Below are 43,923 nucleotides of genomic sequence, written 5' to 3'. Positions count from 1 at the left end.
CATCACCCGCAGCCGCCTCGGACGCCTCACTCGCCAAGGCTTCCTCACCCAACCCGAACGAGGCCGCTACCAGAAACGGACTTAACGTCCACTCAGGTCTCGTGTCGGCGCCGCGCGGTGAGGACGGTCACCCCGTTGAGCACCTGCAGCTCGTCCTCCAGGGCGCTTTGTCGATGGTCAACTGGCGGATCGCCCCGGCGTAGATGCGAACCAGCTTGCGCAGGTCGCTGTTCTCCCGCGGGACGCGGGCGCTCGACGGCGGCAGGCCGAGCTCACGCCGGGTGAAGAAGACCCACCAGCCCAGCACGCCCGGATCTCCTGATCTGGATCGCATCGCTGGAACCTCGTAGTGCTTGGTCAGGTCGGCGTGGTGGTGGCGTGTCCTGGGGAGTGGGTGGGGCGTTGTTGATGCGTGACACCTGGGGAGGTGGCCGAGGTCCGGGAGGACCTGGAGGCGTTCACGGCGGAGTTGTTCGACGCGTTCACACGTGCTGACCAGCGGCGTCGCGGTGAGGCGTATGTGCGTGGGCTGCTGTTCGACGGCAAGCGGAAGTCGGTGGAGCCGATGGCTGCGCGGCTCGGAGAGGACGGGAACCGGCAGGCTCTCGCGCACTTCGTCACGACGAGCCCATGGGATCCGGCGCATGTCCGGGCACGCTTGTCCTGGCGGATGCAGGACGCCATCGATCCGACCGCGCTGGTCATCGACGACACGGGGTTCCTCAAGGACGGCGACGCGTCGGCGTGTGTGTCGCGGCAGTACACCGGAACCGCCGACAAGGTCACCAACTGCCAAGTGGGCGTCTCGCTCCACCTGGCCCGTGACCACGCCTCGGCACCGGTCAACCGGCGGCTGTTCCTCCCCGCCACCTGGGACCCGGAATCGGCGAAGGCCGACCCGGAGAAGGTCGCCCGCCGTGACCGATGCGACATCCCTCCCTGCCTGGGCCACGTGGGGAAGTGGCAGCTGGCCCTGGACATGATCGACGAGACCCGGTGCTGGGGTGTCCGCGTTCCGCTCGTCATCGCCGACGCCGGATAGCCAGCGGCCGGGCAACCAGATCCGGCGGGGTACAGCCGGACCCGGTAGTCAAGATCAGCAACGTCCACGCCGGGCACCGTAGCTGCTGCCCCTGACACCACCGGCCGCGCCCAGCAGTCGGCGGACAGGTCCGCGACGGCCTGCTGCCGGCCCTCCAGCGCGAGGGGTCCGGCGTCGGTGACGACCAGCGCGACCGGCGGGTACCCGGCACGGGTGTGGCCGGGCCAGTCCGCCGCCACCAGTGCACCGTCCGGCCGGCCGGCTCCCGGTCGACGAGGGCCGGGTCGTTGTCGCGGACCTTGGTGCGGAACAGCTCGCGGTACCGGGGGAACTTCGCGGCAACGCCAGCCGGGGCCATCGTGGAGCGGTCGACCTCCACCATCAACACCGGCACCCCGATCTCCGGGGCCCGCCACACCCCGTCCGGACGCACCTTGCGCCGGCCGCCCGGCAGCAGGCGGGCACAGCGTCCGGATCAGCTGAACCAGACACCACCCCGTCCCGCTACGAGGCCACACCGGACGGTTCCAAACAGGGCAGAGCTTCGCAAAGACCGCAGCAGCAGCTTAAAAATCAAGCTTCGACCTGCTCCTCGCCGGTAGCGCCGAGGTAGACCGGCTTGCTGGTGGCGGCGCCAAACGCCACCCAGTCGACCTTGATTCGGTTGCCGCCACTGCCCCGGCTGAGTGAGTATCCAAAGTTCTGGCCCGCGCCGACAGGGATCATGGCGGACGCGCTGTCTGTGCCTGGCGGACAGTGTGCCTGTGCGTTGAAGCTCGCCTCGCCGCTCCAGAGCGTGGCCCTGCTGCTCCCTTCACTGGTGCGGACCGTTACGGTCACCCATCCGAAGGTAGGGGCTGTCCAGCTCTGTTGCAGTTCTTCCTTAGTGCCTGAGCCAAGAGAGGCCAGCTCCCACTTCCTGAATGCGTCGGTGGCCCCCCTGACGGCAAGTTCGCCGTTCAGGGTCGTGGTGCCGTGCACGGTGAGGCTGCCGATGTCGAGGTCGGGTTTGGTGACGGTGACCTGGGCGGAGAGGATGCGGATGACGGGGTTGGTGGGGTCGCCGGTGGTGGCGCGGAGGTAGAAGGTGGTGTCGGATTTGATGCCTTCGAGTTCGAGGCTGGTGCGGTTGGTGACGTCGCGGTTGACGTCGCCGTAGAGGAGTTCGTAGGTGGCGTTGGTGGAGCGTTCCCAGGTGAGCTTGACGTCGCCGCCGTTGGGGATGATGGACGGCTCGCACAGGAAGTTGCGCAGGTAGAAGTCGGCGGGGAACTTGCCGAGGTTGAAGACGGTGGCCCGGTTCTGGAAGGCGGAGCTTCCGGTGCGGGAGCGTTCGGTGACGGTGATCGGGGCGGTGCCGACCTTGCGGCTGACGGGGATGTCGGACAGCTGGATGGTGAACCCGGTGTCGGGGCCGATCGGGGCGTGGCTGCCGGCAGGCGCGCAGACGAACTCCTTGGCGGCCGCGTCCAGGCGCACGGTCCAGCCGGTGAGGCTGATCCTCGGGCTGATCTTCGCCAGGTCGGTGGCGAGGTCGGGTGCCATCGGTCCGGCCGGGACCTTCACCTTGATCCACTCGACGTCGGCCGGTGTGCCGCTCTGTCGGGCGACCGAAATGACCACCTCGCCGATCTCCTCGGGGACCTGCGGGTTCTCGGACGAGGCCTTCAGCGGACTCGGGGTCGTGGTGACCTGATACGTCAACAGCGGATCGTCGGCAGCGGCACCAACGTTCTGGGTCTGGATCACGACGGACACGGGCGGTTCTCCTGCGGGATTCGTGGGCCGCGCCGCCCCGTTGCCGAGACGGCGCATCGCGGCGGCTTGTGTCAGTGGTCGGTGCGGCTGTGGGCGGCGGCGTCGGAGAGGGTGAGGAAACCGGAGCGGACCTCGGGTTCGGCCAGGGGCAGGTCGTACTGGTCCTGGCTGAGGATCGGCAGCCTCGCCCAGTCGCCGCCGCGGTTCTCAGACCAGGTCCAGGTGCCGACGACACCGGCCGGGGTCGGCATGAGGACGGTCTCCTCGCTCTCGCCCTGCGGGCCGCGCAGGGCGGTGGTGGCGGCCAGGAGCGGGCCGGTGCGGAAGTTCACGCTCATCCGGGCGATCGCCGACTCGGTGAACTCCTGCGGGACGAAGACCGTCTTGGTCGCGAGGATGTCGGTGGTGGCGTGCACGGCGGCTCGCGGGTCCAGCAGCACGGTGGCGACCGCAGTGCTGTGGTCACCGAAGTCCAGCTCCAGGCTGGGCCGGTCACCGATCGGGCGCAGGTACTGGCCGGCGCCGGCGGCCGGGTCGACGACGGTCTCGAAATGCTCGTAGTCGTCGCCGAGGACGTACCCGACCAGGCCGTCGTCGCTCTGCTGCGCCTCGCCGAGGCGGATCGCCCACGGGTAGCTGGGCAGCTGGGAGGGCGAGGGCTTGAAGAGGTTCTGCCAGCTGACATCGGTGCGCAGGGGGCCGCGCAGGTCCATGGTGAGGCGGGTGCGGACCAGGGCGAGGGGGCGGCCGAGGAGGAAGCCGAGGCCGGGGTCGGCCGGGCCGTCGGGGTCGATGGTCTGCAGGGCGCGGTCGACGGTGGCGCGGAACGCGTCGAAGGTCTGCGGGCCGCGGGACTTCACGGCGTGCAGCAGCCGGTAGGTGTGGCGGGAGAGCGCTTCGAGCTGCTCGAAGCGGGTCACCTGGGAGCCGGGCAGGGCGCTCCAGGAGACTTCGCGCTGGCTGCTGGGGTTCAGGGTGACCCGGAGTTCGCCGAGCGCGGCGCCGTCGGGAGCATGGACGACGAGGGACTTGTCGAGGCGGTTGTGCAGCAGCCAGGCGCAGACCGGGTTGGCGCCGGGGGTGAGGTCGGTGTCCTCGTCGGTGTCGGCGGCGAGGAAGTCGAAGCGCAGCCGGGCCGGCTGGAGCAGGCGCGGGGCGAGCTCGACCAGGCGGTCGCTGTCGTAATCGCTGACGGGGTGGGCCGGGCGCATGGTGTCGGGCATCTCGGGGTGGAAGTGGCTCGCGGCGCCGATGAGGTTGACGGAGCGTCCGAAGCGGTCGACGACGGCCAGGTCGAGGAAGGCGAGCTGGCCGGCCCGCAAGTCCTGGAAGGTGGAGTCGGGCCACTCGTCCCAGTCGCTGGCGGGCATACCGCCGGGGTCGGGCGGGGGGTAGTCGCCGTTGCCGATGAACGCGGCGAGGTCGTCGTCGGTGGGCTGGAGGCCGGCGAGAGGCCGGCGTTGGGCGATGGCGGCGCCGAAGCCGTCGAGCGCTTGGGAGAGGTAGTCCGTCTCGCGGGCCTGGGAGCGGACCTGCCGCACGGCGTCGGCGGGAAGGTGGTCGCGCACGCGGACGTAGGTCTGCAGGGTGCCGTCGACGATGTGGCCCGCGGAGGGGGCGAGTGTCTGGCGGCCGGAGACGACCAGCGGGGTGCCGGGCTCGCCGGTGCCCTTCCACTGGTAGCGGGAGCCGTCGACGAAGTCCCAGTGCGCGGTGTCGCCGTCGCGCACCGGTAGCGGGAAGTACTCGGCCTTCCAGAGCAGGAACAGGGGCTGCCAGGGCATGGCCCACGGTGTGGTGCCGTACTCGGGCAGGGTGCCGGTGACGTCGCTGATCTCGCCGGTCGCAAGGGCCCGGTCGAGGATGAGGAATTCGGCGAGCAGCGCGGGCAGGCAGGGTGGCTGCTGGCCGGTGAGGTTGATCTGGGCGGCGACGGGTGCGACGTCGGTGGTGGTGATGCCGGAGGCGCGGGTGACGAGGCGTTCGGGGGTGCGGCAGGGCAGGGCGGTGTCGCGGGTGAGGGGGGCGTGGAGGTTGGCGCCCTGGAGGGTGAGGACGGGGTCGGCGCTGTACTCGAAGTCTTCGGCGGGGACGCGGATGAGGCGGCGGGCGGCGCGGGCGCCGTAGGCGGGGTAGAGGGCGTTGATGCGTGCCGCCAGGTCGGCCTCGTTCTTGCCCCAGGGCAGTTCGGCGCGCTGCTGGGCCAGGCGACGGGCGAGGGCGACGACGCGTCCGGCCGCACCGTTCGCATTGGCGGGGTCGAGTTCGTCGTCGATGCGGCTGTTGAATTCGTCGGACTTGCGTTCCAGGTGGGTGAGCCACCACAGGTGGTAGAGGTGTTCGCGGGCGGTGTCGAGTTCGGCTTCGGTGGTGTCGTGTTCGGCTTGGCGGCGGTTGAGGTCGGCGACGGTCTCGGCCTCCGCCGCGCGGGCGGAGCCGGACGTGGTGCGGCCGGTCTCCTCGCCGCGTTCGCCGATGAACCAGCGGTATCCGCCCGGGACGGGGCCGAAGGCGGCGTCGTGGGCGCGGCGATCAGTGAGGATGTCGGCCTCGGGGCGGTCGCGCTCTTCGAGGGCGTCGATGCCGCCGAGGAGGAAGGCGCGGAACAGGTCGGCGTCGTCGTCGGACAGGGCGCCCTGGCCGCCGGCCTGGGCGCCGAGGTGAGCGACGGCCTCGGCGATGCTGTTGGACACGATCGCGGTGACGTCGGCCGGCTTGGGGCAAGGCGAGTCGGGGACGGGGCCGGCCAGGTCCCAGTCCAGGCCCAGGACGGTCCCGGAGTAGACGGAGGAGCGGATGCCGCTGCCGGACCCGGCGGGCGGCCTCCACTGCAGGCGCTCCAGCAGCGCGGTGAGGTCCTCGGTGCCGGCCAGGATGTCGCTGTCCGGCTGGGCGTACCAGCCGGCGACGAAGTAGCTCAGCCGCTCCCGGGCGGGCAGCTCGTTCCCGGGCGCGTCGAGGAGGGTGTCGTGGAGGGAGAAGACGTTGGTGTTGTAGGGCTGGAAGACCGAGAAGGTCAGCAGACCGGGGCCGATAGCGGTGAGGAAGGGCGCTCGACGGTTGGTGGGCTCGCGCCAGGGGCCCGTGAGCTCGTGGCACTTGCCGATCAAGGTCCCGGCGGGCTTCCCGCCCTCGGGGTCGGGGTCATAGTCGGGGTTCTGGAAGGAGACGCTGCCGTCCATCGAGTCGAGGTAGTCGCTCTCGACGATCCACGCCTTCAGCGCGCGGTTGTTCTCGCGGTGGCGGACGACCAGCCACCGGTTGGGCACCAGCGGGAAGCCGCCGACGCCCTCCTCCTCGTCGTGGCGGCCCCGGGTGAGGGCTGCGGGCAGTTCCCACTGGAGGTAGACGCCGAGTCGCTCCTCCTTGCCGGTCCACTCCTCGGGACTCTCGAAGGGTGCGGGCTCCGGCGCGACGCCTTCGCCGATGTTCTTGAAGTTCGTGGTCCAGCGGTGGAAGACGTGCGGGGTGCCGGTGTCGCGGGTCTGCCGGTTCACGGCGAGAGCCGCGACCTCGACCGGCACGACGAGGGTGGTGTCCACGGACATGGCCCGGGGTCCTTTCATACAGCGCTTGGCAATGCGGCGCGGGAACAGGGCGGGGCTCAGGGCCGGGAGAAGGTCTGCGCCTGAGGAGCGTTGATCATCTGCAGGGCGAACTGGGCCGAGGAGATGAGCTGGCCTCCGGGCAGCCCGTGGGCGCTGGACAGGGCCGGCACCAGGGCGTCGCCCGTGCCGTGGACGTTGAGGACATCCTGGCCTCCGGGGCGCAGGAAGCGCCGGAAGCGACTGTCATCGGCCGGCGGGGGCGGCGGGAACTCGCCCATCGGGTAGCCGATCCGGTCCCCGCTGATCGCGCGCAGCTCGATGGTGCCGATGTCGCCGATACCGAAGCACAGTCCGCGCGGCGGCTCCGCCAGCTCGAAGCGGTCGATCACCTCCGGGTAGAGGAGAAGGCGGATCTCGGTGCCGAACACCGCGTCACGCACCGGTTCCACCGCACTGCTGCCCCTGTGGGCGGTGACGATGGTGTTAGGCCAGTTGGGGACGAGGCTGGAGTTGATCAGCACCGCGCTCTTCGGCACAGGGCCGCCGCCGGTGGCGAGCTTGTTGAGGTCGGCGTCCAGGGCGTGGCCGACACCGACGCTCAGCGCGCCATCGATGGCCGCCCGCACCCAGTCGGCATCGATGTAGGCGAAGCGGATGCTCTCGGTGGGCAGCGCGCGGGCGTCGGGGACCAGGTGGGACAGGCTCAGCATCTCCAGGCGGCGCAGCGCGTCCAGCCAGGCGGTGACCTTGGCGAACTGGTCGGGGGCGGCCTGGGTGAGGAGGCTTGCGACGCCGGGTTGGGCGAGGACGGTGCGTGCGTCGCCTACGGCTCGGCGGGTGCGGGTTGCGGTGCGGCGGCGGCCGGCGCGCAGTTGGGGGCCGGCCTGGTCGAGGGCCTGGGTCAGGAGGGCGCCGCCATCTTGGGCGGCGCCGGTTTCGGTGCCGTTGGTGAGGAGGCGGTCGAAGGCTTCGAAGGCGAGGGGTGCGGTGAGGTGGCGGCCCGTCAGCGCGGTTGCGGCGCGGGTGGCGAGTGCGGGGTGGGAGGCGAGGCGGCGGGCGGCGGAGCGGGCGGCGGAGCGGAATTCCAGCAGGGCGGTGCGGAATTCGGCGTCGGCGAGGGCGAGGGTGCGGCCGAGGGTGAAGGCCGCGGCGTAGGCGGTGTCGAAGACGCCGTACTGCTGGAGGTAGATCAGCGCCTCGCCCGGAGATTCCAGGCGGGTGACGCCGGGGGTCGCGGACGGGCTGGGGAGTTCGCGGGCGGGTTGGGCGGTGAGCGGGCCGCGGTAGAAGGCGAGGGTGCGCTCGCCGCTCTCCAGGCGCTGCGGCAAGGCGACGGACCCGCTCGCCATGCGGTCCAGGGCCTCCTTCTGCGGTCCGGTCGGGTTCGCCGGGCCCGTGGCCGGGACGCGCAGGCGCAGTTGATCGGCGGGGCGTGGGGTGGTGCCGTCGGCGGTGGCCAGGTGGTGGGCGAGGTCGCCGAAGCCGACGCCGGAGTCGGGTTCGGTGGTGAAGGACCAGGAGACGAGGGAGACCAGGCGCACGCCTCCTGGCGGGGCGGGTGTGGTCAGATGCTGGGCGAAGCCTTCGAGGGAGACCAGGTGCACGACGTGGCGTCCGCCGGCGGCGGCGGGGAAGCGGTTGGTGACGAGGACGGCGTTGAGTTCACCTTCGTCCGGTTCGGGGTCGGCGCCGGCGCGGGTGGCGTCGGGGCGCCCGCCCTCGCGCAGGTGCGCGAGGTAGCCCATCTCGACGGGCAGCGGCTTGACCGCGTCGAACAGGGCGGTGGGGACGTGGATGGTGGCGCACTGCTCGTCGTACTCGTCGGGGCGCAGGCTCTCCGGCGGCAGGGCGGGCGGACGGCCGGCGCCGAGAGCCCCGTCCAGGAGCCGGCGCACGGTGCCGGTCTTGACGAGGCCCACGGCGTCGGGGTCCTCGGGCAGTTCGTCCTCGCGGAAGAGCAGCAGGGCCATCCACGGCACGGCGGCCGGCTGCCCCGGGGCCAGCAGGCGGTTCCAGGGCAGGCCGGGGGCGTCGAGGTTGATGTGGGCGAGGGTCTGGCTGTAGGTGCCGACCGCGTCCGGGACCGGGAACTGGGCGTTGATGCCGGTCGCATCGACGCTGAAGCGCGGCTGGACGACGTCGAAGGGCTGCGGGACGGCCTCGATGGGCCGGTCGGCGCCGCCGACGTCCTTGAGGGTCTGCCGGTTGCCGATGGTGTAGCGGCCGGCGTGCAGGGAGGGGATGCGGTGGTCGAAGAACCGGGTGCGGTGCTCAGCGCCGGGAGCGCTGGTGCGCGGCGCTGGGCCTGGTTCGGACGTGGTGGTCACGGGCGTGCCTTTCGACAGGACGCGGCGGTGGGCGAATGTGGGCGGGCCCGGTGGGAGGGAGGGCGCGCGGCGAAGCGGTGCGGGCGCGGGGCGGGTGCGCGGTGCCGGGCCGGCGCACCGCACGGTGGCGCGGGGCGGCCCGATGTGGCGCGCCGGTGTCAGCCGGCCACGAGCATCGGCTCGGCGGTGAACGCGGTGCCGGCCGCGTTCGCGTAGGCGCTCAGGTCGGTGTCGAGGGTGCCGAGATCGACGCCGAGGCCGGTGAGGGCCTGGGCCAGGGCGGTGCGGTTGCCGCGGGTGGTGGCGGTGTCGATGCCGTCTTGGATCGCGGCGATCACCTCGCCGGGACGCGCCGGCACCGGGCCCGTGGCCGGTTCGCCGGCGTTGAGGGGCTGGTTGCCGTCGGGGTTGATCGGGTCGAAGGAGATGGCCTTCTCGTCGAGGAACCCGGTGGAGGTGCCGTGGTCGACCGGCGGCGAGGTCAGCCGGATCCCGAGGATCCGGTCGGGGATGATCCCCTCGCCGGGTGCGTCGGCCCGGGTGCCCCACAGGCCGTTGGGGACGTTGCCGCGCTGGACCGCGCGGCCCCAGGGCGTCAGCGTGTAAGGGGCGCCGTCGCGGGTGAGCCGGACTCGCAGTTCGCTGCCCTTGCCCCGCAGGTGCATGGGCAGGATGTCCACGGTGCTGTCGGTGGCGACCGGCGTGGTGCTGCCCTGGTCGAGGAAGACCTTGCTGACGGGGGCCTGGGTGTCGGCGGTGAACGTGAAGCCGCCGTTGCTGACCAGCCACGGCTTGACGGCGCCGCGGGTCGGCGGGGCGCCCTCGCCCTCGTAGCCGGCGATCGCCGTGGTGCGGACCATGTTCTCCGGCGGTGGCAGCATTCCCTGGAAGCCGCCCCAGTCGAGCGCGGGCGCCTCGCTGCGGCGGTCGGCGCCGAAACCGATGGTGAAGGAGACGAACCACAGGTGGACGGTGGCCTCGCCGCCGACCGCAGGGCCCCAGACGCGGACGCTGACGCCGACCTCGACCGAGATCCTGATCTTGACGAACCAGATCTTGATGGTCGCCGAGACCCCGACCCGGATGCCCATGCCGACGTCGAAGTAGAAGGGATTCCATTCCAGGAGCGCGTCGACGCGGGCGGTCAGCCAGGCGCGCAGCATGCCGGACTGGAAGACGACGTCCAGGGAGCCGCCGGCTATCAGGGACTTGGGGGTGAAAGCGGCGTAGGCGTTGCCGGTGATGTTGACGGTGGAGCCGACGCCCCAGGTCAGTCCGGCGGGCTGCTGGCGCGGGTAGCGGGCGGGCAGTTCCCGGCCTGCGGGGATGGCGCCGAGCATGAACGCGAAGTCGCCGGCCTGCGGGTGATCGCCGAACCAGAACTTCATGCCGACGCCGCCGCGCAGCTTGCAGTTCGGGTCGATGAGGAAGGTCTTCTCGGTGAACGCCGCGCCGATGCTCAGCTCCCCGGCTGTCGGGCGCAGCGTCGCTTCGATGCCGATCTCCACGCGGGCGATCTTCTTGGTGCTCTTGGTGGGCAGCTGCATGCCGGCCGCGCCGAGCAGGCTGATCGTCAGGTCGGAGCCGGTCTGCACCAGCGCCATGGCGCGGCCGCTGAACGTCTCGAAGCAGTCGAAGGCAAGTCCCGCGGCGAACCAGAGGTCGCCCTGCTGCGGGCGCACCCACGGACTTCCGCCGCCGATCAGCTCTGACAGGACCTTGAGCGGGTCCACCTCGTCGTCGTCGGCGCCGATCGCGCCCGGATTGTCCAGGGCCATCAGGAAGGGGAAGCCGTCCAGGGCGTCGGCGGCCGGAACGCGGACGCGGCTGTTCCAGCCGAACCCGGCGGAGATGCCGCGCACCTGGAACAGCGGCGGGCCGAAGCCGGTCTGGCTGCCGAGGGAGCCGTAGGCGAAGAGCGACGGATCCGCGCCGCTGCCGGGGACGACGTAGGCGCCCATCGCGGAGCCGTTGAACGCTCCCGTGTCCACCAGCAGCACCCCGCCGACCACCGTCTTGTACGGCGGGGAGGCCGGCAGGGCGGTCAGCGCGCCCGCGATGCGCAGCGGCGGGTTGTAGTAGTCGACGCTCAGGCCGTTCTCCCCGCCCGGTGTGCCGATCGGCGACCAGCCCCGCGTCGTCGGGGCCTCCAGGACCCGCATGCCCTTGCGGCGGCGCGGCCCGGGGCGGGGGGTGAGGATGCCGTGCTCGGTGACGAGCGCCTTCGGGGCGCGGTCCGCCTCGCGTTCGGCAGCGGTGCGCACGCGCGCCGCGGGCAGCGGCCGTCCCAAGCCGTCCAGGCGCCCCGCGTCGGCCGACGGCGCGGGCGTGCGGGCGGTGAGCCGCAGGGCACGCCCGTCCACCACCGCCCACACCCCGGCGGGCAGGGCCTCACCGCCCGCACGGATGCCCAGGCCGGCGAGCTGCCCGGGTGTCAGGTCGTGCCCGCAGTGGACCAGCTGCCAGCCGTCGGACTCCGCCACAAACACCCGCGCGTCGTCAGAGACGGTGGCGCGCCCTCGCGGGCCGGTCGCGGTCAGACTGCTACCCGACCCGTCCCGCACCAGCAGGAGCCGCTCGACATCGGGCCCCGGCAGAGGGGGCAGGTCGATGCCCAGCGCGCGGGCGAGTTCGTCCGCGCGCGTGCCGGGCGCCGGCAGCTCGGCATCCAGAGCGACATCCGTGACGGTGCTGCCGTCATGTCGGAACGTCACCCGCACCGGCACCGGCCCGCCCGCGAGCGGCGTGACCGCGGTACCGGACACATGCACGGCACCCGGGTCGCCGTTGCCGGCCGCCAACAACGCGACCCCGTCCGGGAACAGGGGTCGGAAAGCCTCACCGATGCCCAGCACCTCCCCGGGCAGGCACTCGTCCGGGCCGGAGTCGAGCAGCTTGCGCAACTCGTCCACGTGGATCGTCACAGCCGTCCTCATTTCCCTGCCGCGCGTGGGCATGCCGAGGCCTCCCGGACAACAGCCACCCGGGATAGTGATCGTTCAGTGACGGATCGTAGTGGCAATTTCATCCGCGTCCGGTCAACCGGCGCGAAGCAGCCGGGCAATCGACCGGAAACAATCCGCAGCCAAACAAGCCAGGCACCACACGCGAAGCAGCAACCACGACCGGCCCCACCAGCCACCTCACCACCGCTCACAGGGCCACCTGCGGCCCACCCCACGGACCCCCGAGCCACCCAAACCGGCCCAGCGGCAGGAGAACCGGGCGCAGCGAAGCAGCAGACCGCTCAGGACCACTCGTGGCGCCCCAGCCTTGCCGCAGTCCGCCGGGGGCGGTCAGAATCGGCTGCGGTGCACCCTCGGACGGGTGGGCGGGGCCCGGTCGGCGCCGCGCAGCGCGAAGGCCGCGGTGCGGGTGCGCTCCAGCCAGCTCATGACCTGGCGCAGCGTGGCGGGGTCGAGTTGGCGGGGGAGGACACGGACGGCCTGGTGGTCGTCGTCGGTGAGGGTGTGGAGGGCGGCGCGGCCGAGGGCGGTGTAGAGAGGCTGGGCAGCGGTGCCGGCGAGGCGGCGGTGGGCGGCGTCGGTGGTCTGCCGGGCCTCGCGGGCGCAGGCGGCGAGGCCCTGGCGGTGGCGCTCACGGCGCAGCGCGTGCTGGAGGGCGGTGTCGTGGTCGGGGTCGTAGCGCTCTGCCCGGGTTTCGGCGGTGCAGTCGTGGACGCGCTGCCACTCGGCCAGGGCGTCGGCCGCGGTGGCGTGGGCGGCCTCGTGGCCGACGTCGGCGTACCGGTCGGCGGCGCGCTCGCCCTCCCGGGCCCGGTGCAGGGCCTGCTGGAGGTCCTCCCGGGTCATCCCGGCCGCCCGGCGGCGGACCCGGCTGCGGACGTCGCGGAGCAGCCCGTCGTCCTGGTCGTCGTCCTCGTCCTGGGTGAAGGGGGTGCGGGCGGGGTGCTGGGCGAGGGCGGCGTGCAGCGTCGCGCCGGCCTCCCACGCTCGGCGTGGACGACGGGCTCCGACAGGCCGCCGTCCGGGCGGGCGCCGAGGACGACCCGGCCGTCGACCAGGGCCACCCAGCCGTCCAGGCCGTCGACGTCCTTCTCGGTCCAGCCGCGGGCCACGTCGGCGCCCTGGTGGAGGGTGCGGACGCCGTCGTGCCGGGTCCAGCGCAGCCACATCGCGCCGCGCACCATCGGGAAGTCGTGCATCGGGCGGCCCAGGTCCCGGTCCACGGGCGCGGACCGGCTGCTGTACAGGGCCAGCTCCAGCCGTCCGGGCGCGGCGGCGGGGTCGGGGCGGGTGGTGTCGGTCATCGCGCGGTGCCTCCGGAAGTCGGGAACGGGGTACGCACAGCCGTCCCGGCCCGGGTGGGCCGGGACGGCGGGGTCGTGCGGGGCGGGTCAGCCGGTGACGGTCTCGGCGTGCCGGGTGAGCGCGGCCTGGTGGTCGGTCAGCTTGCCCCTCGGTGCAGGCCCCCGCCTGCTTGCGCGGCCAGGTGCCGGGCCGGAAGGCCGGGTCGTCGCCGAGGCCGGTGCGGTTGGCGGGGCCGTCGAGGGTTCCGCCGGCGGCGGGGTAGGCGAGCAGGCGGCGGTAGGAGCGGTTCCAGTCCGGCTGCGGGCGTTCGTCGAACGCCACCGCCCGGCGTCGGCGCCGAGGAGACCGCGGCGCAGCTGGCGGCCTGCGCCGCCCTGTGGGAGCAAGCCGGTCCGGGCGGCCGGGGCCGGGCGTGGGAGCGCCGCTGGCGAGCGTTCCCGCGGCTGCTGGTGGTCTTGGTCGGCACGGCGGCCGCCGGGGTGCGCGGCGCGGTGGCGGACCTGCGGCTGGCCGCCGAGGAGAACCCGACCGTCGCCGAGATGCTCGCCGTGGTCCCGGCCGGCGCCGCGCGGATCGAGGACCTGGTCCAGCGCGGCCCGTCCGCACCGGTCTGGCACCCGCTCAGCAGCAGCGGGCGTGCGGGTGGACGGAGCTGTAGGAGGCGGGCGGGAATGGCGAAGGGGCGGCCCGAGCGCGGGCCGCCCCTTTCTATCGCTGTTCTGCCTTCCCGAGCGGCCGAAGCCGCTCCCGGCAAGGTCACGATCGACCCATGGCCGCACCGTACCGCAACGGCGGGCGCGGGCAGGTGACTTACCGTCCGGTGCGGCTGCGAAAGCAGCGGCCGGCCGCCGGCCAGAGTGCCGGCCCGGTCCGCGCCGGTTCTGGGGTCGGGCCGACGTGGAACAGCGTCAGCTGCCGCACGCGCAGTTGGCGGCGGCCTTGGCCTCGGCCGGGCTCTGGGCGGAGTCGAGGGCCTGCTCGTCGGGGGTGCAGCAGGCGGTGGTGCCGCAGCAGGCGTCCGGGGCGGCGTCGGTGCTCTTGCCGAGGGTGTCGGCGTCGGCCTTGACGACGTAGACCTCCCAGGGTTCCTTGCCGGGGCCGGTGGCCCAGACCTTGTCCTGGAGGGCGTAGCAGCAGGAGGTGTCGTTCTCCTCGAAGGTGGCCAGGCCTGCGTCCTTGAGGCGGGTGGTGGCGGCGGTGACCTGCTCGGTGGTCTCGACCTCGACGCCGAGGTGGTCCAGGCGGGTGTCCTCGCCGGGCTCGCCCTCGATGAGGACGAGCTTGAGCGGGGGCTCGGTGATGGCGAAGTTGGCGTAGCCGGGGCGGCGCTTGGCGGGCTCGGTGCCGAAGAGCTTGGAGTAGAAGGCGATGGAGCCTTCGAGGTCGGCGACGCGCAGGGCGAGCTGAACACGGGACATGGCGGTCTCCCCGGTCCGAGGTCTTGTTTCGACGTCTGTCGATACAACGAGCTTGCCTCGCGGATTAGATGGCTGTCAACATAGACATATGTCGAATCTGGAAGTTCCAGTGCTCGGCCAGGACAACGCGGTGGCGTGCTGCTCGCCGATGGTCCGCGAGCCCCTGGGCGAGGAGGCCGCCGCCGACCTGGCGAAGATGTTCAAGGCCCTGTCGGACCCGGTCCGGCTGCGGCTGCTGTCCCTGATCGCCTCGCACGAGGGCGGCGAGGCCTGCGTCTGCGACCTGACCGGCCCCTTCGACGTCTCCCAGCCGACCATCTCCCACCACCTCAAGGTGCTGCGCGAAGCAGGCCTGGTCGGCTCCGAGCGCCGCGGCACCTGGGTCTACTACTGGGTGCTCCCGGCCGCCCTCGCCACGCTGTCCGCCCTGCTCCAGGCCCCGGCCGGCACCGCCGTCCCGAACGGGGGCGCGACATGACCGAGATAGCCCCGCTCCCCCGCCGCGCGGCGGGGGAGTTCGTCGGCACCGGAGCCCCGGTCGCCGTGGTGGTCGGCCGCCCCGCCGCGGCTGCCGCCGAGGACGTGGTGGTCCCGCACGGCGAGCACCACCCGGCCGCCGCCGGCCACTGAACCCCGTCCCTCCGTTCCTGTTCCTGCCCAAAGGAAGTACCCCCGTGAGCTCTCCCGCCGTCCCGTCCGTGCTGTTCGTCTGCGTCCACAACGCCGGCCGCTCCCAGATGGCCGCCGCCTTCCTCACCCGCCTCGGCGCAGACCAGGTCGAGGTCCGCTCCGCCGGCTCCGCCCCGGCCGACACCGTGAACCCGGCCGTGGTCGAGGCCCTGGCCGAGGTCGGCATCGACATCTCCGCCGAGGTGCCCAAGGTGCTCACCGTCGAGGCGGTCCAGGCGTCCGACGTCGTCATCACGATGGGCTGCGGCGACACCTGCCCGTACTTCCCCGGCAAGCGGTACCTGGACTGGAAGCTGGAGGACCCGGCTGGCCAGGGCGTCGCCGCGGTCCGCCCAATCCGCTACGAGATCGAGCAGCGCATCCGCGGCCTGCTCGCCGAGCTCGGCATCGAGGCCGTCGCGTGACCACCACCAAGGTGACCGTCGCCGCGATGCTCCCGGAGCACGCCGACCAGGTGCTGGCGATCTACCAGGCCGGCATCGAGGGCGGCGACGCCACCTTCGAGACCACCGCGCCGACCTGGGAGGCCTTCGACGCCTCCCGCCTCGCCGAGCACCGTCTGGTCGCCCTCGACAGCGGCGGCCGGGTGCTGGGCTGGGCCGCCGCCGTGCCAGTCTCCGACCGATGCGCGTACGCCGGCGTCGTCGAGCACTCCGTCTACGTCCACCCCGACGGCCGAGGACGCGGCATCGGCCTGGCCCTGCTCCAGGCGCTGCTGGCTTCCACCGACGCCGCCGGGATCTGGACCGTGCAGTCCGGCATCTTCCCCGAGAACACCGCCAGCCTCGCCCTCCACGCCAAGGCCGGCTTCCGCACCGTCGGCACCCGCGAGCGCCTCGGCCGCCACCACGGCCGCTGGCGCGATGTCATCCTGCTGGAGCGCCGCAGCCCCGCCGTCACCTGACCAGCACGGCTACCGATCGTCGGAAGAGGCCGGCACCACCGATAGGAGGCGCCGGTCCGTTCTAACCGGCCTCTGACCTGCGACGACACCCGAAACTCACCAGGGCCAAAGCGAAACTCACCAGCGCACTGGGGCGAAACTCCCCAGTGCAGACATCGCAGGTGGTTAAGCGTCAAGCGGGACGGGGTCTTATCAGCGGCCTGGAGTGGTGGGTTGCCAGGCGAGATCGAGTGCGTCGTCGATCGTGGCGGTGCTGGGCTCTTGGGAGCCGCCGAGGGCTGCGTGGCCCAGCAGCACCGGTGTGCCGATCTCCAGCGCGTGGGTGATGTCCTGGAGCATCGAGGTCACCGACGCCCACTGGGGAACGTCCAGGTTCCAGGTCTCGTGGTCCCAGAGGAGTACCGCGCCACCAGGCCCGCAGGTCGGCGGGCAGGGGCAGGCCGAGGTCTGCCTCGAACGCGTCCAGACGGGCGGCATCCGGCGCTGGTCTCGCCGGGCCTCGTCGGGTGTGCGCGGTGAGCCAGGTGCCGACGCGGCTCGAGCTGTGCAGCACTCTCAGCGAAGCAGCTGGTCAAGGAGCGACTGCGGTGAGAGCTGGTGCGGGAAAGGCGGTGTTCTCGTCGAACCGTTCGTGGTGCTGGAGGCAGTGGTGGAGCTGTCCGAGCAGGCGGTTGAAGAGGTGACGTTGGGCGGCGTGCCAGTCTCCGTGTTCGCGGCGGGCGCGGTAGTGGGCGCCGGCTCCGGGTGAGGCGGTGAGGGCGGAGAACTCCCAGAGGTAGCCGGCGTGGCCGTCCTGGCCCACATGCTCGACACCTGCGACCAGTGACCGCGCCGCAGGCCGCCGAGCGGTACGAGGCGCGCGTCACGGCCGGCCCCGGCGGCGTCATAACCGAAGAGGCCGGCTGCATCACCGGCGACCTCACCACTGGGCGGAGCTGTCGGGCACGGACCGTGTGGAGGCCCGCAGCCTCCTCCAGCACATCGGTCCCGTTCGAGTGAATCCATCCCCGGCCCAGAACCGGCCCCGGGCCCAAGCACTACCGAGAGGCCCTGCTGTCGCGCGGGACGCCGGTCGTGAGCACGGCGCATCCGGTCGGCGGCTACTTCTTCGGGGTGAAGATGAGCAGCCGGTCCAGGAGGAGTGCGGAGAGGGCGGGGCGGGTGAGGGTGTCGGGTTGCATGTAGGCGCGGGCGACGACACGCATCGTGCCCAGGTCGACGGGCCGGTCGGCGCCGTACTGGGCGCAGAAGTCGGTACCGGTGGGTGGGAGTGCGGTCACGTGCGGCCCGGTCGGTCCGGCGTCGCCGGCCCGGCTGAAGGTCCAGGCGTAGAGCTTGTCCGCGTCAGGGCGGTCGCTGATGAAGTCGCTTGCGCTGCCCTGCAGATCGCGGTTGTTCTCTGCGGTCACGGCCACCGCCGCGCGGCTGTCGGCATTGATCGTGATGCTGGAGTAGCTCGCCTGGCCGGTGGACACGTGGTTCGCGCCGTAGGCGACCATAAAGGAGCCGTCCGGCAGGGAGAAGTTGTGGGAGATGGGGTCGTCGGCGTCGTTGGACAGGGCACCCACGCCCGTGACGGGTGGATCGATCACCAGGTTGTCCTGGAGCCCCGGGTACGACTCCTCGAAGCCGCGCTCGACAACGTCGTCGTGCGCCTCGTAGCCGGGGTGGGTGTCGATGATCCGCTGGCGCAGCAGCTGCAGTTCGGGGTTGAGGTCGAGTTCGGTGGCCCCGGTCCCGGAGACGCGCAGCGGGGGAACGGGCAGTGGGTCGGGCGCGTACACCGGGGCCGTCTCGTCCCCGGACGTGTTGTGCGGCCGCACCCGGAGCACCTGGAGCGGGGGTGCGGCGCGGTAGTCGTCGAGGGCCTGCTCCGAGCCGGGATCGGCGACGGCCGTGCGCATGCCGAGGAGAAACTGGTCCGCGTCCTGGTCGAGGCCGAGCCGGTACATGGCGGGCGGGATGGTCATGTCGTTGGTGGCGCCGCCCAGCCCGGAGGCGCGCAGCATCTTGTCCACCTCCGAGCGGGTGCGCCCGTTACCGGTGATGACCAGGGCGAAGGGCCTGCTGTACGGTTCGTGGCCGGTCGTGTGCACGGTCTTGTTGTTGATCGGGTCACCCACGGCAGTCCACACGACGGGGCCGGTGTGCAGGGAGCCCTTGACGTTGGTGAGGTCGAAGGAGAAGTACTCCTCAGGCGGAGGTGTCGTGCCGATCATGACGATGGCCTCGTCCTGCCGCATGCGCCACGTCACGGGCGGGTTGGTGTTGGGGACCTGTCCGGGCACCTCCGGCAGGCTGGTGACGATGTACGGCGACTGCGGATTGGGCCACATACCGCTGAAGAGGACGCCTTCGCAGTACCGGCGGTTCAGGTCGAAGACGGCCTCACTCCCCGACTGGGAGTCGTAGCCGGATCGTGCCAGTTGGTGCTTGAACCGCTCGACCTGCTGGTCGGTGCCGGCCGGCGGGGAGGGGTGCCCGGGGCCCGGGCCCCGGGACGAGTGGGCATCCGGAGCGGGGACCGGCGGCGTGGCAGCCATCGCGGCGGGTGCGGTCAGCAGCACGGCGGCGGCCAGGGCGAGGACCGCCGGACAACGGGGCAGGGACAGACGTGACATGCGCGAGTCCTATCCGATCCGCCATTCGTACTCGCACCACCACGCCGCTACGACGTGCTGGCCTCACTCGTGCGGAACACCCGGCAGGCTCGGGACAGCCCTGCGCCCAGCGGGCCGGGAAAGCTTCGCACTCGTCCTCGCGCCGACCGCGCTGGTCTCCGCCTGTCTGCCGCTCGTCACCGCGGTGGTCGGCCCCATGACCACCTTCGGTATGCGGGTCGGCCAAGGCCTGGCCTCGGCCTCCTCTTCTCGGCGGTCGGCTGCGTCGAACTCCTCTACGGCAGCGGGGCCGGGATCTGGCTCGTACTCATCGGACTGTTCATGTGGTCCTCCGCCACGGCCGAGGTCCGCCGGGCCGCACTGGTGGCCGCGCCGCGAGGAGCGCGGGTCAAAGAGGTCATGACGATTTCCGTGGTCACCGGTCCCGACTGGCTCTCCGCGGAGCGCCTCCTCACCGATCCCACCTCGCGCACCCGCCACCCGGTGGTGCCCGCGGTCGACTCCGAGGGCCGCCCGAGCGGCCTGGTCGACCTGCGTCGCCTTGCCGTGATCCCATCCGCCCGCAGAGCCGAGATCCGCGTGGGCGACGTCGCCACATCACTCGGGCCGTTTGTGGTCGCCGCACCCGATGACAAGCGGGGGCACCGGTCGGTGCGCAGCATCAGGCCGGTGCCCGCTTGCCGAGCGGCCGCAACGCTCCGCTGACCGGTGCCGCGAAGGCCGGAGCGCCGCTGGACTCCTGCTGTCAGTCGCCGCTTGCGACCTCGATCCGCCGACTCGGTTTCTCGACCTCGCCGATCGGGGCCTTCACGGTCAGAACGCCCTTGTCGTAACTGGCCGTGATCTCCTGTTCCTTCACGCCTTCAGGCAGTCGGATGCTCCGGGTGAAGGAGCCGTAGCGGAACTCGGAGCGCTGCTTCTCCTTCTTCTCCCCGCTGCGTTCGGCGTGAACGGTCAGCACTCCGCCCTCAAGGGTGATCTCGACGTCCTTGGCGGGATCGATCCCCGGCAGCTCGGCCCTGACCACATAGGTCCCGTCCTCCTCGGACTCCTCCACCCGGATGAGGTGCTCGCCCGTCCGCAGTTCCATGGGGAAGTCCTCGAACCACTCCGAGAGGGCGGTCGGCCACCAGTGCGGCGCGCGCCTGTGGAGCAATTCTCCGGCCATCTCAAACCCTCCTCACTCGCTCGGTCACCTCCCTCCATGCTGCTGCGACGGACGGACACGCGCGATCGGAAGCATCGCCGGACTTCGAAGCAACTACCTGATCCGATCGGCAGATTCACCAAGCACCACGGATGGGGAGACCCTGCGGAGGCGGTGTCCGCGGCTGGCTTCCGCGCGAGCATCGTCGGTTCCGCGATACGGAAGCATCAGTGCTGCCGCCGCGGCGGCGTCTCCGCCCACGACCGGCCCGGGTTCGACCGGTTCCTGGCCTGCCGCGCCCGCCGCAGCGGCGCGGTCGAGGGCCTCACGGCCACTGTCACCACCCTGCGCCACGGCCAGGCCGAAGCCGTCCTGATCAACGACCCGTTCGACCTCCAGCAGCGCCTGCGGGTCGGCGTCGCACCAAACAAGTCGGCGTCTTTCGGGAGGAGTTGACGTCGCGCGGGATACGCTCCTGCTGGAAGGAGCCGGCCGACGCCGGCCTCATCCGCGCGATCGTCGGCACCCGCGCCGAACTCGTCGTCGTCCCCGGCGGTGAACTGCCACTGCCGGACGGCCTGGGAGCCCTTCTCCGCTACGACGGCGACACCGGGTGAACCCCCGGCGATCCGGCGGGCACCCGTCATCCGTGGTCCGCGTCGGCCCCGCGGATGATCTGCGGAGCCGACGCGGACCTTTCCCTTCCCCAAGGCGGAACCTGCAAGGTGAATTCCCTACGCTGGCATTGCCCGGATCAGGTGATGGAGGTCGCCGTCGGGGTCTCGTCGACCACCCTCCGGCCTCTCAGCCCGGCCCCCGAGACCAGCTCCGGGCAGCACGATCACCGCCCGAGGCCGCTCCGGCCGAGCTCCCTCGCTCGCCCTGCAGGCCATCTCCAACGCTACCCACATTCCGCCTCTGCGCCAGGGTCGAACGGACCTCCGCTCCCCGGCCGCACGTCCCTGAGCAGGTGCCGCGTGGCGCACCGGTCAGTGCCGGGACCCGCACCATCATGCGCGCGTACTCAGCCGAGTCCGGCGGCATCTCCCCGTGGACCTCCACCTCGATCTCCGGCACGCCCCGCTGTCTGCGATCTGGAGCACCGTCTCCTGGTGGTCGGGGCCGAGGCGCGTGGCCAGGCCGTGGAGCGTCAGTCCGACCGCGTAGATCTCCTTGATAGTCCTGTCGCGCGGCCTCCGGGCGATTTCGTCCCGGTCGGCGACGCGCTGGATGAGCTCGGCGTCCGCGCGGTGTGCGGCGAGCCGACGGGCGAGGGCGGCCTGGGCGGCGAAGGACGCGAGCAGGCCTAGCTGGGCCGGGTCGAAGCCAGGACGGGTATGGGAGCGGGTGAGGAACAGCACGCCCTCGATGCGGTCCGTGTCCGTGAGAGGGACGATCATTCCCGGTCCGAGCAGGGCCGGCCATGCCGGATCGGGGGTGGGGGAGCGTGCGTCGCCGGCCAGGTCGTCGGTGATGACCGGCCGCCCGCTTCGGTAGACCTGTCCGGACAGTGAAGCGTCGACCGGCTGCCTCCAGCCGCCCAGGACGTCGGCGCCCGCTCCCGCCGCGGCCTGGACGACGAGCGTGTGGCTGTCGGGATTGGGGACCGCGATGGCGGCGATGTCGGCGTCAGCGACGAGTCGTGCCTGTTCGGCCACGACCTGGAGTGCGTTCAGTTCCCGGTCCCCGGAGAGCAGGGCTGTGGTGATCTCGGTGTGGGCGCGCTGCCACAGCTCACGCTGGCGGGTTTCCTCGAACAGGCGGGCGTTGTCGACGGCGGTTCCGGCTGCCGATGCCAACACCTGCACGAGTTCCTCGTCCTCGGCCGTGAACGGTTCGGGCACATCCCCGGTGCCTCGTCGGTCCGCCGGGTAGAGGCTGCCGTAGGTCCGGCCGCGCACTCGTACCGGCACGCTGAGGAAGGTCGTCATCTCGGGGTGGCCCTGCGGGAAGCCGCAGGACGCCGCATGGCCGGAGATCCGGTCGAGCCGGACCGGACTCGGCGAACACCGCGCCGAGGACGCCCTTGCCTTCGGGCAGGTGGCCGATCCGCGCCACGGTGTCCTCGTCCATGCCGGCATGGAGGAAGTGCTCCATCCGGTCGTGCTCGTCCAGAACGCCCAACGCCGCGTAGCGCGCATCGGTGAGGTCACCGGCGGCAGTGACGATCTGCCGGAGCACGGTGGGCAGGCTGAGGCCCATGGTCACCGTCATGACCGCCTGCAGCAGGTCGCGCAGGCGGGACTGGGTCCGTAGAACCTCGCCGGCGCTGGCCAGCAGGCGGTCGACAGCTCGGTCGAGTTCCAGCCTGGCAGGGTCGGGGAACTGCAGGAACGCGCCCTCCGGTGGGCCGGTCGCCGGGTCCGGCGAGGCCCCGTCGTCTATGGGGGACGTGCTGGCAACCACGAGTGCCTCCCCCGGGTGCTGGGCGTATGGGGGATCCTGCGACCAGATTACGTCTGCGCCATGCCCGCGACCACGTTCCGCAGGGTTCCGGCGGACGGGTCACACCGGCAGGGTGAAGGAGCGGCCGGTGACGATGGTCGGGCTGATCCGCATCAGCCTTCCCGCCGGTGCCGGCCCGTAGCGCCCGTCGGGTGTCGTCGCGCCGGGCGGTTCCACCTCGTTGTTCACGGTGGAGGCGTAGCCGGTGACCAGGACGCTCCACCCGCTGCACTCGGCCGCCGCGATCCCACGCCCGGCGCTCGACGCACAACTGCCGCAGCAGAGCGATGCGCGCGGGCGGGCGGGCGGGCGGGCGGGCCACCGAAGCCGATGGCGCCGATCCGACCCCACTCCCTGGCGATCGTCCCCAGCCCCACCCGGGCCACCGCGCGCTCCCCCACCGCCTGCACCGCGTCTCCGCTGGCCTCGTTCTCCGGCCTTACCGCCGCGTGACCCTACCGGCCCCCGGTGAACCCGAAGTGGACGCCCCGGACGCAACCGCCTCGCACTGAGCAGGGAACCGGAGGCCGGGGCCGACGCACACCCCCCGGCCTCTGAACGCCTCCGGCGGGCCGGGTCCGAACCGGCACACAGCGCTGCCTTCCCACCCCCGCCGCACCCGGGCGGGCCGAACAGGCAAGAAGCGAGTATGAAGGACGGGAGGGTGATGACGCTCCGCGGCGGCCGGCACCGACCGCCGCTTCGGGACGGTGCGTACCAACAGGAGGGTGACGCAGTGGTGGAATCCGATGGGTACCGTGAGCTGAGCGCAGAGGAGCTCAACGATCTGCTGGATGCCCGGGACGCGGCCGGCTGGGACGACGACAGCGACGAGTACGACTGGCGGTACTGACCGCAGTGGGCGCCACTCACCAGTCGGGCAGTGCCCGCGCCGGAACCCGGTCCGCTGCGGACATCCGTGGGCTTCTCCCCGACGACGGCGCAGCACCCCTGACCGACGACGGGCAGCCATCGCACGCCCTCGCCCTGTTCCGCGAACCGCCTGCCGCCCGGCGGCAAGGTGCACGCACGGTCGATCGCGGGGGGTGCCGCCCTCTCGTCACGCCCGCGTCCGGGACCGACCTCGTCGGCCAGGAGCCGGTTCACCCCGTTGACCGGATCGCTGTTCTGCGAGCCGAGGCGAGCGGTACTGGCGCCGACTTCCCCGTTCAGCAGGGCTTCTACGGGATGGTCGCATGTTCGGCATGACCCCCGTGTCGGAGCCGCGCGAGCCGGGGCCGCCCGGCGCCGCACCACAGCTCCTCCCCACCGCGCTGCTCCGCCGTTCCCCGCTGCGGGTCAGCGCACACGTGCGCCCGACTGCCGCCCTGGGTGACCTGCGGGTGCCACTCGTCGCCGATCTGCTGGGACGCACCTGCGAACTCCTCGGCGGCCAGGCGTTGGTGACCTTCGCCGGCCCCAGTCATGACGATGGCCGTTGGGCTGACTTCCTCCACGACGGGAGCGCCCTCGGCATCCACCCACCGGCGGCCTACGGCAGCGTTCAAGAGGTTGCCGAAGAGACCGGCGGACCGGCTGTCGTCCACGTCACCGAACAGACAGTGGCCGCCGCGGGCACGGGCACCCACGTCCGGGTCGCCCCGCTCCGCCAACTGAGCACGGCCACGGACGCCGCTTGGCCCCCACGCCGCTCCGGGCCGAACGAGCCGCTCGGCGTACGGCTTGCACTGCTCATTCGCAAATATGACCGGCCTCTGGCACTGACGGACACCGCCGTCGACGCCGCCAGGCGAACCCTGATCGGCTGGCGGTCCGCCATGGCCGCGTGGGCCGAGGAACCGTCATCTCCCGTAGCGGCTGAAGTCCTTCACCAGGCCCGCATTGCCATGGCCGACCTCGACACCCCAGCCCTCCTCACCCTCCTCACCCGGGCCGAGAGCGATCGCGGTCCCTGCGGCGCGAAGTTCGAGACGTTCGCCTACCTCGACCGCGTCCTCGGGGTGGGCCTCGCCATGGACGTCGGCTGATCAGGAGACCGCGCCACGCAGGCCGGAATCTCGCCCCGTCCGCGCCCCTCACTGGCCCGGGGCTGAGGCTGGCGTGTCCATGATGCGGATCCGGCGACCGGTGATCGACGAGGGCTTGACCCGTATCCACACGTCGCGTCCTCCGCCCGCCCACGGGTCGGGGCTGCCGCGCCGTTCGAGGTGCTCGATGGCTTCCGGGTCGTCGAGCGGCGTCGCGGCGCCTTTCACGAGGACGCTCCATCCGCTGCGCTGGGCCTCGTCGATGTGGTCGACCTCGAATGCGACGCGGTTACAGACGGCGGCGGCCGGGGTGCTGCCCGCGGCTGTGCGGAAGATCACCGCGCCATCGAGGACCCGGAAGTTGACCGGCAGTACGACCGCCCGAGCCGCTGTCTGAGCTCGGCCACCCGCCGCCCGCTGTCCCCGGCGTGCGCCGACCCGGGACTGACCGAGTCGTCGTCCGTGTTCTTCCTGGACACCTCTTCACTCCTCTCGTCGCCGCAGCCGCAGGCTCCACGGGTCGGTCACGACAGTGGACCGGAGGGACAGGGGCCAGGCCTTCGGGTGAGGAATCCGCCTGCTCCGCCTTCCGATGCGCCTGACGTTCGTGCATGATGGCCGGAACCTGTTGAGGTACGAAGCAAGAAGCTGGTGGTCAATGAGCGGTCACGTCCATGTGCGACTGTCGGTTGGTCTCGGTGTGAACGGCGAAGGGGAGCTGGAGGAGCAGTACCACTGCCGGTGCGGCGCGACCTGGACCAAGACCTACGAAGCCGCCGGGGAATCCGAGCAGTGATCCGTGCCGGACGGACGCGGCGCTCCGGCGTCAGCGGCCTCGCACGATCACGACCGGGCACGGAGCGCACTGGGCGCAGTGCAGCCCGACGGAGCCCAGCAGAGCCCCGGTGAAGCCGCCGAGCCCCCGACTGCCCACCACCGGCGGCGCCACCTCGTCAGCCGCGGCGGCCTTCAGCAGCACCTGGGCTGTGGTGCCCTCCGTCACCCGAGTGATGATCTCCACCGCAGGCTCGGAGCCCAGCACCTTCGCGACGCTCTCGGTCAGAACCTTCCGCGCGGTGTCCGCGTACACCCTCTTCTCGGCGGCGGGAATGTCGCCGCCCCCTTCGGAGAACGGCAGCTCTCCCAGGCGATGACAGCCTCCACAGCGGAACCGGTCAGCTCCGCCTGCCACACCGCCCGGCTCATGGCACGTCTGGACTGCTCCGATCCGTCCACTCCGGCGACGATCTTCCGGCGCCCCTGCTTGTCCGCCATGGCTCGCCCTTCCGGGCCTGGCCTGGCACGTGCTGGCAGCCGCGCCATGCGCAACGGCACAGCGCGCTCGAACACCTTCTTCCAGCAGCATCGGCCGGATCCGCACGACCCGCACGCCGGGCTCCGGGAAGCCCGCTCTGACTGGACGGCAGCACGTGTCGGCAGACCGGGTCAATCCGCCCGCACGTTCGACCCCGGCGTGTCGACACCCCGCAGCCGTTCCTCGATCCCTCGCCGGACATCAGCAGTGAGTCGGCGCAGCCGCTCGGACGTCGCGGCTCGCGGGGCGACTGGGTCGGTGACGCGGCGAGCCTCAGCCGGCAGCTCGGCCAGGTCTGCCTCGAAGGCGGCGCGGGCATCGGCGAGCGACCGCGCCGGTCCGGTGCGCCGCCCGCCCACCATGGCCCGCTCCAGCAGCGGGCACGTCCCGGGCGACGCGGGCTCCTCGCGCAGCGCGACGGTGTCGGCGAAGCCCGGACCGCGGAAGACCTGCTTGGCGCCGGGCGCGGTCACCTTGGCCGTGGACAGCTTCATCATCGGTCGCCCGTCGTAGCTCACCAGCTTGTAGGCCGCATCCAGGTACGGTGCGTCGGCCGACACCCCGACGAGCGTGCCGACGGCGAACAGGTCGATCGGGGCTCCGGCGCGCACCAGGGCGTCGATGCCGTATTCGTCGAGGCCTCCGCTGGCCGTGATCAGCACCCGCGGCAGCCCGGCGGCGTCCAGGATCCTCCGGGTCGCGGCCGCGAGCCAGCCGAGGTCCCCGCTGTCGAGCCGGACCGCGCACCCGTCGTGCAGCCCCAGTTCCCTCAGCACCCGGGCCGCGACTGCGACCCCGGCCTCGGTGTCGTACGTGTCGACCAGGAAGGTCACCGGTCCGGGATGGGAGTGGGCGAAGGCCCGGAAGGCCTCGGCCTCGTCGCCGAACGCCTCGATGTACGAGTGCGCCATCGTGCCGACCGCGCGCAGCCCGTACGCGTCGGCGGCCGCCACGTTGCTCGTGCCGGCGAAGCCCACCATGGCGCCCAAGCGGGCCGCCTGCTCACCGGCCCGGACGCCGTGGGTACGTCGCAGCGAGAAGTCCACCACCGGCCGACCCCCTGCCGCCAGCACACAGCGTGCGGCCTTCGACGCCACCGAAGTCTGGTGGCACACCTGGTTGAGCAGGAACGACTCCACCATCTGTGCCTCCGGCAACGGCGCGGTCACCTCCACCAACGGCTCCCCGGCCAGAACGATCCTCCCCTCCGGAACCGCCCACGCCTCCCCGCTGAAACCGAGCCCGAGAAGCGGCTCCAGGTCGCGGTACGGACGGCCGAGCGCGGCCGCGAACGCCGCCACGTCGTCCTCGTCCACCCGCAGCCGGTCGAGATGGGCCAGGACCGGCTCCAGACCCGCCGCGACGAGGAACCCACGACCGGGCGGCAGCTTGCGCACGAAGAGGCTGAATGTCGCAGGAGCGGTCATACCCTCCGCCAGGTACGAGTGGGCCATCGTCACCTCGTACAGATCGGTGATCCGAGCATCCGACATGCGGTACCTCCGGCAGAGCGGCCCCACCTCACCAGACTTCCACCATCCACGAACGGGAGCACGCCGCTACACGACCGTCGCGAAAGGCACCCGCCGACCGCTTCAGGAACAGGGCCGGCCAACGCTTGCTCATGAGCCGGAGAAGTCCTGCACCGAGCGGCCCGCCCGTCGCCGTCGTTACCTCCCCCGCCGACCACGGTGCCTGATTCGGTCGCTCGTGCGCGGCATGGCCCCAGGCAATCCGCGGAAGTCGACCGACCTGGGCCGCACTGCCGCAGGACGTGGACCGCCACATCCTGGACGAGCGGATCGCCCCTTCCGGGCCACCGGCACCTGGCGGCCATCCACTCGGACCCGGTCGTCCCGGGCCGGGTGCGCCGGGTAACCGGCAACGGGTGTTCCGGACGGGTGAGGTCGACGGGCGCATGCGGCGTGTAGAACTGTCCCGGGCACTGGTTCGTATAGATGTATGACATGGACACCTCTCCCTTGCGGCGCTGTCCCGCTCTCCTCGGCCTGGCCGGCGCCCTGCTGCTCACCGCACCGGCCGCGATGGCAGCCACTCCGTCGTCCTACGCCAGGGACGCCTCTCCCGTCTCGGACGCCGCCGACGGTCCCCACTCCCCGCCGGGCGGCACCAGCCACCAGGCGGACCGGTTCAAGCGCCAGCTGACGAAGGCCGGCTACGTCTCGCAGGAAGGCAGCGAGGCCGTCTTCGACCTGAACAAGAGGTACTGCGAGGGCGCCGTCTTCAGCGGCCTGTGGCCCAACCCGCAGTCGCCCTACATCGTCACCAACATGCCCGAGGTGCCGGGCCAGGCGCCCAACACCAACCCGCCCGTGACGTGGCGCCTGCGGCAGGACGAGGCCGTCGTCCTGATCGGTACGACGCCACCGCCCGAGGAGTACTTCTCCTTCGACCTCACCAACGTGAAGGGCTCCCTGCACACCGGTCCGGTCGTGTGGACCTCCGTCGGCGACCCGATCAACAACAAGACCGTGAAGACGACCGGCGGATCCCCCTACAACCGGCCATTCGCCGTGGTGATCACCGGCAACGGCCGCACCCGGGACGAAGTGAACCGCATGCTGGACGCCTCCGGCCTCGGCGGCGCGGTCAACGACATGACCATCCCCCCGGCCATGTACAAGCTCGGCCTCGACGCGGACGCCGACCAGTTCCTCGTCGGGACGCGCACCATCGTGCCCGAGCACGGCTACGAGAAGGCGCTCGACGACTACCGCGCCAACCCCCCGATCCAGGTCCTGCGGGTGAGACCGCAGAGCACCTCGGGGGACGAGACGAAGCCGGTTTACGGACCCGACCCGCTGCCGGTCCCGGACCTGCGCGTCTCCGGGACCGGCGCCACCGAACTCGACCTCAACCCCTCCCTGCAGACCCTGCGCCAGCGGATCATCGACGCCCACCCGGGCTTCGACGTGCACGACGAGGTCGTCGAGCGCGGCTTCGAGGAGTCGAACCCCGGGCTGCAGGACAACCTGCTCACCGATCCCCCGACCACGGGGGTGGACGGCCTCTCCAATGACGCCGACGACCCCCTGACCCGCAACTTCTCGCTGCCGGACGGCTCCTTCGCGGTCGCCTACGGTGCGAACCACGTGACCACCGGACAGGCGAGCTACTCCAGCGTCACGTTCAACGCCGACGCCCACGCGGCCGTCGCCCTGGCCGCCCAGAACAACGTCGACCTCCAGGGCACCGCGAACGACTACATCCCCGACCGGCCGGACGCCGACAAGCTCTACGCCTGGTCCTTCACCCGCGCCGGCGACAGCGGTCCCTCCGGACCGCACGTCACCACCCTCCCGCCCGTCGGCACCGACTTCTGCGCCCAGTACGGGGCCGAGCGGCCCGTCGACCTGGGCACGATCCGCGTCGTGGCCCGTGCCTACATGCAGCCCGACACCCTCACCCGCCCGGCACTCTCCTCACTGCTCCTGGACCGCGTGCTCGTTTTCACCCCCAAGCAGAAGAACTGACGGATCCTCATCCCTACCACCGGATGTGAACCGCGCGGGCCGGCCGGCCCGCGCGGTTCACGCCGACCGGAGAGCACCGGGTCCGGGAGGGGCATCGCCCTTGTGGGGCCGGGGCCGGCCGGGCGCTGTGATCCTGTCGATCAGGGCCGGGGGGTGTGTCGGCGCCGGGCACTACGGTGCCCGGCGTGGACGTTGCCGGCCGTGGCTGCCTGCCGTGGAGAGCCGTGACGGGCGTCGGTACGGGCAATCGCGCAACGCTGTGGGACGGAGACGGACGGGAAGATGGCGGCTTCGGGGCATCCGGGTGGTGGGCAGGGGCCGGCGTGGGCGTACTGGGAGCTGATGCCCCTGGACGGTGTCGGGCCGCTGTCGTTCGGCATGGGCGTCGCCGAGGTCGCCACGGCGCTGCCGGGCATGCGGGAGCTGCGCCGGTTCCAGGCTGATCCCCCGTCGTTCCGGGAGGCTCTCGGCGTCGAGTTCGGCACCGGCCCCGGCCGGCCCACCGTCTACGGCTACTTCCGCAGCACCCGATCGTCCTGCGGGTGCAGGAGACCGCCGCCGGTTTGGTGACCCGGCCGGTCATGGTGGGCCGCGGGTGGGCCCACCGGTGCACCGACGACTCCGAGGGTGCGATCCCGGAATGCGAATGGGCGGGCCGCCAGTGGGTGCACCACCCGGGAGATCCGCAGCAATGGCCCACACCGCTCGACCACACAGACGACGGGAACGGCTGGGAACCACCCTTCTGACCCTGGCCGCTCCCGGCACGCGGCCGGACAGGGCCGCGTCGGCCCGGGGCAGCAGCTGCCCCGGGCCGACCCGGTTGCCGGGCTGGGACCGTGACCGCAGGCCAGCCCGGCCGGCCCGGGCTCTCGGGAACGGGGGTGGTCCGCGGGGCCCCGGCCGTGTGGAAAGCTGGCCGCGGTGACGGGGGCGCGGCCGGCCGGCGGCCCCGACTGCGGGTGGGGCCGCCGTGCCGGGAATGCCAGACCCGCGAACCGGTAGCGGACAAGGCTTTGACCTGGGGCGTGCGGCCCGCCCCGGTCGTCGTCGACGCCCAGCCCTTCCCTCGCCCGTGTCCTGTCCGTCCGGGTTGCCGGATCCCTCAAGCAGGCCCAGACCAGCCTTCCGGATCACGGACTTGCGCGGACTTTCCGGCACGCGCCTCATGGACGCCGGCCGGCCTCAGGAGGACCAGGAGGTGAGGGCGGGGAGCAGCGGGTGGGTGATGGCGAGGACGAGCAGGCCGAGGGAGGCGGCGGAGAAGGGGACGATGCGCCGCGGGCTGATGAGCAGGAAGGCGCCGTGCACGAGGATGGCCAGGGTGAGGGTGGCCGCGGCCGGGAGGAGGCCGAGGGCGGCCAGGCCGAGGGTGATCTCGGTGGTGGCGGTCGCGATGGCGGCCGCGCGGCAGAAGTGGTACAGGGCCGGTCTGGTGAGCATGGTGCTGAGTGCTGTCAGCCGGGGCCAGGCGGGGAAGTCGCGGTTTCCGGCGGCGGCTTGGACGGCGTTGTAGGCGAGGTTGTCGATCAGGACGCCGCCGCTGATGAAGTGGGGTGAGCGGAGCTTGCGGATGCCGGCGACGAGGTAGAGCTGCGCGGCGAAGAAGGAGGCGAACAGGCCGGCGGCACCGGGCGCGGGCAGGGCCAGGAGGCCGAGGGCGGCGGTGAGCAGGGCCACGCAGACGGTGGTGAAGCGGCCTCCGCTGTACCGGCGTTCGTTGAGCACCAGCAGCAGCAGGAGCGCGCAGCTGGTTCCGTAGGCGGCGGTGGCGGCGGTGCCGGGCGCGGCCCAGCGGCATCCGATGGCGGTCGACAGCGCTGCGACGCCGGCGAGCAGGGTCAGGGCGAGGCGGCGTTGGACGGCGAACTCGGCGGGCCGGGTCCATCCTCGGCCCGGGCGGTAGGCGTGGCCGTCGGGGTAGTGGCGGGCGATGGTGCGGGTGTCGGTGAGGGTGAGGGCGGCCTGCCAGGTGACGGCGAGGAGTAGGAGCAGTGCGGCGGCCGCGTGGGTGGTGGTCACGATGCCTCGCGGAGGGCTTCGGCCAGGATGTGCAGCTGTCGACCGGTGGGGAGGCGAGTGAGGCGCAATTTGCGGGTGGTGGGGTCGTAGTGCAGGTGCCAGCCGCCGTCGGAGCCGATGATCAAGCCGCTCAGCGGGGTGTCGAGGTCGGTGCGGGCGAGCAGGTGGCGCAGTTCGTGGACGGTGAGGTAGTGGCTGCCCGGGGCCAGGCGGAGCTGTTCGATGTCGAGCGGGTGAACGCGGCCCTCGTGCCGGATCCACAGGAAGCCCTTGGAGGAGCCGGAGTACATGCCCCAGGAGAAGAGGCGGTGCGGCGAGGTCCGGGCGCCCCACAGGACGAAGGCGGCCAGGGCGGTCGGTACGGTGGCGGCCAGTACGGCCGAGGCCCAGGTGGGCATGTCAGCGGCTGCCCGTCAGCGGGCGTGCTGGTAGAGCGATACGTGGTAGGCACAGCCGTCCGTGAACGGTGTGCCGTTCCAGCCGCCGTAGCGTTCCCGTAGTTCCAGGCCGGCCTGGCGGGCCATCAGGTCGAGTTCGCCGGTGCCCGCGTAGCGGAAGTTGACGTCGATGTCCACGGGGCGGCTGCCGTCGCCCGGGGTGATGCGGTAGTGGGAGTGGTAGTGCTGGGCGGCCCGGTCGAAGCTGCGGCGGAGCACGACCTCGTCGCCGTTGGTCGTCGGGATCGCCTGGCGTTCCGGTCCGTCGGAGGCGACCAGGACTTCGGGGACGAACGCGTCCAGGGCGAACACCCCGTTCCGGCTGGTCAGTTGTGCGGCTGCCCGGAAGCAGCGCAGCTGGTCGTCCTGGGTGGCGAGTTCGAAGAGGGTCCCGGCGACGAGGTAGACCAGGTCGTAGGAGCGCCCGGTCAGTGGGGGCCGGGTGAAGTCGGCGATGGTGACCGGGATCCGGTCGCCGCCGGGTTTGGCCGCCAGGTGGGCCGCCATCTCGGGCGAGGCGTCGATGCCTTCGACCCGTACCCCTCGCTGTGACAGGGGCAGGGCGACGCGTCCGGTGCCCACGCCGAGTTCCAGCGCGGTGCCCGGGCCGGCGAGGCGCGCGAGGAGGGCGACGGTGTCGGCCGTCACCGAGGGCTTGCCGAACCAGGTGTCGTAGCGGTCGGCGAAGTGGCGGGCGTACGGGGCGTACGGGGCGCTCGCCGGGGGGCGGGGGGCTGGGGCGGACACGGTCGTCTCCGTTCCTCGGGTCAGCCCAGCGGGTGCGGGGGCTGCGGCGGGGCCGCGGTGGCGGCCTGCGGTGGTTCGTGAACGGGCATCCGGCGGGCGCCGGGGGCCACCACGCGCACCACCGCCTCACCGTCGCCGAGTCCCGGGACGGTGGTGGGGACTTCGACCACGTCCTCGCCGGTGTGCTCGGCGAGCAGGCGGGGCAGATCCTGCTCGGCCGACAGCGGAAGCGGCCCCTGCCACGTGCCCTCGACGGCCCCACACAGGAGGTGGGTGAGGCTGTCCTGGCGGTGGAAGGTGTGCAGGGCGTGCTCCAGCGGGCCGCAGGGCGGGCGCTCAGGGTCCGCGCGCAGCCGCGTCCAGGCGGTGCGGGCGCTGGCGCTGCCCATGCTCCAGCGCACCATCAGCGCCTCCCGGACGGCGGCCGCGGCGGCCGGGGCGAGTCCGCTGTCGGTGGCTCGGGCGCCGAAGCTCTGCCGGGTGCCGTCGGCGGCGGCCAGGCAGGCCGCCACACACGCGCTGCCCGCCGGGCCCGGCAGCACCACGCAGTGCTCCCGGAGCCCCAGTGCGTCCAGGACCTGACGCAGCGGCGCGCCGAGCGGCGCCGGGCCGCGGGGCGACGAGCGCGGCCCGTCCGCGTACCAGGCGTGCCAGAGCAGATCCCGTTCGAGGACCTCCAGCAGGGCGTGCCGGCGCGCCGCGGCGGCGGTCCGGTGCGCGGCAAGTCCCGTGGAGCCGGGACACAGCGGCGCCGCGCAGCCGACGGGCAGGCGGTGCGCCAGGTAGACCGCGCAGGCCGGCACGAGCAGTGGGTCCGCGGTGAGCAGTGAAGTCCCGTCCACCCACGCCAGTTCCGTCTCCCGTACGCCGGCGGACCGCTGCAGCTGCGGCCAGGCCCGCGGGTCCATCGCGGGCCGGCCCGCCCGGCGCAGTGCGGTGTACGAGCCGACGACGGCGAGTTGCCGTGCGCGGTGTCCGGCGAGGACGTTGTGCATCCGTTCCAGCAGCTCGCCCTCGGCTCGCCGGGCGACATCGTCGCGCTCGGTACCCGCTGCCGACCCGATGAGCACCGGCTGCCCGCCGGCCGCGTCGTTGGCCGCGAAGAGGGGGCTGCGGGCGGCCACACGGCCGATCAGGAACCCCGGTGCCTCGGGGAAGAGCGTACGGACCTGAACCGGCCGGATCCTGCCGGCGGCGGGGCTCATGCCGTTGCCCCGGCGTCGGCGACTGCGTCGGAGCCGACGACGGCCTCGGCCTGCCGCAGCAGCTCCTCGCCCGCCGGGGTCAGCCCGTCGGTGTGCCGGCGCAGGCAGGCTGCCCCGTCCCTGGCCTGGTCGAGGAGGACCGCGTGGCGTGCCCGTACGCCCGGCTCGTCCGGAAGGCGCCGGTACAGCAGCACGAGCCGGGCCAGCACCACCACCTGCTGGAACAGCCCGGCCAGCGGCCTCGGGTCGGTGCGCAGCGGGGTGTGCAGCAGGACGTCTGTGTCGCAGGGCCGCAGGAAGGGGGTGCCTGCGGCAGCCGAGTTGCACCGGTTATGGGTGCCCTCGTGCACCAGTGCCTCGGCGAGCCGGACCGGTCCCGGCAGACCGCTGTCGTGTTCGTCGGTGAGCCGCCGGCGGTTGACGAAGGCGGTGCCGTGCACGGTGAAGTCGGTGAATCCGTCGATGGCGTCGCCTTCCAGGAGGGCGACCTGACGCAGGGTGACGCCGAGTTCGGACAGCATCTGTGGCCACGCCTGCTCCAGTTCCCGGCGGCAAGCGGCGAAGACCGCGCGCTGGTCGGCGTTCCAGTCGCCCAGCTCGGCGGCGGGCCCACTCGCCACGCGGTCGGCGCGCGCGGGGATCCGGCGCAGGGCCCGGCGGACGCTCTGCGTCAGGTGGTCCTCCGCGGGCGGTGCGAGGTCCACGGCCCAGCCGGCGTCCGCGGCCGTGGCGCGGGCCCGTTCGGCGCTGGCCCGGGCGCGGACGGCGACACCGTGCACCAGCTGCGTGCTCTGTTCCGGCTCGGCTGTGTCGGACGGTTTCTTGCGGGCCTGCTGGAGCCGGTGGGCCGCCGCGTGCAGCCCGGGGTAGCGCAGATCCTGCTGCTGCCACGCCGCTTGCGCGCACCCCGCGGCGGTCAGGCAGCCGGCCACCAGGCCGTCCAGCCGCTCCTCGTCCGTAGCTGCCTGCTCGGCGTCCGGTTCCACATGCACTGCCGCCTCCCGGTCCTCCTCGGCGTTCCTCCCCTGGGGACCGGGGCGGACACGACGGTCCGCCCCGGTCGTGGCCGTGTCCGGTCAGTTCGGGACGTCGACCATCAGCGCGAAGTCGGGCAGTTCCTCTTCGTCGACGACCTCGACCTCGACCTCTTCCGGTTCGCGTGTTTCTTCCATCACGCACTCCCTCTCGGTCGGCGCCCGCGTCCTGGTCGACAGGGGCGCTCGGGGAACACGCTAGACCGACAAGTCGTGCACGACCTGTCGGCAGGCGTGGCCCGCCCGCGGCACAGCCGCGCGGACAGCCCCCACACGCGGCGGCTTCCCCGCCTGGCGCCCTGCTCCGAACGGGTGAAGCAGCGGGCGCACCCCGAGGAACGGGCCGGCCGGACCTTCGGCGTCCGCCGCCGGACTCCGCCGCACCCACCGGCATCCTGCGCGTAACGCACAGTCATGACTGCAGGCGTTTCCGCAGGCCCGAGGACGGGGCGCCGGCCTCGCTCCTCCTTCCCGCAGCTGCTGGTCGTCCTGGCCGCCAGGGCCTCCTCCCGGGTTCGCCCGGCGATGGTGGACCTGCGCCTTGCCGCCGAGGAGAACCCGGCGACCGCCGAAATGCTGGCCGCCGTCCCGGCTGGCACCGTCCGCTCCTCACACGGCAGCGCGGTCCACCCCAAGACACCGAAGCGCACCAGTTACCCGACACCCCCACCGAGACAGAACGCTCTTTTGTGGCGACACCCACCGAACTCACGAGCGAGGTACAGCAGGCCGGTGAGACACGCGCTGGTCCGTCGCACAGGCGATGCCTGCACCGCACTTGAGGCGTTGGTCGAGCAGTTCCACGAACAGCAGGACTCACGGCTAGTTGTATTCGAACCAGGTCAGGATGGCCTTCACCCGGCGGTTGTCCTCGCCGGAGGGCATGCCGAGTTTCAGGAAGACGTTCCCCACGTGTTTGGCCACGGCGGCGCCCGAGAGGAACAGCTCTGCCGCGATCTCCGCGTTGGAGCGGCCTTCGGCCATGAGTGCGAGCACCTCCTGTTCGCGGGCCGTGAGCCGGGCGAGCGGGCCTCGCGGCGGGTCGGCGTGGGTGACGTGGCGAACCACCTCGGGGTCGATCACCACTCCGCCGCCGGAGACCGTCTCGACGGCCCGCAGGAAGTCCGCCACTCTGCCCACCTTCTCCTTGAGCAGGTAGCCGACTGCCCCGTCGGCGCCCGGGCCGTTCAGGAGTTCGCGCACGTACGGGCCCGTGACGTAGGCGGAGAGGACCAGTACCGGCAGGTTCTGGTGCCGCGACCGAATGTCGATCGCGGCCCGGAGTCCGTCGTCGGTGTTCCCGGGCGGCATGCGAACATCCGTGATCACCAGGTCGGGGGCGGCTCCGGCGGCGGCGAGGCCGTCGACAGCGGCGACCAGTTCGTCGGCGTCCTCGCATTCGCGGATCACGTCGTGGGCACTGGAAACCAGGATCTCCCGGATTCCGGCGCGTATCAGCATACTGTCGTCCGCCAGAATGATTCTCACAATCGATTTCCCATCGCTTTTCCCTGTCGGATTCCGTCACCACGGGGGTTGGGCCGGGGCGGATGCCACGACCTCCGTTCCGCCGCCCGGCGGGCTGATGATTTCGAGGTTCCCACCGACGCTTCGCATCCGCTCACGCAGCCCGGAGAGCCCGGATCCGGTGCTGATCCGCGCGCCGCCGGCGCCGTCGTCGTCCACCCGGACGCGGACGCCGCTCTCGGTGCACCGCATCTCGATCCGGGCGCTCCCGACGCCCGCGTGCTTGGCGACGTTCGTCAGGGCCTCGGAGACCGTGAAGTACACGGCCGTGGCGATCGGCGAGGAGAGCCAGGCGTCCGTACCGGTGCTGGTCAGTTCGACCTGCAACGGTGATCTGGCCACCAGTTCCCGGACGGCGGCGATGAGACCGAGATCGCTCAGTTCGCTGGGGTGGATGTCGCGCACCGTCTCCCTCAGCCGTTCGAGCGCGCGCTCCGCCTGGGCCTGAGCCTGGCGGGCCAGCCGGACGATCCGTTCCTGGTCGGTGGCCGTCGCCGTGGCTTCCAGGATTCCCAGGCGCATGACGAGGGCGACGAGTTCCTGCTGGGCGCCGTCGTGCAGGTCACGCTCGATGCGCCGGCGCTCGTTCTCGAAGGCTGCCGTCAGCGAGGCCCGGCTGGCGCGGAGTTCCTCCAGTTTCGCGAGCAGGTCGGGGTTCCGGCTCCCCGAGAAGGCCCGCAGGAGCAGGTCGCGGAGCAGGGAGATGCCGGCCAGCGCGCCCACGGTGACCGCACCGAGGGCGATTCCCGCGGGCACCGCCACGAGGGTTTCCCACAGGGCGGCCGGGGTGAACGGACCGACTTTCGCGGCGATGCCGAAACCCCAGAAGACGGGGGAGAAAACCAGCGCCAGAGCGCCGAAGAATCCGAAGAAGCCCACCAACAGCGAGAGCGCGGACAGCAGCGCGGCGGTGACGAACAGGGGGAGGTCGGTCCTCCAGACCGACCGTGCCCGCAGCCGACCGGCCACCCACTGCGGCCAGCTGCGGTCGGCGGGTCGCAGCGGCATCGTCCGGACTCCGCACCACTGCGCCCTGGAGCGGTCCAGTTCGGCCACCACCGGAACCGAGACCGGCGCAGCGAGAACGGAAATCAGGAGAATCGGAAAGGCGGCCGCTGCGACGAATTCGGTCAGCAGCCTCCGGGCAACACGAATCTGCGCCATGATCAACATTTTCGCACAGTTCGGATCGACCGGGCGGTAGATCCAAGTCTACCCCAGTAGCAGTGCAGGCACCCGTGCACTCCACTGCCCGGCCCTGCTTTCCTTGATTCATGCCATTTTCCACTACCGCTCCCGTGCCGTGCATTCGTTTGCGCGCCCTTCGGACGGAATTCGCCATTCCCGGCCGCCGGGGCGAGACGACGCGCGTCCTGCACGACATCGACCTGGAGATTCCCGAAGGCCGGCTGACCGCCGTCGTCGGCCCCTCCGGTTCGGGCAAGTCGACGCTCCTGCTCTGCACGGCCGGGCTGGAGCGGGCGACCGCGGGGTCCGTCGAGATCCTCGGGACGGACGTCCGCTCACTCAGCCCCCGCAAGCAGGCCGCGTTCCGCAGCGAGAACATCGGCTTCGTCTTCCAGGAGTACAACCTCGTCAGCTCGCTGACGGTCGAGGACAACATCGCCCTCCCGGCACGGCTCGCCGGCCGCCGGGTGCCCAGGGCACGGGTCGAGGACGCCATGGCGCGGCTCGGCATCGCCAAGCACGCGCGGCGACGCCCCGACCGCCTCTCCGGTGGCGAGCGCCAGCGCGTCGCGGTGGCCCGGGTGGTGGCGAACCAGCCGCGGATCGTCTTCGCCGACGAGCCGACGGGTGCGCTCGACCTCAAGTCGGGGCATGTGGTGCTCGACTGGCTGCAGGCGCTTCCCGCCCAGGGGAGCACGGTGCTCATGGTCACCCACGACCCTCTTGCGGCCGCGCGGGCCGATCAGGTCGTGGTGATGGGGTCCGGGCGGATACACGCCGTCATTCCCGGTGGCGACTCCCGCGCGGTGGGCGACGCAGTCCTCGCGGCGCAGTCGGCGGACGAGGCGGGCGGGGAGGAGTCGTGATCCGGCTCGTGCTGTCGGACATCCGCCTGCAGGCGTCGATGTGGTGGTGGACGCTCCTTTGCGCCACGGTCGGCGCGGCGTGCTCGGCGGGCTCGGCCATCGCGATGTTCACCGCCGTCTCGGCGGCGCGGGGGGCGGGTGACGCGCGGATGGTCTCCGCGTCGATCGCCCTCGGCGGCAACATCGTCTTCTTCACCGTGCTCGCCGCCGTGGGCATCGTCGCCTCCGCGGTCGGTCTGACGCTGACGACCCAGCGGCGCGAGCACGCCCTGTGGGTGATTCTCGGGATTCCGCGCCACCGGGTCAGGTTCATCTTGCGGATGGAGCTGGTGGTGCTGGGCGCGGTGGCCGGCGCGCTGGCCGCACCGCTCGCCCTGCTGGTCGCGGGTGTCGCCCTCGCGCAGTGGAAGGGGGCGGGTCTCGAACTGCACGGGGCCTCGGTCGGGTTCCGGTTCTGGTACGTCGGCGTGAGCGTGCTGTTCGGACTGGTTCCGTGCCTGCTCGGGGGCTGGGGCGTCACCCGGCGGGCCGCCAGGACGCCGGAGATGCGCGCCTTCCGGGACTTCTCCGATCCCCCGGCGCGGCCGGGCGTCGCCCGCGGTGGCCTCGCTCTGTGCCTGCTTGCCGGTGTGGTCGGGATGTGGGTCCCCGGCCTGGGCCTCGAACTCAAGGGCGGGCTCGCCCAGCGGACGGCCTTCGCGTTCGCGGGGAACCTCTTCCTCGTCTGCCTGCTGCTGCTGATGGGGCCGTGGGTGCTCACCCCGCTGATGAAGCTCTGGACGGCGCTGGTGCCCTCGCGCGGCGTCGCCTGGCACCTTGCCGTGCAGTCGTGCCGGGCCCGCGCGACGAGGAGCGTCACCACGGTGCTGCCCTTCGCGCTCTCCCTGTCGTTCGTCGGCCTCTTCATGGTGATGGGGAAGGTCATGCCCGGAGGCAGCGCCGGGCTGGACAACATCCTGGTCGTGCTGGGCTGGGTCTTCGTCGTGTCCTGGGTCGGGGGCCTCGCCGTGATCGCCCTCGTCGGGCGGGAGCGCGCCCGTGACTCCGCCGTCGTGACGGTGGCCGGTGCGCGGCCGGGCGTGGTCACCCGGTCGATGGTCTACGAGGGGGCGATCTACGCGGGGACGGCGATCGTCTTCGGCGCGCTGTTCGTCGCCGTGTCGAGTCTCACCATCGCCCTGGGAGCCCGGATCGACGTCGTCCGGGTCCTGGCGGACCTCCCCTGGGCCACGCTCGGGGCGCTCGCCGCCGGGACGCTGATCACCACCTGCCTCGCTCTGGTCCTGCAGGCGGCCCGGGTGTCGCGCACGGTCGCGGTCCGGGCGCTGCGCTCGTGAACCGGGGTGCGGGACTCCACACCACCATGCTCGTTGACGAAGGAAGAATTCGATGGAACTGACCACGCGCACGCTTCTCGCCTTCGGTGGAGCCGCGCTCCTCGGCCTCGCCGCCACGGCCTGCACCACGGACGGCGCATCGGCCGACGCGACCGTGGAATCGAAGTCCTTCGACTTCGCCGGTGGCAGCCTGACCGTCAAGTCCGGTTCCGCCGACCTCGCGCTGGTGGCTGCCGACATCGAGGGCGTTCAGGTGGAACGACGGGTCAGCGGCAGGAAGGTTGGCGGGGCGGTGGGGTCCGGCTGGCAGCTCGAAGGGGGCACGCTCACGCTCTCGCTGGACTGCACGGGGATCTCGGTGGACTGCAGCGCGAAGTACACCGTGAAGGTGCCGCGCGCGGTCGCCGTCACCGCCGAGAGCGGCAAGGGGCGCATCGAGGCCACCGGCTTCACCGCGGACTTCTCGGCCAGGACCGCCGGGGGCGACGTACGGTTGTCGGACCTCCACGGAGCCGAGCTGGCCCTGGAAGGCGGCGACGGAAGCATCGAGGGCGACGGGATCTCCGCCCGGTCCGTCAGCGTCACGTCGCGGAACGGCAACGTCGACCTGGGCCTGGCCGCCGTGCCCGACCTGGTCGACGTGCAGAGCAGGGACGGCAACGTCGAGCTGGGCCTGCCGGACTCGAAGTACGCGGTCCGCACGGCCGCGAAGAAGGGCGACGTCACCGTGGACGTCGCGAAGGACGACGCGAGCAGCCATTCCGTGGCCGTCAGGACCCGCAACGGCAGCATCGCCATCGGCAAGGGCGGGAAGTCCTAGCCTCCGCGCAGCAACCAGGTCGGAAGCGTTCGATCGAGCACGAAGGTCGAACAGGAAGGAACGAAGGTCAAGCAACTCCCACTCCGGAATCAGGACACCTCGGGTACGGCGGCGGGCTGGTCTGTCAGGCCGGGAACTGGCTGCACCGGGGGTCGCCCCATGCGAGGGACGGCTGGTGCGTGTGACCGGAGCGCCACAAGCACATGCGCCGCGCGGCGGGAAGCAGTGTGCTCCCCGACGCGCGGCGAATCCGGTTGCTCAGTCCTCCGATCCGGCGGCGACCGTCTCGTAGGCGTATCCGTCCCGGCGAAGTGCCTGCACGAGGGCTTCGACTTCGACCGCGGTTCCGAGGGGTTCCCCGGCCTTCGCCGCCTTCAGCCTGCCGATCGCCTCGGCCGGGCTGTAGTCGAGGATCTCCCGCAGGCGGCGGGCCGCCGCGACGGTCCCGTCCCGGCCTTCAACGAGCCGGGCCCGGAATCCTCCGAACGTCGCCAGCAGTCCTTGCCTGACGCCCTCCGGCCCGGGCCCGTCGCCGTGGTCGCAACTGACCAGACCGCAGTTCTCGCACTGCCATTCGTCGAACCAGCCGAACTCCTCGGCCACGATCTGCTGGCCCCGCGAGCCCGTCACGTCGTGACCGCACTTGCTGCAGGTCAGCTGGTAGTCGAGTGCGCGGTAGATCATTTCCTCTTCCAGCTTCCGTTCCACCCACCGATGTTCATGTGCCTCCGGACAATCTCATGGAACGTGTCCGTCCGGGCGAGGTGGGCGGCGTTGCGGGCCTCCGACGGCTTGGGGGGCGCTTCCTGACGCAGGTCTGCGGGCCTTTCGAACCGGCCGTGGTGCAGCTCCTCGTGCATCATGGTCTCGCGAAGATCGTTCCGGCTGGAGAACCGTAGCGGCCGATCCGGACCGGCTGCCCGGGGTCGGAGAGACCGGTTCGGACCGTCGCGCTGTATTCGAAGTCGACCCGGAACCGGGTGTGCGGGAAGTCCTGCCTCCTGAGACCGCCACCACCGCTGGGGAGCACGGTGAAACACCGAGGCGGGCCTTCGGCTGGGGATCGGGGCCTGACGGTCCCATGACGGGTGTGGGGGTGTCGCCTGCAGCGCCACCGGGGCGGGGGCAGGGGCCTGACGGCCCCGGGGTGGGGCGCAGCGAGAACGGCGGCCGGAACGACGGCTCCACGGGGCCAGGATGCGGGGGCCTGGCGGTCCCTCAGAACGGCCGCCACGTCCCCGGGGAACACCATCAAGAAGGACAGGACGGCCAGGACGACGGAGACGACCAAACCCGGGTCGCGCAGGGTGTCCCTGAGACTGTCGCGCCCAGGCTGCCCACAGGGGACCGCGGGTATCTGCCCGCGTCACAACCCACGACAGCACCCCCACGCGACGACAGCCCGCGCGACAGCGCTGCCCGGCCCAACCGGGGCGCGGCACTGAACCTGACGGACCGGGCCGGGGCTCAACCAGACGAGCGGGCGGGCCCGGGCGCAGCGGGCCGCCGGGCACCCGCTCGACGGGCGCCGAAGCTGGACGGGACCGTGCCCGCGACAGGCCCGTCGCCCGGCGTTCCAGATTTCTGGAACGGTCCCGCTGCACCGAAGCCGGACCGCCAGTGGGCCGTGGGACTGGTGTCCTGGGGTTCGCCCACGATCCGCACCGAGAACCCGGTCCCGATCAGCCAGCACCGGCATTGCCCTGGTTCGCAAGGTCATGATCAGCGACGAGCTCCCGCCCATGGAGCGGGTTGCCGCCGCACTGATCCTGCTCTGTGCCCAACCCATCCGGCGTCTGGTTCGGCTCACCATCCACGACGTCCAGTACGAAGCCGATCAGGTCGCACTCCGGCTCGGCCATCCACCCACCCCAGTCCCCGAGCCCTTCGCCGGCATACTCCTCAACTACATCCACACCGCACGGCCGAACCGGCCGAACGGCACCGCTCCGGCGGGTGACTGGCTCTTCCCCGGGCGCCGAGCCGGGCAGCCGATGGACCCCGCGAGCCTCGGCAGGCGGCTCTCCGTCGCGGGCATCCCCACTCTCCACGGCCGGACCGCGGCCCTGCAACAGCTCGTCCTTCAAGCCCCGCACTCGGTTGTCGCTGGGATGCTCGGCTACCACGCCGTCCACACTGAGGCCGTTGCCGCTCAAGCAGGAGGAACCTGGAAGAAGTACGCCCCCGGTGACCACACACGGTGACCTCACCGGCCGTCAGACCGTGTCTGAGATCCACAGCGGGCAGACGGACTACTGAACGAAGTCCTGCCAGAAGGCGACGGTGGCTCGCGGATTCCAGGTCTCGGGGTACTCGTACCCTTCCTCGAACTCGTGGCTGATGTAGTCGGCAAGGTCTTCGCCGTAGTAGATGATGTCCGTGCCCCAGATCGATAGGACCGGGTGCCCGTAGGTTCCGCCACCTGCGGGAAGGAACCGGTGCGCATAGAGAGGCACCAGTTGGGGCACCAGCGCCAGGTGCTTCACTGCTGCGGCCCGGGCGACCTGCGGTTCTGCGAGGCGCGGGCCCCACGAGGCGTGCCAGTACCCGTGCTCGACCGCTGACAGCACCCCATCGATCGGCCAGGCGAGGTGGGAGCGGATTTCGTCGGGGTCGCCGTTGCGCCAGTCCGGCCAGGGCTTCTCCCAGGTGGCGCCTTCTTCGGGTGGCGAGTAGACGGGTAGACCGGCTGCCAGGAAGGCGCGGTGGTCGTCGGAGAACTGGATGCCGTACTCGGCCTCGATGCGCTCAAACTCGCCATCGCTGAGGCCAGGTTCAATGGTGCAGCAGTCGGTCTGCCGCAGGCGGCGGGCGGCTTCGGCCCCGAGGCGAGCTCCATCGATGTTGATCACAGCCGAACAGTAGTGCCTTTGCCGCCCCAGAGGGTTGGCCGCTCGGACTGCAGCGGGCGAGAATGCACGAGCCATGGTTCTGCAGGATCACCATCGGACCGCAACGGCAGATGAATTCAGATCACCAGATCACAGACTCCTGCCAGTGCCGGCCCCCTCCACGGACGAGCCCCTCCCGAGCCACTCGTCCAGGAAGTCTCAATCGATCTGCCAAACGTCTCAACCAACCTACAAATCCACGAGCTCACTTCGATCACCTGCACTGATGTGCCGCCGCTCAGCGACCACGCCGTGATCGACCCAGAATCGGCGTCTCAGCCAATATGCAAACCTGCAGCTCACAACTTCAGCCAAGTTGCACGTTTTTGAGACCGCACAACCGCCTTACTCCCCCAGGCCGCCTGAACCCCGCAGAGCGGCGCCCCGGGTGCGCTCCCGCCGCCCCCGGGCACACGGTGGGGGTGGTGGGCATCCTCGTCGTCATCGACCACCTGGACCAGCCCGACCGGATGGTCACGCACGCGGCCGGCACCGACCCGGACGCACCCGGCGGCCGTGACGGCCTGCGGCCTCGACACCACCGGCATGATCACGAACCCGTGGCAGCCGCCCGTCCCCGGCTCCCCCTGGTACCCGCCCTACCTCGCCACACGTGTGTGCCCTCGCTGCGACCACGCCGTCCGACGGACATGATGAGGCCCGGCGGGGCACCCTCACGGCTTGGCGGTGCCCCGCACCCACCACCGGACGCCGGACACCCGCGGCGGAGCGCAGCCAGGCGGCGGCCAGCGATCCGAGCGATGTCGGTAACGGGTGAAACGAGGACCACGGACAGCGGATCAAAAGCGGGTCACTTCGTGATCTCTTGATCATCCTGACTTCACTGGTACGGGAGTCAGGAGGGAAGAGGTGATCGGGGT

Annotated in this window: 41 protein-coding genes and 3 pseudogenes; 16 read left to right on the top strand and 28 right to left on the bottom strand. The window is 71.8% G+C overall.

Translation table 11 applies throughout. The annotated features are described in order from the left end of the window. The coding region (locus ACZ7KX_RS39990) for a hypothetical protein (RefSeq protein ID WP_470330851.1) at positions 1 to 203 on the top strand (203 nt) is incomplete at its 5' end. Between the two features lie 209 nt (positions 204 to 412). Beyond that, positions 413 to 1,039, top strand: a pseudogene (locus tag ACZ7KX_RS39985) (IS701 family transposase); the annotation flags it as partial. On the opposite strand, the gene ACZ7KX_RS39980 reads toward ACZ7KX_RS39985, so the two are convergent. The 8 genes from ACZ7KX_RS39980 to ACZ7KX_RS39945 form a co-directional block, all read right to left on the bottom strand. Next, the gene (locus ACZ7KX_RS39980) at positions 1,023 to 1,475 is read right to left on the bottom strand and encodes a hypothetical protein (protein WP_470330850.1); all 453 of its coding nucleotides are present in this window, start codon (positions 1,473 to 1,475) and stop codon (positions 1,023 to 1,025) included. The pseudogene ACZ7KX_RS39985 and the gene ACZ7KX_RS39980 sit on opposite strands and share 17 nt — an antisense overlap. A gap of 140 nt (positions 1,476 to 1,615) precedes the next feature. Then, positions 1,616 to 2,800 carry a hypothetical protein gene (locus ACZ7KX_RS39975; protein WP_470330849.1) on the bottom strand — a complete coding sequence of 395 codons (1,185 nt, stop codon included), beginning with the start codon at positions 2,798 to 2,800 and terminating at the stop codon, positions 1,616 to 1,618. Between the two features lie 71 nt (positions 2,801 to 2,871). Then, complete coding sequence (locus ACZ7KX_RS39970) at positions 2,872 to 6,348, bottom strand: hypothetical protein (protein ID WP_470330848.1); 3,477 nt, start codon at positions 6,346 to 6,348, stop codon at positions 2,872 to 2,874. Between the two features lie 56 nt (positions 6,349 to 6,404). Further along, the gene (locus ACZ7KX_RS39965; protein ID WP_470330847.1) at positions 6,405 to 8,675 is read right to left on the bottom strand and encodes a hypothetical protein; all 2,271 of its coding nucleotides are present in this window, start codon (positions 8,673 to 8,675) and stop codon (positions 6,405 to 6,407) included. A 158-nt stretch (positions 8,676 to 8,833) separates the two neighbouring features. Continuing rightward, positions 8,834 to 11,599: a DUF6603 domain-containing protein gene (locus ACZ7KX_RS39960; protein WP_470330846.1), complete on the bottom strand. Its 2,766-nt coding sequence runs from the start codon at positions 11,597 to 11,599 to the stop codon at positions 8,834 to 8,836. A 372-nt stretch (positions 11,600 to 11,971) separates the two neighbouring features. Beyond that, a complete protein-coding gene (locus ACZ7KX_RS39955; RefSeq protein WP_470330845.1) occupies positions 11,972 to 12,487 on the bottom strand; it encodes a hypothetical protein in 516 nt (171 codons plus the stop codon). After that, positions 12,484 to 12,945, bottom strand: a complete 462-nt coding sequence (locus ACZ7KX_RS39950) for a hypothetical protein (protein WP_470330844.1) — start codon at positions 12,943 to 12,945, stop codon at positions 12,484 to 12,486. The genes ACZ7KX_RS39955 and ACZ7KX_RS39950 overlap by 4 nt, the downstream gene beginning before the upstream one ends. A gap of 909 nt (positions 12,946 to 13,854) precedes the next feature. Then, entirely contained in the window at positions 13,855 to 14,364 is a 510-nt protein-coding gene (locus tag ACZ7KX_RS39945; protein ID WP_470330843.1) for an ArsI/CadI family heavy metal resistance metalloenzyme, read from the bottom strand. A gap of 88 nt (positions 14,365 to 14,452) precedes the next feature. On the opposite strand from ACZ7KX_RS39945, the gene ACZ7KX_RS39940 reads away from it, so the two are divergent. From ACZ7KX_RS39940 to ACZ7KX_RS39925, 4 genes are read left to right on the top strand one after another with little or no spacing between them, the layout of a single operon-like run. Continuing rightward, positions 14,453 to 14,842: an ArsR/SmtB family transcription factor gene (locus tag ACZ7KX_RS39940; protein ID WP_470330842.1), complete on the top strand. Its 390-nt coding sequence runs from the start codon at positions 14,453 to 14,455 to the stop codon at positions 14,840 to 14,842. Next, on the top strand, positions 14,839 to 14,994 hold the full coding sequence (locus ACZ7KX_RS39935; RefSeq protein WP_470330841.1) for a hypothetical protein: 156 nt from the start codon (positions 14,839 to 14,841) through the stop codon (positions 14,992 to 14,994). The genes ACZ7KX_RS39940 and ACZ7KX_RS39935 overlap by 4 nt, the downstream gene beginning before the upstream one ends. A gap of 44 nt (positions 14,995 to 15,038) precedes the next feature. Further along, positions 15,039 to 15,458 carry an arsenate reductase ArsC gene (locus tag ACZ7KX_RS39930; protein ID WP_470330840.1) on the top strand — a complete coding sequence of 140 codons (420 nt, stop codon included), beginning with the start codon at positions 15,039 to 15,041 and terminating at the stop codon, positions 15,456 to 15,458. Between the two features lie 26 nt (positions 15,459 to 15,484). After that, a complete protein-coding gene (locus ACZ7KX_RS39925; protein WP_470330854.1) occupies positions 15,485 to 15,958 on the top strand; it encodes a GNAT family N-acetyltransferase in 474 nt (157 codons plus the stop codon). A 192-nt stretch (positions 15,959 to 16,150) separates the two neighbouring features. Here the strand turns inward: ACZ7KX_RS39925 and ACZ7KX_RS39920 are convergent, their stop codons facing one another. The 4 genes and pseudogenes from ACZ7KX_RS39920 to ACZ7KX_RS39905 all read right to left on the bottom strand — a co-directional run bounded on the left by ACZ7KX_RS39920 (position 16,151) and on the right by ACZ7KX_RS39905 (position 18,980). Further along, positions 16,151 to 16,435, bottom strand: a complete 285-nt coding sequence (locus ACZ7KX_RS39920; RefSeq protein ID WP_470330839.1) for a hypothetical protein — start codon at positions 16,433 to 16,435, stop codon at positions 16,151 to 16,153. A 94-nt stretch (positions 16,436 to 16,529) separates the two neighbouring features. Then, positions 16,530 to 16,745: pseudogene (locus tag ACZ7KX_RS39915) on the bottom strand (IS110 family transposase); the annotation flags it as partial. Positions 16,746 to 17,058: 313 nt separating this feature from the next. Next, positions 17,059 to 18,579 (bottom strand): hypothetical protein, encoded by a 1,521-nt coding sequence (locus ACZ7KX_RS39910; protein ID WP_470330838.1) that lies wholly within the window; start codon positions 18,577 to 18,579, stop codon positions 17,059 to 17,061. 275 nt (positions 18,580 to 18,854) lie between these two features. Then, the gene (locus ACZ7KX_RS39905; RefSeq protein ID WP_470330837.1) at positions 18,855 to 18,980 is read right to left on the bottom strand and encodes a hypothetical protein; all 126 of its coding nucleotides are present in this window, start codon (positions 18,978 to 18,980) and stop codon (positions 18,855 to 18,857) included. Here ACZ7KX_RS39905 and ACZ7KX_RS39900 point away from each other — a divergent pair. Further along, complete coding sequence (locus ACZ7KX_RS39900) at positions 18,979 to 19,284, top strand: hypothetical protein (RefSeq protein ID WP_470330836.1); 306 nt, start codon at positions 18,979 to 18,981, stop codon at positions 19,282 to 19,284. The two genes, ACZ7KX_RS39905 and ACZ7KX_RS39900, sit on opposite strands and share 2 nt — an antisense overlap. A 40-nt stretch (positions 19,285 to 19,324) precedes the next feature. Here the strand turns inward: ACZ7KX_RS39900 and ACZ7KX_RS39895 are convergent, their stop codons facing one another. Further along, positions 19,325 to 19,747 (bottom strand): Hsp20/alpha crystallin family protein, encoded by a 423-nt coding sequence (locus ACZ7KX_RS39895; RefSeq protein ID WP_470330835.1) that lies wholly within the window; start codon positions 19,745 to 19,747, stop codon positions 19,325 to 19,327. A 36-nt stretch (positions 19,748 to 19,783) separates the two neighbouring features. Between ACZ7KX_RS39895 and ACZ7KX_RS39890 the strand changes: the two genes are divergently transcribed. After that, complete coding sequence (locus ACZ7KX_RS39890) at positions 19,784 to 20,182, top strand: hypothetical protein (protein ID WP_470330834.1); 399 nt, start codon at positions 19,784 to 19,786, stop codon at positions 20,180 to 20,182. Beyond that, positions 20,179 to 20,343 carry a hypothetical protein gene (locus tag ACZ7KX_RS39885; protein WP_470330833.1) on the top strand — a complete coding sequence of 55 codons (165 nt, stop codon included), beginning with the start codon at positions 20,179 to 20,181 and terminating at the stop codon, positions 20,341 to 20,343. The genes ACZ7KX_RS39890 and ACZ7KX_RS39885 overlap by 4 nt, the downstream gene beginning before the upstream one ends. A 393-nt stretch (positions 20,344 to 20,736) precedes the next feature. On the opposite strand, the gene ACZ7KX_RS39880 is transcribed toward ACZ7KX_RS39885, so the two are convergent. Further along, positions 20,737 to 21,879: a GAF domain-containing protein gene (locus tag ACZ7KX_RS39880; protein WP_470330832.1), complete on the bottom strand. Its 1,143-nt coding sequence runs from the start codon at positions 21,877 to 21,879 to the stop codon at positions 20,737 to 20,739. A 352-nt stretch (positions 21,880 to 22,231) separates the two neighbouring features. Next, the gene (locus tag ACZ7KX_RS39875) at positions 22,232 to 22,360 is read right to left on the bottom strand and encodes a hypothetical protein (RefSeq protein WP_470330831.1); all 129 of its coding nucleotides are present in this window, start codon (positions 22,358 to 22,360) and stop codon (positions 22,232 to 22,234) included. A gap of 1,007 nt (positions 22,361 to 23,367) precedes the next feature. Between ACZ7KX_RS39875 and ACZ7KX_RS39870 the strand changes: the two genes are divergently transcribed. After that, on the top strand, positions 23,368 to 24,159 hold the full coding sequence (locus ACZ7KX_RS39870) for a hypothetical protein (protein ID WP_470330830.1): 792 nt from the start codon (positions 23,368 to 23,370) through the stop codon (positions 24,157 to 24,159). Positions 24,160 to 24,207: 48 nt separating this feature from the next. Here the strand turns inward: ACZ7KX_RS39870 and ACZ7KX_RS39865 are convergent. From ACZ7KX_RS39865 to ACZ7KX_RS39850, 4 genes and pseudogenes are all read right to left on the bottom strand, one after another. Next, positions 24,208 to 24,537 (bottom strand): annotated as a pseudogene (locus ACZ7KX_RS39865) (pyridoxamine 5'-phosphate oxidase family protein); the annotation flags it as partial. Positions 24,538 to 24,985: 448 nt separating this feature from the next. Beyond that, the gene (locus tag ACZ7KX_RS39860; RefSeq protein WP_470330829.1) at positions 24,986 to 25,249 is read right to left on the bottom strand and encodes a universal stress protein; all 264 of its coding nucleotides are present in this window, start codon (positions 25,247 to 25,249) and stop codon (positions 24,986 to 24,988) included. After that, positions 25,219 to 25,365 carry a hypothetical protein gene (locus ACZ7KX_RS39855; protein ID WP_470330853.1) on the bottom strand — a complete coding sequence of 49 codons (147 nt, stop codon included), beginning with the start codon at positions 25,363 to 25,365 and terminating at the stop codon, positions 25,219 to 25,221. The genes ACZ7KX_RS39860 and ACZ7KX_RS39855 overlap by 31 nt, the downstream gene beginning before the upstream one ends. A 240-nt stretch (positions 25,366 to 25,605) precedes the next feature. Continuing rightward, positions 25,606 to 26,967 (bottom strand): nicotinate phosphoribosyltransferase, encoded by a 1,362-nt coding sequence (locus ACZ7KX_RS39850; protein ID WP_470330828.1) that lies wholly within the window; start codon positions 26,965 to 26,967, stop codon positions 25,606 to 25,608. Between the two features lie 474 nt (positions 26,968 to 27,441). Here ACZ7KX_RS39850 and ACZ7KX_RS39845 point away from each other — a divergent pair, with 474 nt between their 5' ends. Together ACZ7KX_RS39845 and ACZ7KX_RS39840 are read left to right on the top strand one after the other, a co-directional pair. Next, positions 27,442 to 28,968 (top strand): hypothetical protein, encoded by a 1,527-nt coding sequence (locus ACZ7KX_RS39845; protein ID WP_470330827.1) that lies wholly within the window; start codon positions 27,442 to 27,444, stop codon positions 28,966 to 28,968. Positions 28,969 to 29,310: 342 nt separating this feature from the next. After that, a complete protein-coding gene (locus ACZ7KX_RS39840; protein WP_470330826.1) occupies positions 29,311 to 29,538 on the top strand; it encodes a hypothetical protein in 228 nt (75 codons plus the stop codon). 615 nt (positions 29,539 to 30,153) lie between these two features. Here the strand turns inward: ACZ7KX_RS39840 and ACZ7KX_RS39835 are convergent. From ACZ7KX_RS39835 to ACZ7KX_RS39805, 7 genes are all read right to left on the bottom strand, one after another. Beyond that, complete coding sequence (locus ACZ7KX_RS39835) at positions 30,154 to 30,990, bottom strand: hypothetical protein (RefSeq protein WP_470330825.1); 837 nt, start codon at positions 30,988 to 30,990, stop codon at positions 30,154 to 30,156. Next, on the bottom strand, positions 30,987 to 31,388 hold the full coding sequence (locus ACZ7KX_RS39830; protein ID WP_470330824.1) for a hypothetical protein: 402 nt from the start codon (positions 31,386 to 31,388) through the stop codon (positions 30,987 to 30,989). The genes ACZ7KX_RS39835 and ACZ7KX_RS39830 overlap by 4 nt, the downstream gene beginning before the upstream one ends. Positions 31,389 to 31,403: 15 nt before the next feature. Next, positions 31,404 to 32,174 carry a class I SAM-dependent DNA methyltransferase gene (locus ACZ7KX_RS39825; protein ID WP_470330823.1) on the bottom strand — a complete coding sequence of 257 codons (771 nt, stop codon included), beginning with the start codon at positions 32,172 to 32,174 and terminating at the stop codon, positions 31,404 to 31,406. 20 nt (positions 32,175 to 32,194) lie between these two features. After that, positions 32,195 to 33,379: a YcaO-like family protein gene (locus ACZ7KX_RS39820; RefSeq protein ID WP_470330822.1), complete on the bottom strand. Its 1,185-nt coding sequence runs from the start codon at positions 33,377 to 33,379 to the stop codon at positions 32,195 to 32,197. Continuing rightward, positions 33,376 to 34,371 (bottom strand): aKG-HExxH-type peptide beta-hydroxylase, encoded by a 996-nt coding sequence (locus ACZ7KX_RS39815; protein WP_470330821.1) that lies wholly within the window; start codon positions 34,369 to 34,371, stop codon positions 33,376 to 33,378. The genes ACZ7KX_RS39820 and ACZ7KX_RS39815 overlap by 4 nt, the downstream gene beginning before the upstream one ends. Positions 34,372 to 35,235: 864 nt before the next feature. After that, positions 35,236 to 35,904 carry a response regulator transcription factor gene (locus ACZ7KX_RS39810; protein ID WP_470330852.1) on the bottom strand — a complete coding sequence of 223 codons (669 nt, stop codon included), beginning with the start codon at positions 35,902 to 35,904 and terminating at the stop codon, positions 35,236 to 35,238. A 33-nt stretch (positions 35,905 to 35,937) separates the two neighbouring features. Further along, positions 35,938 to 36,948, bottom strand: a complete 1,011-nt coding sequence (locus ACZ7KX_RS39805) for a sensor histidine kinase (RefSeq protein WP_470330820.1) — start codon at positions 36,946 to 36,948, stop codon at positions 35,938 to 35,940. Positions 36,949 to 37,253: 305 nt separating this feature from the next. Here ACZ7KX_RS39805 and ACZ7KX_RS39800 point away from each other — a divergent pair, with 305 nt between their 5' ends. From ACZ7KX_RS39800 to ACZ7KX_RS39790, 3 genes are read left to right on the top strand one after another with little or no spacing between them, the layout of a single operon-like run. Then, on the top strand, positions 37,254 to 37,994 hold the full coding sequence (locus ACZ7KX_RS39800) for an ABC transporter ATP-binding protein (protein WP_470330819.1): 741 nt from the start codon (positions 37,254 to 37,256) through the stop codon (positions 37,992 to 37,994). Next, positions 37,991 to 39,331, top strand: a complete 1,341-nt coding sequence (locus tag ACZ7KX_RS39795) for an FtsX-like permease family protein (RefSeq protein WP_470330818.1) — start codon at positions 37,991 to 37,993, stop codon at positions 39,329 to 39,331. The genes ACZ7KX_RS39800 and ACZ7KX_RS39795 overlap by 4 nt, the downstream gene beginning before the upstream one ends. A gap of 52 nt (positions 39,332 to 39,383) precedes the next feature. Beyond that, positions 39,384 to 40,151, top strand: a complete 768-nt coding sequence (locus tag ACZ7KX_RS39790; RefSeq protein ID WP_470330817.1) for a DUF4097 family beta strand repeat-containing protein — start codon at positions 39,384 to 39,386, stop codon at positions 40,149 to 40,151. Between the two features lie 258 nt (positions 40,152 to 40,409). Here the strand turns inward: ACZ7KX_RS39790 and ACZ7KX_RS39785 are convergent, their stop codons facing one another. Continuing rightward, a complete protein-coding gene (locus tag ACZ7KX_RS39785) occupies positions 40,410 to 40,859 on the bottom strand; it encodes a hypothetical protein (RefSeq protein ID WP_470330816.1) in 450 nt (149 codons plus the stop codon). A 1,010-nt stretch (positions 40,860 to 41,869) separates the two neighbouring features. On the opposite strand from ACZ7KX_RS39785, the gene ACZ7KX_RS39780 reads away from it, so the two are divergent. Continuing rightward, on the top strand, positions 41,870 to 42,355 hold the full coding sequence (locus tag ACZ7KX_RS39780; protein WP_470330815.1) for a hypothetical protein: 486 nt from the start codon (positions 41,870 to 41,872) through the stop codon (positions 42,353 to 42,355). Between the two features lie 48 nt (positions 42,356 to 42,403). On the opposite strand, the gene ACZ7KX_RS39775 is transcribed toward ACZ7KX_RS39780, so the two are convergent. Next, positions 42,404 to 43,003, bottom strand: coding sequence for a hypothetical protein (locus ACZ7KX_RS39775; RefSeq protein WP_470330814.1), 600 nt, complete (start codon positions 43,001 to 43,003; stop codon positions 42,404 to 42,406). Between the last annotated feature and the right edge of the window lie 920 nt (positions 43,004 to 43,923).

The sequence above is a fragment of the Kitasatospora sp. NPDC038210 genome (assembly GCF_055600605.1).
This window is presented reverse-complemented; position numbering and strand designations above follow the sequence as displayed.

Coding starts and splice junctions, on each gene's coding strand:
- ACZ7KX_RS39910 (WP_470330838.1), bottom strand. CDS start 18,579: ATGTCACGTCTGTCCCTGCCCCGTTGTCCGGCGGTCCTCGCCCTGGCC.
- ACZ7KX_RS39900 (WP_470330836.1), top strand. CDS start 18,979: ATGACGATTTCCGTGGTCACCGGTCCCGACTGGCTCTCCGCGGAGCGC.
- ACZ7KX_RS39925 (WP_470330854.1), top strand. CDS start 15,485: ATGCTCCCGGAGCACGCCGACCAGGTGCTGGCGATCTACCAGGCCGGC.
- ACZ7KX_RS39820 (WP_470330822.1), bottom strand. CDS start 33,379: ATGAGCCCCGCCGCCGGCAGGATCCGGCCGGTTCAGGTCCGTACGCTC.
- ACZ7KX_RS39780 (WP_470330815.1), top strand. CDS start 41,870: ATGATCAGCGACGAGCTCCCGCCCATGGAGCGGGTTGCCGCCGCACTG.
- ACZ7KX_RS39920 (WP_470330839.1), bottom strand. CDS start 16,435: ATGCCGCCCGTCTGGACGCGTTCGAGGCAGACCTCGGCCTGCCCCTGC.
- ACZ7KX_RS39940 (WP_470330842.1), top strand. CDS start 14,453: ATGTCGAATCTGGAAGTTCCAGTGCTCGGCCAGGACAACGCGGTGGCG.
- ACZ7KX_RS39890 (WP_470330834.1), top strand. CDS start 19,784: ATGCTGCTGCGACGGACGGACACGCGCGATCGGAAGCATCGCCGGACT.
- ACZ7KX_RS39970 (WP_470330848.1), bottom strand. CDS start 6,348: ATGTCCGTGGACACCACCCTCGTCGTGCCGGTCGAGGTCGCGGCTCTC.
- ACZ7KX_RS39805 (WP_470330820.1), bottom strand. CDS start 36,948: ATGCCGCTGCGACCCGCCGACCGCAGCTGGCCGCAGTGGGTGGCCGGT.
- ACZ7KX_RS39840 (WP_470330826.1), top strand. CDS start 29,311: ATGCCCCTGGACGGTGTCGGGCCGCTGTCGTTCGGCATGGGCGTCGCC.
- ACZ7KX_RS39935 (WP_470330841.1), top strand. CDS start 14,839: ATGACCGAGATAGCCCCGCTCCCCCGCCGCGCGGCGGGGGAGTTCGTC.
- ACZ7KX_RS39850 (WP_470330828.1), bottom strand. CDS start 26,967: ATGTCGGATGCTCGGATCACCGATCTGTACGAGGTGACGATGGCCCAC.
- ACZ7KX_RS39830 (WP_470330824.1), bottom strand. CDS start 31,388: ATGCCCACCTGGGCCTCGGCCGTACTGGCCGCCACCGTACCGACCGCC.
- ACZ7KX_RS39945 (WP_470330843.1), bottom strand. CDS start 14,364: ATGTCCCGTGTTCAGCTCGCCCTGCGCGTCGCCGACCTCGAAGGCTCC.
- ACZ7KX_RS39790 (WP_470330817.1), top strand. CDS start 39,384: ATGGAACTGACCACGCGCACGCTTCTCGCCTTCGGTGGAGCCGCGCTC.
- ACZ7KX_RS39870 (WP_470330830.1), top strand. CDS start 23,368: ATGTTCGGCATGACCCCCGTGTCGGAGCCGCGCGAGCCGGGGCCGCCC.
- ACZ7KX_RS39855 (WP_470330853.1), bottom strand. CDS start 25,365: ATGAGCCGGGCGGTGTGGCAGGCGGAGCTGACCGGTTCCGCTGTGGAG.
- ACZ7KX_RS39895 (WP_470330835.1), bottom strand. CDS start 19,747: ATGGCCGGAGAATTGCTCCACAGGCGCGCGCCGCACTGGTGGCCGACC.
- ACZ7KX_RS39905 (WP_470330837.1), bottom strand. CDS start 18,980: ATGACCTCTTTGACCCGCGCTCCTCGCGGCGCGGCCACCAGTGCGGCC.
- ACZ7KX_RS39950 (WP_470330844.1), bottom strand. CDS start 12,945: ATGACCGACACCACCCGCCCCGACCCCGCCGCCGCGCCCGGACGGCTG.
- ACZ7KX_RS39845 (WP_470330827.1), top strand. CDS start 27,442: ATGGACACCTCTCCCTTGCGGCGCTGTCCCGCTCTCCTCGGCCTGGCC.
- ACZ7KX_RS39955 (WP_470330845.1), bottom strand. CDS start 12,487: ATGACCCGGGAGGACCTCCAGCAGGCCCTGCACCGGGCCCGGGAGGGC.